Below are 54448 nucleotides of genomic sequence, written 5' to 3' on the forward strand. Positions count from 1 at the left end.
CTGGTGCCGCCTTGGCGCCGCCACTGGAAATTGCGGCCTCGACATCGGCCCTGACCACGCGACCATGCGGGCCGGAGCCCGTCACCGCCGACACATCGACACCGGCTTCCTTGGCGATGCGGCGGGCCAGCGGCGAGGCGAAGATGCGGCCGTTCGCGGATTGGCTGATCTCCCCCCGTGTGGGGGAGATGGCCGGCAGGCCAGAGGGGGGCGCCTCGGGCCCTGCGGCGTGGGGGACAGCGCCCCCCGAGGTCGACTTAGTCGGCATCGGCCCCACGGGGGGGGGGTGTGGCGGGTTTTGCGGCTTCGCCGCCGCCTTTGCCGGCGCAGCGCCATCACCGCTTTTGGCGGCAGAAGCAGCATCCTCGCCCTCCGCCGCCAGCACCGCGATCAGCGCATTGACCTTGACGCCTTCAGTGCCGGCCGGAACCACCAGCTTGGCAACCGTGCCTTCGTCGACGGCTTCGACTTCCATCGTTGCCTTGTCGGTCTCGATTTCGGCAATCACGTCGCCCGGCGAAACCTTGTCGCCTTCCTTGACCAACCACTTGGAAAGATTGCCCTCTTCCATCGTGGGCGACAGCGCCGGCATGGTGATGTTGATCGGCATTTTGTCCTCCCGCCCTGCTCAGCGATACGTGACGGCTTTGACCGCCTCGACGACCTCGCCGACATTGGGCAGCGCCAGCTTTTCGAGGTTCGCCGCATAGGGCATCGGCACGTCCTTGCCGGCAATGGTAATGACCGGTGCGTCGAGGAAATCGAAGGCGCGCTGTGAGACCTGATTGGCGATATGGTCGCCGACCGAGTTCTGCGGAAAGCCTTCCTCGACCACCACCAGGCGATTGGTCTTTTTGACCGAGGCGATGATCGTGTCGAAGTCGAGCGGGCGGATAGTGCGCAAGTCGATGATCTCGGCATCGATGCCCATGCCGCGCAACTCCGCCTCCGCCTTGATCGCGTAGGTCATGCCGATGCCGAACGAGACGATGGTCACGTCCTTGCCGGATTTGTGAATGCGCGCCTTGCCGATCGGCAACACGAAATCGTCCATCTTCGGCACGTCGAAGGAGTGGCCGTAAAGGATTTCGTTTTCGAGGAAGATGACCGGGTTCGGATCGCGGATCGCCGCCTTGAGCAGACCCTTGGCGTCGGCGGCGGTATAAGGCATCACCACCTTCAATCCAGGAATATGGCTGTACCAGGCGGCATAGCACTGCGAATGCTGCGCGGCGACGCGGGCAGCAGCGCCGTTCGGGCCGCGAAAGACGATCGGGGCGCCCATCTGGCCGCCGGACATGTAGAGCGTCTTGGCGGCTGAATTGATGATCTGGTCGATCGCCTGCATGGCGAAGTTGAAGGTCATGAATTCGACGATCGGCTTCAGGCCGGCCATCGCCGCGCCAACACCAACGCCGGCAAAGCCGTGCTCGGTGATCGGCGTGTCGACCACGCGTCTCGGACCGAATTCCTGCAACAGGCCTTGTGTGATCTTGTAGGCGCCCTGGTACTCGGCGACTTCCTCGCCCATGACGAAGACGTCGCCGTCGCGGCGCATTTCCTCCGCCATTGCGTCGCGCAACGCTTCACGCACCGTGGTCGAGACCATTTCGGTGCCGGCCGGGATGTCCGGATCGGCGGCAATTTCCAGCTTGGGCGCGGCGGCAACAGGTGTTGCCGCTTCGCTCTTGGCCGGAGCAGCAGCGGGGGCCGGAGCAGCCGCGGGGGCCGGAGCAGCCGCGGGCGCTGCCGCTTGCGACTCGACAGCCTCCTCGCCAATGCCTTCGCCCGCCTCGTCGATGTCTTCGCCATCGAGGGCCAGCACAGCGATCAGCGTGTTGACCTTGACGCCTTCGGTGCCGGCAGGAACCACGATCTTGGCAAGTGTGCCTTCATCGACGGCTTCGACTTCCATCGTTGCCTTGTCGGTTTCGATCTCGGCAATGGCGTCACCGGCTGCGACTTTGTCGCCTTCTTTCTTCAACCACTTGGAAACATTACCCTCTTCCATGGTCGGCGAGAGGGCGGGCATGAGAATTTCGATCGGCATGTCCTTGCCCTCTCGTTAAAGTACGATATCGGTCCAGAGCTCGGACGGATCCGGCTCCGCGTCGTTCTGGGCAAATTCTGCAGCGTCGGCGACAACGTCGCGGACTTCCTTGTCGATGGCCTTGAGCTCGTCCTCGCTTGCCCATTTCTTGTCGAGCAACCGTGCCTTGACCTGTTCGATCGGGTCACGTTCGGAGCGCATTTTCTGCACTTCTTCCTTGGAGCGGTATTTTGCTGGATCCGACATCGAATGGCCGCGGTAGCGGTAGGTCTGCATTTCGAGAATGAGCGGCCCGTTGCCGGCGCGGCACCATTCGGCGGCGAGGTCGCCGGCGGCCTTGACGGCGCGCACATCCATGCCGTCGACCTGGATGCCTGGAATCTTGAAGGAGGCGCCGCGATGCGAAAAATCCGTCTCGGCCGACGAGCGCGAGACCGAGGTGCCCATGGCGTAGCGGTTGTTCTCGATGATGTAGACCACCGGAAGCTTCCATAGCGAGGCCATATTGAAGCTTTCGTAGACCTGGCCCTGATTCGCGGCGCCATCGCCGAAATAGGTCAGCGTCATATTGTTGTTGCCGCGATAGCGGTTGGCGAAGGCAATGCCGGTGCCGAGCGACACTTGCGCGCCGACGATGCCGTGGCCGCCGTAAAAATGCTTCTCCTTGGAGAACATGTGCATGGAGCCGCCCTTGCCTCTCGACAGGCCGCTACGGCGCCCGGTCAGTTCGGCCATGACGCCGCGCGGCGACAACTCCATGGCCAGCATATGGCCATGGTCGCGATAGGCGGTGATCATCTGGTCGCCATCGATCAGCGCCATCTTCATGCCGGTAACGACCGCCTCCTGGCCGATGTAGAGATGGCAGAAACCGCCGATGAAGCCCATGCCGTAAAGCTGGCCGGCCTTTTCCTCGAAGCGGCGGATGAGCAGCATGTGCCGGTAGGCGGCAAGCTCCTGGTCTTTGGTGAATTCAACAGGCTTTGGGGTGGAAAGGCCCATCGTTTTGCCGTCGGATTTGGATTTGGCAGGCGCTTTTCTGGCGGCGGTGGCCATGCATCACTCCCTGTTGGCGTCTCTTGGCGGACAGCGAGGGAGATCAGTTCTCCCACCGATTTGAGGCAGGCTAACATGCAGGGAAGGCTTTCGCCATGCCGAAAACGCATGGCTGTCATGCATCTAAGCGCCTAAAATCATTGCAAATATCGCCGATTAACTGAAATTGCGTTATCTTGCGACCGGCAGCATGATGGTGATCTCGTCGGCATGGGACAGATTGAGCGCCTTGCGCGCCTGCTCGTCCAGCATGTCCTTCTCGAGCGTGCCCTCATGCATCAGCTGGACGCGGCGCTCCAGGTCGATCCGGCGTGCCTTGACGGCATCAAGCCTGCCCTGCAATGCGACAGTCTCGGCTTCGAGCCGATACTTGGAATAGATGCCGAACTCGCCATGATAGGCATGGAAGCCGAAATAGGTCAGGAACACCACGCAGAGCGAGGGGATGATCAGCCGGCCGGTGTTTCTTTGCTTGTGCTGGCGTGTCCACATGGTCCGAATCCTCTGCGCCGCCTTTGTCGCCCGATTGTGCTTAATGGACGGTTACGGATTGCTGGATTCGGAGCCCTGAAAGCAAAAGGGCGGGAATGTCCCCGCCCTCGCTCGCTCGGATTTTCTGTCGAAAATCAGCTTTTAACGATCGACTTGCCGGCATACCGCGCCTGCTTGCCGAGTTCCTCTTCGATGCGGATGAGCTGGTTGTACTTGGCCATGCGGTCCGAGCGTGACAGCGAGCCAGTCTTGATCTGCCCGCAATTGGTGGCAACGGCGAGGTCGGCGATGGTCGAATCCTCGGTCTCGCCCGAGCGGTGCGACATCACCGCGGTATAGCCGGCCTTGTGCGCGGTCTCGACGGCGTCGAGCGTTTCGGTAAGCGAGCCGATCTGGTTGACCTTGACCAGGATCGAATTGGCGACACCCATGCGGATGCCGTCGCGCAACCGCGCCGTGTTGGTGACGAACAGATCGTCGCCAACCAGCTGCGTTTGCTTGCCGATGAGGTCGGTCAGCATTTTCCAGCCGTCCCAGTCGTCCTCGGCCAGGCCGTCCTCGATGGTGATGATCGGGTAGTCGGCAGCGAGCTTGGCCAGATATTTGGCTTGCGCCTTCGGGTCGCGGGTCTTCTTCTCGCCTTCATAGACGTAGTTGCCGTCCTTGAAGAACTCGGTCGCCGCGCAGTCGAGTCCGAGTGCGACCTCCTCGCCTGGCCTGAAGCCGGCCTTCTCGATCGATTCCATGATGAAGTCGAGCGCGGCCGGCGCGCTTTTCAGGTTGGGGGCAAAGCCGCCCTCGTCGCCGACATTGGTGTTATGGCCGGCATCCTTCAGCCTCTTCCGCAGCGTGTGGAATATCTCCGAGCCCCAGCGCACGCCATCGCGCAGCGTCGGCGCGCCGATCGGCAGAATCATGAATTCCTGGAAATCGATCGGGTTGTCGGCATGCGCACCGCCGTTGATGATGTTCATCATCGGCACCGGCAGCACATGCGCCTTGGTGCCGCCGACATAACGGTAGAGCGGCAGGCCGGCCGCTTCGGCCGCGGCCTTGGCCACGGCCAGCGACACACCGAGAATGGCATTGGCGCCGAGCCGGCTCTTGTTGGGCGTACCATCGAGCTCGATCATGGTTTGGTCGATGTGGATCTGATCCTCGGCCTCCATGCCGCCGATCGCCTCGAACAGCTCGCCGTTCACTGCCTCAACCGCCCTGAGCACGCCCTTGCCGAGATAGCGGGGGCCGCCGTCGCGCAGTTCGACCGCCTCATGCGCGCCGGTCGATGCGCCGGACGGCACCGCGGCGCGGCCCATTGAGCCGTCTTCGAGCACGACGTCGACCTCGACGGTCGGATTTCCGCGGCTGTCCAGGATTTCACGCCCGACAATGTCGATGATGGCCGTCATTGCGATGTCCCCGATTGATCGATTGAAGCGTCGCGCACCTCTTAGCCAAAGCGCTGCAAAACGCAATCGGGGCACTTGCAAATATTGCCCGTGCGCCCATTGCCGCTCTTGGGATTCACGAAGCACAAAGCGCTGTCATCATTTGTCATGCGCGGCATGCCGGTTTCTGGTTTATGGCTGTTGTCGCGCGGGGCGAAACAGGAGGAGTTTCGCCATGTCCCAGTTGAGCGGTATTGTGAGTTTGTTCCTGATTGCGGCTGCGTTCCTGACGTCGTGCGACAATCAGCAACCCCCGCAGGGATCGTCGCCTTTGCCGGCCCTGCAAATTGCGCAGTAGCATCCCGCCACATCGAAAGGCCCCCGATTTCCCGGGGGCCTTTTTGATTCCAGGAGACTTAGTCAGTGCCAGTAAGGCTCGACCTTGTAGTAGTTGTATGAGGCGTCACGTGCAGCCTCGCCCTCGGCGCCGGTCAGCTCGTTGATCGAGTAGGAAGGAGCGGCCATCAGCTGGTCTTTGGTGAACGGCACGACATAGCCACCCCTGTTCTCATCATAATCAAGGCTCGCCCACGGAATGGCGTGGTATTTCTCGCCAATGCCGAGAAATCCGCCAAAACCGATCACGGCGAACATGATTCCGTTCGACAATTTGTCGAGCATGACGTCCTCAATGTCGCCGATATGAGTGCCTTCCGTGTTGTAGACCGATGTGCCGATAACCCGCGAAGCGGCAATGGCTTCGGTGTGTCCCGTCTGGGTCGTCATGGTGTGCTCCTCGTCGTCGTTGACATTAGATTTTGACAATGAGGGCCGCGGGCTAAGGTTCCAGACAGGTTCGAAATTCTTCAAAGTTTTCTTGGCGACGCTGCTGTGGCGCAACTGCTGGTTCAACCCACGCTCTTGGCGATGCGATCGAACGCCATCAGCCGTTCAAGCAATGCGGGAAGATCCTTTAGCGGCACCATGTTGGGGCCGTCGGAAGGCGCGTTGTCGGGGTCCTGGTGCGTCTCGATGAAGACGCCGGCGACGCCAACCGCGACAGCCGCGCGCGCCAGCGTCTCGACAAAGCGCCGGTCGCCCCCAGACGAACCGCCCTGCCCGCCCGGCTGCTGCACCGAATGAGTGGCATCGAAAATGACCGGCGCGCCGATCTCGGCCATGATCGGCAGCGCCCTCATGTCGGACACCAAGGTGTTGTAACCAAAGGATGCGCCGCGCTCGGTCACCAAGACATTGGCGTTGCCGGAGCCGGTGATCTTGGCGACGACGTTCTTCATGTCCCATGGCGCGAGGAATTGGCCCTTCTTTACATTGACCACCTTGCCGGTTCTTGCCGCAGCAATCAGCAAATCGGTCTGCCGGCTGAGGAAGGCAGGAATCTGCAGAATGTCGACATGCGGCGCGACGATCGCGCATTGTTCCTCAGTGTGGACGTCGGTCAGGATCGGCAGCGAAAAATTCTTGCGCAAATCGTCGAAGATCGGCATTGCCGCTTCAAGTCCCGCACCGCGCGTGCCGCCAAGCGAGGTGCGATTGGCCTTGTCGTAGCTGGTCTTGTAGACGAGCCCGATGCCGAGCCGTTCGGTCAATTCCTTCAGCGCACCGGCCATGTCGAAAGCGTGCTGCCGCGATTCCAGCTGGCATGGACCGGCGATCAGCGATAGGGGCGCGCTGTTGCCGAAAATGACCTTTCCGATCGCAACGGAAGAATTTGGCATCAGAGGATTGAGCTTGTTCATGCGATCTCCCGGAAAATGAAGGCCGCGCCCTGCCCTGGCGCCGGCGGCACGATGATATCACCGCCGCGTATGTCGTGTTTGACGGAATTGGCTGCAAGCAGCTTTGCGACGGTGTCGCAGTGCCTAATCGAAAAGACGATCCCAGCAAAGCGGAGTTCAGACGGCGCGCCGGCGGGAATGCCGAAGCGTGCCGCAAAGGCTGCAGGATCCAGAACGGTCACAGCGGCATTCGGCCGCTTATAGACAGTGCCGCTCTGCGCCTCCATCCCGGCTGCGATCGAAATCACATGGCCTTGTTCGGAAGGTTCGCGGCTGACTGCCACGACTTCGACAATGCCGGTTGCGCCATTAGCGTGGGCCTGCAAAGCGGTGCGGTCGACCTTCGGCGCATTGATCCGTTCGCAGGCGAAGAGAAAAGCGTCCGTTGCCTTGCCTAGAGCCGCGAAGGCAAGCTTGAATGATGCGGTGTCGCTCTTTCCTGTCGCATCAGCGAAGGCGCGCGAAAAGCTGAGCATGTCTCCCGCCGACAGTCCGGCTTCGATGAAGCGCGCGTGGTCCGCGACGGCGCTTTCGGTGCCCAGCACCACGGCAGAAAATCCTTCATCACCGTTTCTTTCGCGATAGGTGTGATCCCGCGCGACAAAGACATTGCGGTTCGCGATCGCCGTTGCCACGGCCTGTCGGTCGGCGACCGCGAGCGGCTCGAGATAGGTACCGTCGGTGAGGAAGACACAACAGTTTTCCGTTCCGAAGGGATGGATACCCGTCGGCGCAACGGTAAAGCCGAGCAAGGTCAAGCGCGCCCGCGCAACATCGAGGCTCGCGGTCGGCAACACCAGGTGATCGAGCGGATGAGGGCTTGCGGGGGTGTTCTCGGTCATGTCCCGCGCGGTGTGCCTCATTCCTGAAAATGGTTCAAGGGCTTAGCCGGCACCTCGGCGGCGATCGCAGTGCCCGGCCGCGAGGAGCCGACTTGCCGCCGTCAAAAATCACCCTAGCTCATTGCCAGGGGAAGAGACCTTTTCATTGCCCTGGCCGTTATTGCGATAGCAGTTATCGCCGTGCTGATCTGGAACGCGCCAAAGCGGCCGGGCGTCGATCCGACCGAGACCTCCGCGGCTCAGACGGAATGAATCGGGCTGCGGCGCGGCCCCGCTCCGCGAGGTGAAATCTGCCTTGGGGGCGGTCAACTTGCGACGATATCGGCCGAATAACGCAATTCGCGCAGCGGTTTTACCCGGCTGGTGGTCTCTGCATAGAGCGGATGCGCCTTGTAGGCGGCGAGCGCTGCCTCGTCTTCGAACTCGGCGTAGACGACCACATCGATTTCGTCCGAGAGCGGATCGACCTTGGTGTTGAGCGTCACCTCGAAACGGCGCGAGTGAGGTATCTTGCCAAGCGCCAGCAGACCCGTACGCACTGCCTCGACGTCCACTTTACGCCGCGCGCTGAAGAAAACGATATGCCGGATCAACCCAGCCTCCTCGACCGTTGGACCGGCGTTCTTTTGTGTCAGCGGGAGCGTGCCGTCAATCGGCAGGATGTCGCGTCGGCGAACCGTGGCGAAGAAGAGAAACTACACCATACTGGTTACATAGTGCACGACGCGGGTCACCTCCCTGATGGTCCTGTCGAGGTAGCGGCCTTGGTTGTAAATGCCGTCCCAGATCAGGAAGAAGGTGACGGTCGTGATGATGATGACATAACGCATGGCTAAAACTAGCGCATATGGGTGGTTGCAACCATAGTGATTCCGGCCCTGCTGGGACCCTCCCCGAATTTTAACGGTCTTTGGTCTGTCTGCTGCGATGCTTGCTGGCCAAACTGGCGCTACCGCTGCAGGCGGCTTGGAAAGATAACCCCGCTCGGCTTCGACGACCGCTTCAGGAATCATACCATGCGAAAACGGACGATCTCCCTCATTGCAGTTCTTGTCGCTGCAGGCGGCATCTGGCTCAACAACACTTCGCTGCTGTCGAGCCGGCCGGCCGTCACCCCTTCGGTGCTTGCCCATCGCGGCCTGGCTCAGGATTTCGACCGTACGAACCTCGGATCGGAAACATGCACGGCCGATCGCATGCTGACGCCGCGCCATTCCTTCCTCGAAAACACGATACCCTCGATGGAAGCCGCCTTCGCGCTCGGTGCGGACGCGCTCGAACTCGATGTCCATCCCACTACGGACGGCAAGTTCGCCGTCTTCCACGATTGGACGCTGGATTGTCGCACCAACGGCAAGGGAGAAACGCGCCGCCATGCGATGTTCGAATTGAAGACGCTCGATATCGGTTATGGCTACACTGCCGATGGCGGCAAGACCTTTCCGTTTCGCGGCAAGGGTGTCGGCATGATGCCGTCGCTGGATGAAGTCTTGCAGCGCTTCCCGAACCGGCGTTTTAATATCAATATCAAAAGCAACGATCCCAAGGAAGGCGAGATGCTGGCCGCCTGGCTCGCCACATTGACGCCGGCCGAGCGCGCCAATCTGACGGTCTATGGCGGCGACAGGCCTATAGAAGCAGTGAAGGCAGCGTTGCCGGACATGCACACACAGAGCCGCGCGTCCCTGACGCGCTGCATTCTTCGCTATGCTGCGCTCGGCTGGAGTGGCTACGTTCCGGATGCCTGCCGCCAGGGCACCTTGCTCATCCCCGTCAATGTCGCAAAGTGGATGTGGGGCTGGCCCGGCCGTTTTCTCGACCGTATGGACAGCGTCGGCAGCCGCGTCTACCTGCTCGGTCCCTATTCCGGCGGCGGCTTTTCACAAGGCCTCGACGACCCCGCCTCAATCGACCAACTGCCGGACGATTATTCCGGTGGGATTTCGACGGATGCGCTGGATCTGGTCATGCCTGCCGTCAAGCGGCGTTTCGCACCACCTGCCTGAAGAGGCTGCCTGCCTCAAACGGATCGGCCGTATCGGGACAGTATCTTAACGCTGAGACAGTTTCGAGCCGACGCTCAAATCCTCGCCTCAAAGAGTGATGCGGTACTTGGAAAACCCCGCTTCGCCCTCGCCCGCCGGCTCGATCTTCAGCGACTTCACTTGCGCAATAAACTCTCTCGCCTTGGCGCCGGTCTGGAACACGACGCTGGTTTCCGGCAGCGGCACAAACGACCAGTTGGCATCCGCCGACGGGTTGATGGTGCCTTTGCTGACGATATAGCGCACGATCACGTCGCGGTTGGTGTCGGGCGCTTCGTAGATGATCTTCGAGGCATTGATCTCCGGGAAATTGCCGCCGCCGCCGGCCCGGTAGTTGTTGGTTGCGACGACGAATTTCCGCATGGGATCAATTGGTTTGCCGTCGAACATCAAGTCAATGATGCGGTTCGAGCCGGCGTTCACCAGCCCGCCCTTCGAATCATATTTCGGTGGCTGCGACAGGTCGATCCGGTAGGTGACGCCGTCGATCACGTCGAAATTATAAGACGGGAAGTCGGTGTTGATGAGCGCCTGGTCAGCTTTGCCCGGCTCGATCCGGTTGAAGATGCCGGCCGACATTTCCAGCCATTCCTTCACCTCTGCCCCCGTGATTTCGACGGCGCGCACCATGTTTGGATAGAGATAGAGGTCGGCGACGTTCTTTATGGCGATATCGCCTACCGGCACGTCGGTGTAATAGTCGGCGCCGTTGCGCCCGCCCGCCTTGAACGGTGCCGCCGCCGACAGCAGCGGCATATCCTTCCACTCGGTGTTCTTCAGGATGTCCTTCAAGTACCAGGTCTGCGCCTGGCTCACGATCTGCACCGATGGATCGTCGGCGACCAGCGCAAAATAGGAATAAAGCGGCGCCGAGGTTTTGCCGACCGGCCGACGCACATAGGCAAGCGTCGCCTCGTGGTCCTGTTTGAGCGCGTCGACGATGCGCTGGTCGTCAGCGACGGTCGGCTTGTTCGTCTTGTCGGCCCGCTCAAAGATAGGCCTGGCCTCAGAGGTCGCCGAGACGATTTTCCATGTCGATCCGTCGCGCTCCAGCAACAGATCGATCAGCCCCATATGCGAGCCCCAGAAGCCGGCCATGACGGCGGGCTTGCCTTGCAACGTGCCTTTCGCCGTATCGACGGCCTCCAGCGACTGAAAGTCCTTCTTACCAGGGAAGACCAGATGCTGGTGGCCCGTGAACACCGCATCGATACCTTCGACACCGGCAACGAAGAAGGAGGCATTCTCCATCATGTCGCCTTGCTTCGCGTCGATGCCGGAATGGGAGAGCGCAATGATGATGTCGGCGCCTTCTTCCTTCATCTGCGGCACCCACGCCTTGGCCGCCTCGACGATGTCGCGCGTCTTGACGCTGCCCTCGAGATTTTTCAGGTCCCAGACCATGATCTGCGGCGGCACGAAGCCGATGATGCCGATCCTGATCGGCTGCTCGGCGCCCGACCCGTCTTTGATCTTCCTGTCGAGGATGACGTAAGGTTTGAGATAAAGCTTGTCTTCGCGCGGGTTCGCGGCAAGCTCCGTGCCGCGGATCAAATTCGCGCAGACGAACGGGAAATTGGCTCCGGCCAGCACCTTGTCCATGAACGACAGGCCGTAGTTGAATTCGTGATTGCCGAGCGTCGAGCATTCGTAGCCGAGCAGGTTCATGCCCTTCATGACCGGATGCAGATCGCCGTCCTTCATGCCCCTCTCGTAGGCGAAGTAGTCGCCCATCGGGTTGCCTTGCAGAATGTCGCCATTATCGATCAGCATCGCGTTGGTTGCTTCCTTGCGCACGGCTTCAATCAATGATGCCGTTCGCGACAGCCCCATCGTGTCGTTAGGTTTGTCGGCGTAGTAATCGTAAGGAAGCACGTTCACGTGGATGTCGGTCGTCTCCATAATCCTCAGATGCGCCTGATTGGCTTGAGCCCGGGCGGAGAACGGGTGCAGCATGATCAGCGCTCCGCCGGTGGCGACGCCGGCGAGGAAATCGCGGCGTGAGACGAGGTGGCGCAATTGGGACATTCGTTTCTCTTTCTTCCACGACGTGACAAGTCCTGCCCGAAGCAAAGCTTCGCGCCGAAATCCAGCCGAGTCCAGAAGTCGATTCCATCAAGAGGAGGTGACGCGCCGATGAACGTCCGGCAGCGAACAATCAGCCCTTGTCGTCGTCGCCCTGGGTGATCAGCCGAGCGCTGCGCTGACCGGTGAAGTAGATCCATAGCCAGCTCAGGGAAACCGCAAGCCGGTTACGGAAGCCGATCAGGAAGTAGATATGCGCCAAGCCCCATAGCCACCAGGCAAGCCGGCCGGTGAGCTTGATCCAGCCGAAATCGATGGCCGCGGCGCGCTTGCCGATCGTCGCCAAATCGCCGTCATGCCTGTAGCGGAACGGACGTACCGTTGTTTCGCCGGCGAGCCTGGCCTTGATCGTCGCGGCGACGTGCCGTCCCTGCTGCTTGGCGGCGGGCGCGACGCCCGGCACCAGCCGGCCATCCGGCCGCAGGACGTGTGCTGCGTCACCGATGACGAAAATCTCCGGGTTTCCCGGCACAGTGAGGTCGGGCTCGACAAGCACCCTGCCCGCGCGGTCCGCTGCCGTGCCGAGCCATTCGGCGGCCGGCGAAGCGGCGACGCCCGCCGCCCAAAGAATTGTCCTGGCCGGCAAATGCCTGTCGCCGAAGACGACACCCTCAGCATCGCAGCGTGTAACCGCCCGGCCGAGTTCGACGGTCACGCCGAGTCGTTCGAGCGCCTTCATTGCATAAACGGAGAGCTCCGGCGCGAAATTGGCAAGAACGCGGTCGCCGGCCTCAATCAGCACCACACGCGTCTCGCGCGTGTCGATGTTGCGGAACTCGCCGCGCAGCGTGTCATGCGCCAGTTCGGCAATCGTGCCGGCCAATTCCACGCCGGTCGGCCCGCCGCCGACGATCGCCAGCGTCAGCAGTGCCTGGCGCTTGGCGGGATCGGTTTCCCGCTCGGCCTGCTCGAAAGCCAAAAGAATACGCCGTCGGATGGTGGTGGCGTCCTCCAGCGTCTTCAGGCCCGGCGCGAACGGCTCCCATTCGTCATGGCCGAAATAGGCGTGCCGCGCACCGGTGGCCAGCAGCAGCGTGTCGTAGGCGACCGCTCCGCCATCCTGCAGCAGCACGCGCTTGCCGGTGCGGTCGATGCCAGTCACGGTCGCAAGCAGCGTCGTCACGTCCTTGCGTTTGCGCAGGAGATGGCGGATCGGCCAGGCGACTTCGGAGGTTGCCAGCGCCGTCGTCGCCACCTGGTAGAGTAGCGGCTGAAAGAGGTGATGATTGCGCCTATCGATCATGGTGATGCGCACCGGCGCGCCAGTAAGTGCGCGGGTGAATTCGAGGCCGCCGAATCCGGCGCCTACGACGACGACGTGATGGTTGGCTGTGTTCATCTCACTCATCCCTCTCGCCAAGGCTGATGTAAGTATCCTTGTGCAGTGCAGCAATGCCTGCGCTGCACCTGCCTGGGACTCGTCGCCTGATGTCGTGAATACGCATGCTGCAGACTCATTCCCGAATATAGCCTACGTCCCGGATAGGGCTTGGTCGGAACAGTATATTGCAGGTGAATCATGGCTAAGGATGAAGATGAAGGCTCAGGGCAGTACGCCTCGCCGCCTTGTTTTATGCACGAGCTCGATCCGGAGTTCCAAGCGCCGCTATCCGAATGGACCGATGTCAGGCGCTGGCGCAAGGCCGAGCGCGAGCGGTTGATCGCATCCCGCCTTGCCGTTTCCGCCGACATGCGCACAGCCATGTCGCAGCGCATTGCCGAGGGTCTCGACGCGGTGATCGGCGACATCGCCGGAAGCATGGTCAGCCTCTACTGGCCGTTTCGCGGCGAGCCGGACCTGCGCCCGTGGATGGAAACCGTTAACACGCGGGGTGGCCGAACGGCGTTGCCCGTCGTTGTGGAGAAAGACCGGCCGCTTGTCTTTCGCGCCTATACCCACGGAGACCGGCTGGAGAAGGGCGTCTGGAATATCCCGATACCGGCCGAGGGCGATCCGGTACTGCCCGACATCGTCATTTCGCCGATCGTCGGCATCGATCCCGGACATTTTCGCTTGGGCTATGGCGGCGGCTTCTTCGATCGCACGCTTGCCGCGATGCCGTTCAAGCCGCTGGTCATCGGCGTCGGCTACGAGTTGCAGCGCATCGTGACCATCTACCCGCAGCCGCACGATATTCCGATGGACCGTGTGGTGACCGAGTCATTCAACGTTTAGGCGAGTTTGGGGCCTAGGCGAGTTCGGGGCTTAGGCGAGTTCGGGGCCTAGGCTAGCTCAGGCTTCATTCCAACGGCCGTGCGATCGACGATTTCGCGCAAGGCAAAGGACGAATTGATCTTCGTCACATGCGGCATTGCCGAAAGCCACTCCTTGTGGATGCGTTCGTAGTCGACGAGATCCTTCGCCGCGATGCGCAGGATGTAATCATACTCGCCCGACATTAGATGGCAGGACAGGACGTTCGGGCAGCGCTTTATCGCTGCTTCGAAATCCGACAACGTCTTCTCGAATTGCCCGGACAGCGATATATGCACGATCGCCGTCATCTGGTGCCCAAGTGCAGCGTTGGACAGCCGGGCGTGATAGCCGCGGATGGTTCCGGATTTCTCCAGATTGTCCAGCCGCCGCGAACAGGCCGACTGCGACAGGCCGACCTTTTCGGCGAGCGCTGCATTGGGTATCCGCCCATCCTTCTGCAATGTCTCGAGAATGGCGATATCAATCCTGTCGAGCGGCATTTTTGCGGGTTCCTGCGATAATTCTACTGTTTCGCGCAACGATTATCGAACAGTAGTCTCTTAGGCAAGCGCATTCGCAAACACTTACCGAACGATTCGTGGTTCACTATCTCTAGACAGGGAACAGGCCCTAAAAGGGCCGGATCAGGAGAAAAAAGATGCGCGTCGGTTGCCCCCGGGAAATCAAGAACCATGAATACCGCGTCGGCCTGACACCGGGCTCGGTCCGCGAATATGTCGCGCATGGCCATGAAGTGCTGATCGAGACCGGCGCCGGCGCCGGCATCGGAGCCGACGACAACGCGTACCGCGCCGCCGGCGCCACGATCGCCAAGACGGCCGCCGACGTGTTTGCCAAGTCGGACATGATCGTGAAGGTCAAGGAGCCGCAGCCCAACGAATGGGTTCAGCTCCGCGACGGCCAGATCCTCTACACCTATCTGCATCTCGCCCCGGATCCGGAGCAGACCAAGGGCCTGCTGGCCTCCGGCGTCACCGCAATAGCTTACGAGACCGTCACCGACGAGCGCGGCGGCCTGCCGCTCTTGGCACCGATGTCGGAAGTTGCCGGCCGCCTGTCGATCCAGGCGGGGGCCACGGCGCTGCAAAAGGCCAATGGCGGCCGCGGTGTGCTGCTTGGCGGCGTGCCCGGCGTGCTGCCCGGCAAGGTCACTGTGCTCGGTGGCGGCGTCGTCGGCCTGCATGCTGCACGGATGGCTGCCGGGCTTGGCGCCGACGTCACCATCATCGACCGCTCGATCCCGCGCCTGCGTCAGCTCGACGATATCTTTGGAGGCCGCGTCCACACCCGCTACTCGACCGTCGAGGCGCTGGAGGAAGAATGTTTTTCGGCTGACATCGTCGTCGGCGCCGTGCTGATCCCGGGGGCAGCCGCGCCCAAGCTGGTGACGCGCGAAATGCTCTCGGGCATGAGGAAAGGCGCCGTGCTGGTCGACGTCGCCATCGACCAGGGCGGCTGCTTCGAGACCTCGCACGCCACCACCCATGCCGAGCCGACCTATGCGGTCGACGGCGTCATCCACTATTGCGTCGCCAACATGCCGGGTGCGGTGCCGGTCACATCGGCCCACGCGCTCAACAATGCGACGCTGCACTATGGCCTGCAGCTCGCCGACAAGGGCCTCAAGGCGCTGGTAGACGACCACCATCTGCGCAACGGGCTGAACGTCCACAAGGGCAAGATCACGAATCGCGCAGTGGCCGAAGCACTTGGCTATGAGCTGGTCGAGCCGAAGGCCGTTCTCGCGGCCTGAGCTGTCCGAATCTGCCTCTCCAGTGCCCGTCGGTTTCGTCCGACGGGTTTTTCTTATGTCGAAAAACTGAAAAGTGTCGGGCGCGCGGAATAACCCGACAACAAAAAAGCGGAGCCAAAGCCCCGCTTCCTCGGTTGTCGAGATTTCCGCCGGTTCATCCGCGGTCGGCAAATCAATCGACCATCCCTCTCTATCGCAAGAATACGACGGGAGTACGACAGCCCAAGCCGGTGCAGCCTATCCGGTTACACCCGGTCTATCCGACACTGATAGCAATTGTTGCGCGCCGAGCGGATGTGGACGTAAGCAATGTCGTCGCTTTCGAACAACGTCTCCGCCCGTGCCGCGATGGCATCGGTCGGAATGACGCCGCCGCTGCCATAGACGATGCGGTCGTCCTTGCCGTAGCCGCGCACGATGTATTCGCCGCTTTCGAGCATATCGGGAGGCGTTTTCCCCTCGGCGGCGCGTTCGCATTCCTCCGCATGCAGAAAGATCGGCCCGGTTTCGGCATAAGGCTGCAGTTCCGGAAAAGGCCGATAGGCCAGAACAAGATAGGCTTCTCCCGCAGCAACATTCTTCAGGCAATGACGGCAGGGCACGCCGTCGCCATCCGAAATCTTCCGCTCTGGCTTCAAGCCATAAGCATCAGGCCCGCCGCGCTGAAGTGCGCGGACCGCATCGGTTGGCAAGGCTTTGAATTTCAGCGTCATGGCTAAATCTCCGGTGTCGTTGACCGGAAATTATGCTCGCAAGACAGAGCTTCCCACCCGATTCCTGCCGAAATGGATCAGTCCATCAGCGCGTCGAGACCGCGAACCAGACCCTTGATCTGCTGTACCCGTCTGATGGCGAGCAGCGTGCCCGCCACGTAAGGCGCCGCGGACGAGCCGGCGTCGTGGCGGATAGTCAGCCGCTCGTCTGGCAGGCCGAACAACGCCTCGCAGGACAGGATGTAGGACGGCAGGCGAAGGGCGTGCACTTGCACACCCTCGCCCGTGCCGACCGCAGCACCGCGTGTAGCCGGCACGCCGGAGACCTCGGAGACCGGCTTTGCCGTCGAAGCCTTGCGGATGTCGGCCAGCGCTTCAGCAAGTTCCCGCGCGGTACCGGAGGGCGCGTCGGGCTTCTTTGCACTGGCATAATCGATGACCTCGACATCCGGCACGTATTTTGCCGCCATAAGTGCAAACCGCTTCATCAGCGTAGCGGTGACGGAAAAGTTGCCGGCGGCAACGACGCCGACGCCGTGGGCGCGCGCCGCGGCGTCGATGTCGGCATAGTCGGCAGCACCCAGTCCCGATGTGCCGATCACAGCGTGCCGTCCCTTGTCGATGGCGAGCAGCACATGGTCTTTCACGACATGTGGCTTGGTGAAGTCGACCAGTACGTCCGACGGCGCCTCCAGCGCCTCGGCCAGCGAGGCCGAAACGGAGATACCATTAGCCGGCATGCCAACCAGCAGGCCGGAATCCTGCCCCGCGCCGCTACGTGACACAGCCCCGGCCAGCGCCATGTCACCTTGCGCCCCGATCGCCGGAACCAGCGCCTTGCCGACCCAACCGGTCGCGCCGGCCATTACCACGCGAATTGCCATCGTGCGATCCTCCATCACCATCGGTTTTTAGACGACAGCGATATGGAAAGAGCCCGGCTCATTCAAGTCGGGCTCGCCTTTGAATATTGATCCAGACCCTGAACGGCTAGATCATTTTAACGGATGAAGTCGTCGAAGCGGCGCAGCGTCACCCGGCGATTTCGCCAGTTCTCATTCTGCGTCTGCACGAGCAGGAACTCCTCGCCGTAGCCGACGGTTTCGAGCGCATAGCCCGGCACACCGAATTCACGCAGCAAGGTGCGCTTCAGCGAGGCGGCACGTTGTTCGGACAAAATCTGATTCGACTGGAAGGAGCCCACAGCATCGGTATGGCCTTCGATCAGCACGCGGGCACCCGGATCGCGCCGCAGAACGCGCTGAAGTGCATCGGCGATGTTTTCGATCTTGGCGTATTGCGATTCGGAAATGGCAGCCGAGCCGAAGGCGAAATTGATCGACTGGATATCGATAGAGCGGACCATGCGCCGCAAGTCCGGCCGCTTCTTGAATTCGCGGATGGTGACGCGCTGATTCGGGCGCAGCTTCACCCCGGGGCGCGGCTTCAAGCTGGCGCTCGATCGTGGCGGCCGAAGGCGTGGTCGCCTGGGCAACGGCAAGGGTCGGCATGGCGAGTGCCGCAACCAGCACGGCGGCAAATGTGCGTCGGGTCAGCATGTCTTTTCTCCTTCGGCCCTCGGCCGCATTGTGATGCCGACAAGATGGCAAAGACTAGCTGAAGCTTGGATGAACGAGCCTGAAAATCAGGGCCGCATGACGCTGGCCGCGCGCTCGGCAAAAGGCATCGGATGTACGACCTCCTTTTTTTGCGCCACCGGCGTGAAGCCGAGTTTTTGATAAAGCGGCAAGGCTGCTGGGTGATCAAGGGTGCAGGTCTGCACCGTCACCCGCTTGGGTCCGTGCGCCCAGGCTGCGGCGATTGCCGCACCGAGGAACCAGCGGCCAATGCCTTGCCCGGTCGCGTGCTCCATCATGCCGAAATAAGCGAGTTCCACTTCCTCCGGCAGATGCGGCTTGAGGTCGAAGAAGCCGGCCGGCGCGCCGTCGAGATAAAGCACCCTGATGTCGCGGTCCTCGCGATGGATGCCCGCCGCAAGCTCCTCGTCATTCAGTCTCAGCACGTTGACCCAGTGCCATTTGCGGCCGACCCGATCCATCAAATAGCGGTAGAAATGCAGCGGAATGTCTTTGGTCTTGAGCAGCGCGATCTGGCGGTTGTACGGCAGCGGCGGCGAATAGGCAGGCGGCACATGCATTTCGAGAAATGTCACGGTGACGTCGATGTCTTCCAGCGCTCCGTTTTTCATCACCGTCGGTCCTTGCCCGTCACGACGGGCGTGTCGGAAAGCCCACCCCATTCCGTCCATGACCCGTCGTAAAGCCTGTTTTCGGCATGGCCAAGCGTCTCCAGGGCCAGCGTGATGGCTGCCGCGGTGACCCCCGAACCGCAGGAGGTGACGACCGGCTTCGACAGATCGATGCCGGCCTCCTCGATCACTTTGCGCAGCCTGTCCTTGGGCAGCAATTCGCCGTTTTCCGAAAGCGCCGAAAACGGCACGTTGTGCGCGCCCGGCATGTGGCCGAAGCGGATGCCGGGGCGCGGCTCCGGCTCGGTGCCGGCAAAACGGCCAGGCGAGCGTGCGTCGGCGATCTGGCTCTCCCCCGTCTCGACGATCCGGCGCATGTCGGCAAGGCTGGCGACGCGGGCGGCATCGAAGTTGGCATAAAACACGCAAGGCGCGATCTTCGTCGGCTCCGCCGTCACCGGCCGTCCGGCGGCTTTCCAACGATCGAAACCGCCGTCGAGTATATAGACCTGGAACACGCCCATAACGCGAAACAACCACCAGGCGCGCGGTGCAGAAAAGAACCCTGGCCCGTCATAGACAACAATCGTGTCGTCGGCCGAAATGCCCATCGCGCCGACATATTGGGCAAAATGCTGCGGCGACGGCAGCGTGTGAGGCAGAGCCGCGTCGGGGTCCGAAACCGCATCCTGGTCTAGGAAGCGGGCGCCTGGAATATTCGCTGCGTCATACTCGGCGCGCGCGTCGCGCTTTTGCGCCGGCAGATACCAGGACGCGTCGACGATCGTCAGCCCAGGCTCGCCGAGCCGCTTCTGCAACCAATCGGCATCGATGGTGAAAGGACTGTCGTCGGCCATCTTTTCTCTCCTGTCCCGCCTGTCCCAGTCCTATATCAGGCTGGCGGCATCGGGCCAAAGCGAATGCGGAAGCGCCGGTTCTCGCGGCCCTTCTTCTCGATCTTGCCGATATGGATCTCGCCGATTTCGCCGGTGCTCCTCACATGGGTACCGCCGCAAGGCTGGCTGTCGACCGAAGCATTCTCGCCGATGCAGACCAGCCTGATCTTTCCCGTGCCGGCCGGCGGCCGCACATTCTTGGATTTCACCAGGCTTGGATTGGATGCCAGCTCCTCGTCGGAGATCAGCCGGGTGAAGATCGGGTGGTCGGCCCGCACCAGTTCCATCAGCCTGGCCGTCACGTCTTCCTTGGTGAAGCCGGCATCCGGGATGTCGAAATCGATACGGCTGTCGTCCTCGGAAACCGCGGCACCGGTGATCGGGAACGGACAGACGACGGTAAGCAGATGGCAGGCCGAGTGCATCCGCATCAGCAGCTGCCGCCGCGGCCAGTCGATGGCGAGCCTCATCCGCTCGCCCAACCGTGGAACCGCCTGCTCCGGCGCCGGCACATGGATGATCTCGTCCTTGGTTTCGCCGGTGATCGTAGCGGCAATCGCAATGCCGGTGCCGTCGGTGCGTTCGAGGCTGCCAGTGTCGCCCGGCTGCCCGCCCGATGTGGCGTAAAACACGGTCCGGTCCAGAATGATGCCGCCGCGATCGTTGACTGCGACGACGGTGGCGTCGGCCGTCCCCAGATAGGCGTCGTCACGAAACAGCGCTTCGGTCTTGTGCGCCATCACGCGACCCTTTCGAACGGCACCGAAATCGTGCTCCGTTGCTCCATCCAGCCCGGCACCGGCAGCTTCTTTTCGCGCAGGAATTCAGGATTGAACAGCTTCGACTGATAGCGCGTGCCGTAGTCGCAAAGCATGGTCACGATGGTTTGGCCGGGGCCTAGCTCGCGCGCCAGGCGAATGGCGCCGGCAATGTTGATACCGGTCGAACCGCCAACGCAAAGTCCCTCCTCCTGGATCAGGTCGAATACGATCGGCAGTGCGTCCTCGTCGGGGATCTGGAAGGCAAAATCGGGTGTAAAGCCTTGGAGGTTGGCGGTGATCCGCCCCTGCCCGATGCCTTCGGTGATCGAACTGCCCTCGGATTTCAACTCGCCGCTGGTGTAGAAGGAATAGAGCGCAGCCCCCAGCGGATCGGCCAGTGCGATCTTGACCTGGCTGTTCTTGGCCTTCAGCCCGAAGCCAACGCCTGCCAGCGTGCCGCCGGAACCGACCGCCGACACGAAACCATCCACCTTGCCGCCGGTCTGGTTCCAGATTTCTTCGGCTGTGGTGCGGATATGGCCGTCGCGGTTGGCGACATTGTCGAACTGGTTGGCCCAGATCGCGCCGTTCGGCTCGGTCTTCGCCATTTGCTCGGCCAGCCGGCCCGACAGCTTCACGTAGTTGTTCGGGTTCTTGTAGGGCACGGCTGGCACTTCGATCAGCTCGGCGCCGAGCAGTTTGATCGTATCCTTCTTCTCCTGGCTCTGGGTATCGGGAATGACGATCACCGTGCGGTAGCCGAGCGCCTTGGCAACCAGTGTCAATCCGATGCCGGTATTTCCGGCCGTCCCTTCGACGATGACGCCGCCGGGCCGCAGCAGCCCGCGCTGTTCCGCATCGCGGATTATGAACAGGCCGGCGCGGTCCTTGACCGACTGCCCGGGATTCATGAATTCGGCCTTGCCCAGAATCTCGCAGCCGGTTGCTTCCGAGGCCTTGTTGAGGCGGATCAGGGGCGTGTTGCCGATCACGTCGATCACAGAACGGGGCATGGAGATTCCTTTGTGGGTGCGGCGAAACCCTAGAAACCCGAAGCTTCGGTTTCAAGGCAAGAATTTGCTTGGTCCAGTCGCATTTCGCACACTGCAATTGCTGCAGCCAGGCGCGCCCGGCCGGCATTCATTTCAACCATGTACCGAAAAGCACTCTTTTCATTCGATTTCTTCACCGCTAGAGCACAGGCTAAGAAGAGCCGGCGGGGCGCAGCATGACACTCTATCGGGCCAATCCGAAGCATGGCGTCGCCTGGATTACGGGCGGCAGCAGCGGTATCGGCCGTTCGCTGGCCAAGGATCTTGCCGCTCAGGGCTATGTCGTCGCGGTGACTGCGCCCGATGACCATCCGATCGATACGCTCATCGTCGAAACGGCGCAGATGGCGGGCCGTGTCGTAGCCTTTCCCTGCGACGTGACCGACGAAAAACGCATGGCAAAGACGGTTGCAACGATCGAGAAAGATCTCGGTCCGATCGTGTTGGCAGTGTTCAACGCGGGAAGCTATATCGCAACGCCGGGCGAGGATCTTGTCGCGCGCAATTTTCGTCGGTCTTTCGAAGTCAATTATTTCGGCATCATCAATGGCCTGCTGCCCGTCATCGAACGCATGCGCGTGCGCTCGCGCGGCCATGTCGTGCTGATCGGTTCGGTCACCGCCTATTTCGGCTGGCCCACCACCGCCGCCTATGGCGGCACCAAGGCGGCAGTCAATATCTTGGCCGAGTCGCTGAAATACGATTTCGACAAGATGAACGTCCGCATCCAGGTGATGAATCCGGGCTTTGTCGACACGCGGCTGACCGAGAAGAACTTCCTGCCGATGCCGGGCTTGATGCCGGTCAATCTGGCCTCGCGCCGCATCGCGCGAGGCATCGAATGTGGCGGCTTCGAAGTCACTTTCCCACGCCGCCTGAGCTGGACACTGAAGCTGCTCAGAATACTGCCAAGGCCGTTCTGCCGATGGGTGATCAGCACGGTCACCCGCTGGAATGCGCGGCCGTTGAATTTCGACCGCAAGCCACCGGTCGAATAGGATCCGTGATGGGGCGACGGATGATGTTTGCGGTGCTGGGTCTCGTCCTCATCCTTGTCCTGGCCTTGGCGCTTGGTCCGCGCGTCCTCGTCGTAACCACAATCCGTTTCGATCCCTCAGCAATCGGCGACGATCCGCAGGCCTATCTGGCGCGCCAGGAGGCGGCCGTGCCCGGCATCCGCGACGGGCTGGACAAGGAAATCATCTGGGCCGACCCGATGGTCCATGCCAAGACGCCATTCGCGATCGTTTACATCCACGGTTTTTCTGCGTCGAAGGGCGAGATTCGTCCATTGCCCGACGAGGTGGCCGACCAGCTTGACGCCAATCTTTTCTACACGCGCCTGAGGGGACATGGACAGGATGGCGCCGCGATGACGCAAGGCAGCGTCGGTGCCTGGATCAACGACTACGAGGAAGCGCTCGCTATCGGCCGAGCGATCGGCGACAAGGTGATCGTCATAGCCACCTCGACCGGCGGCTCGCTGGCGGCGTGGGCCGCGACGCAGCCAAGCGCATCGAACAGCGTCGCGGCGATCGCATTCATCTCGCCGAATTTCGGCGTCAAGGCTTCCGGCGCCGAATTGCTGACCCTACCGTGGGGCAGACAGATCGTCGAGCTCGTCGCCGGCAAGGAGCGTGGCTTCGTGCCGCGCAACGCGCTGCATGAAAGGTTCTGGACCTAACGCTACCCGATCGCCGCGACATTGCCGATGGCGGCGCTGACAGAGCTTGCCTACGGCGCGCCGGTGGAGAAGACGTCCATCCCTGCCCTGTTCATCTTTTCGGATTCGGACAAGGTGGTACGACCAGATCGCACCCGCGAAATCGCGGCTCGCTGGGGCGCCGCACATGAATTGGTGCCGGTCGACGATACCGGCGACCCCGACAACCACGTCATTGCGGGTGACGCGCTGTCGCCATCGACCACGGCTTTCCTGGCGCAGCGGATTGTCGTGTGGGTCGAGGCGGTGGTGAAGTAAACCAAAGGCCTCAAAGCAAAAGGGCGACCGGAGCATCACTCCGGTCTCCCTTTTCAATCGTGAGTGACCAAGCCAAGCTTGGCCGACCGCAACACGGTCAGGCTATGCGGCCCGCGCTGCCGGCCGCTTACCGCCGAAGCGGCGCTTGTTGTTGCCCTTGAAGGGCTTGGCGCCTTCCGGCTTGCGCTCGCCCGCAAAGGCTGGCTTGTCGCCGAACCGCTTCTTGCCGAAGCCGTTGTTTGCGCCGCCGGGCCGCCTGCCGTCGCGACGGCCATTGTGGTCGTTGCGATCATTGGCCGGTTCGAAACTGCGCTCGTTCTTCTCGGCGGGATTGCGCTGCGGATCGGGGCTGCCGAGATGGTCGGCAACGATCGGCAGCTTGGTGCGGATGATGCGCTCGACCTGGCGCAGCTTGCTGTTTTCGGACGGGTCGCAGAGCGTGATGGCGATGCCGTCCATGCCGTTGCGGCCGGTGCGGCCGATGCGGTGGACATAGCTCTCCGCCTCGTCCGGCAGGTCGAAATTCACCACATGGCTAATGCCCGGCACGTCGATGCCGCGTGCCGCAATGTCGGTCGCCACGAGAATGCGCACCGAACCCTCGCGGAAATCGTTGAGTGCCTTCTGGCGAGCGTTCTGCGACTTGTTGCCGTGGATGACGGCGGCCTTGAAGCCGTCACGCTCGAGATCCTTTGTCACCCTGTCGGCGCCATGCTTGGTGCGCGAAAAGATGATGACGGACTTCATCGCCTCGTCGGCAAGCATGTTGGCCAGCACCTGACGCTTCTGCTTGGTGCGGGCAAAGACGACGCCCTGCACGATCTCGGCGGCCGCGGTGCTGTGAGGAGCGACTTCGACGCGAATCGGGTTCTTCAGCAGGCCTTTCGCCAGTTCGGCGATTTCGGCCGGCATGGTTGCCGAGAACAGCACCGTCTGACGGTCCGGCGCCGTCGCCCTGGCGATGCGCTTGACGTCGTTGATGAAGCCCATGTCGAGCATGCGGTCGCCTTCATCCAGCACCAGCCATTTGGTGTCGGCAAGCACGAGGTCGCCTTCACGCACCAGGTCGGTCAGCCGACCTGGCGTTGCGATCAGGATGTCGACGCCGGGCGCAACCTTCTTCACCTGGCTGAAGCGCGAGACGCCGCCAAGCACCAGCGCTGTCGAGACATGCGCGCCCTTGGCAAGCAGCTTGATCATCTCCTCGATCTGCACGGCGAGTTCGCGCGTCGGCGCCAGGATCAGTGCGCGGGCTGTCTTCGGCCGGCGCTTGGTGCCAAGTGCGATGATCTTCGACAGGATCGGCAGCGCGAACGCCGCCGTCTTGCCCGAGCCGGTCTGGGCGATGCCGAAAATGTCGCGGCCTTCGAGCTGCGGCGGGATCGCCTGGGCCTGGATCGGCTTCGGATCGGTAAAGCCGGCGGCATTCGTGGCCTTGAGCAGTGCGCCGGTAATTCCAAGTGCGGCGAAACCGTTCAGTTCCCCAGCGTCCTTACCGGTCAAAGTGTTTTCATTGGTCAAAATATTCTTCTTTCATGCGGCTCCTGGCCGCAAACATCAATGGCGGCAGGGCGCAACCTGCCGTCGAAAATTGTCATGAAACGACAAGGCGGGCGGACGTTATCGTCCGCACGGCAGCGCTGTCGTGCCCGCAGGCATCATGCCACGGGGCTTTTTCGCCACCTTGCCGATATGTCGGGAAGAGGGAAAACAGACGCAACCAGTCTCATTCATCGAGAAGGCCGGATTATCCCGGCCCAAGCGCCTATGCCGCCGCATATGGCCCAGTTCGCATCGAAATGCAAGGGGCCTGATGCTGCAGCGCAGCAAAAGCCATTAGGAAGCGGCGCTTGCGCTCTCCCCCAGGCATGATTACCACAATCAAGCTTTCCGTTTCGGGGACCGGTCATGAAGGACGTGCTGAAGGAACTCGAGCGCCGCCGCGAGGTCGCTCGCATGGGCGGCGGCCAGGCCCGCATCGACGCCCAGCACAAGAAGGGCAAGCTGACCGCCCGCGAACGCATAGACGTCTTTCTCGACGAGGGCTCGTTCGAGGAGTTCGACATGTATGTCGAGCACCGCTCGACCGATTTCGGCATGGAGAAAACCAAGATCGCCGGCGACGGCGTCGTTACCGGCTGGGGCACCGTCAACGGTCGCCCGGTCTATCTTTTCGCCAAGGATTTCACCGTGTTCGGCGGCTCGCTGTCCGAGGCGCATGCCGAAAAGGTGGTCAAGGTGCAGGAGATGGCACTGCGCAACCGCGCGCCGATCATCGGCCTCTACGACGCCGGCGGCGCCCGCATCCAGGAAGGCGTGGCGGCCCTCGGCGGCTATGCCGAGATCTTCCAGCGCAATGTACTGGCCTCCGGCGTCATTCCGCAGATTTCACTGATCATGGGCCCTTGCGCCGGCGGCGACGTCTATTCGCCGGCGATGACCGACTTCATCTTCATGGTCCGCGACACCTCCTATATGTTCGTCACCGGCCCGGATGTGGTGAAGACCGTCACCAATGAGACGGTCACCGCCGAAAGCCTCGGCGGCGCTTCCGTCCACACGACGAAGTCCTCGATCGCCGACGGAGCCTACGACAATGACGTCGAGGCGCTGCTGCAGATGCGCCGGCTGGTCGATCTGCTGCCCGCCTCCAACACGGCGGAAATTCCCGAGATCGAATGCTACCAATCGGTCACCGATCACGATCTGTCGCTCGACCGGCTGATCCCCGACAATGCCAACAAACCTTACGACATCAAAGAGTTGATCCTTAAAGTTTCCGACGAGGGTGACTTCTTCGAGATCCAGCAGAATTTTGCGAAAAACATCGTCACCGGCTTCGGCCGTGTCGAAGGCCGCACAGTCGGCTTCGTGGCCAACCAGCCGATGGTGCTGGCCGGCGTGCTCGATTCGGATGCCAGCCGCAAGGCCGCGCGTTTCGTGCGCTTCTGCGACTGCTTCTCGATCCCGATCGTCACCTTCGTCGACGTGCCGGGCTTACTGCCCGGCACCGCGCAGGAATATGGCGGGTTGATCAAGCACGGCGCCAAGCTTCTGTTCGCCTATGCCGAAGCGACCGTGCCAAAGATCACCGTCATCACCAGAAAGGCCTATGGCGGCGCCTATGATGTCATGGCGTCAAAACATCTGCGCGGCGACATGAACTATGCCTGGCCAACGGCGCAGATTGCGGTGATGGGCGCCAGGGGCGCGGTCGAGATCATCTATCGCAAGGACATCGGCGACGCGGAGAAAATTGCAGCACACACAAAGGCTTACGAGGATCGCTTTCTATCGCCCTTCGTTGCCGCCGAGCGCGGCTATGTCGACGAGGTGATCATGCCGCATTCGACCCGCCGCCGCATCGCCCGCGCGCTCAGGATGCTGCGCAACAAGGATATGCAAAACCCTTGGAAGAAACACGACAACATCCCGCTGTGAGGGGCTGATGTCGCGCCTGGTCCTCTACATGGGAGCGCGTTTCGGCAGATTTGCCATCCTGCTCTTCGCTCTCCCGCTGTTCTGCCCAATAGTCCTGTGGTTCTGGCTCCTCGATTGGCATCCGCTCGCCGTCATCGCGACTGGTGCTGTTGCAATCCCGGCCGCGATGCTGGCCATCGTTCTGTTGATCGGAACATTGTTCGCCGGTTTTCGACCCAGCAAGGTCAAGGGGATTACTCGGGAATCAGCCCCGAAGCTGTGGGCTGTCTGGGAGAGTATTGCCGGCAAACACCGCGCCAGCCGAACGAGGATCATCCTGAGCGACGATCTCAACGCCAGCGTCGGTGAAGAGCGGCCGTTTCTAGGCTTGCTTGGTCGCAGGCCGATTCTCACCATCGGCCTGCCATTGCTCGCAGCGACCGACCAAAAGGCATTTGCGGCGATCTTGGCTCATGAGGACGCCCATCTGAAAAACAAAGATACAAATGGCGGACGCAACCTGGCCGAACTCGAGAAAAGCTTCGATCTAATCTTCGACTTCGCTCCTCCGGGGAAAACCGTTTCAGGCAGCCTGTTCTACTGGATGCTTGGTCCGCTGTCGCGCACTCTGGAGCGCGAAGAAATACGGTTGTCGCGACGAGCGGAAATTGACGCAGATCGCCATGCAGCGACGTCCGGCGACGCACATGATGCGGCCCGCGCCCTGCTTCTGATCGGTGCCGCCAGTGCGTTCTTCGATGATCAAGTCTATAGCCCGCTCCAGCGTGAACTGCTTGGCGCCATGGCTCCGCCCCGTCCACCACTCGAAAGGGTCCTGGCGGCCGCCGCTCACTTGTCGAGACTTCCCATTCTGCAGGAGTATGCTCAAAAAGGCGTGGGACGCGCGAGATAACGAAAGTGCGGACCATCCGCCCTGGTCCGAACGTCTGATTGCTCTTGGATTTAGCTCGGCTCCAGAGATAGAACCAATTCTGGTTTCTGCCTTGTCGAGCCTGCTGAGCGATGCGTTCGTCGCCGAACGCGTCCGCCATTTCGACGGCGAATGGACATCGAACATCGCCGACGACCTCGATCGATAGCTATCCACCTGGAACTACTGCGGCCAATGCCTCAGTCGGTGGCCTATTCCTCTTCCGCAGCACCGAACCCGGCCCCCATCGTCGCGTGGGCAGCGCCCGACCACGGCGTGGCGTGATTGTCGATGCGCATCTGGAAGATAAAATAGGTCGGCGAGCAGAAGCCGATGCCTTTCACCTTGCCGATGCCGGGCGTATCGGGTGGCAGCGACTGGCACATGTAATCCTCGCGGCAGAAATGGTCGGCCGAGCAGGCAGGACGATTGCCGCGATTGACGGCACCGCCCAGGCACTGGTCGAAATTATTGGTCGCTACGCAGGTGTCGAATTTTTTGCCGCCGACCAACCCGCAAATCTCGTTCGGCATCGGTTTGCCCGTCTTGAAGGCGGCAAAGCTGCGATCCCGGTCGTCGCAGCCGCGATAGGCAATCCCCGCCGGCACGCCGATCTTCGGCGGCCGGCAGGTGTAGCCGGCACGCGAAATGCTTGGCGCGAACGCCGCGAACTGGCCGGTGATGGTATAGCGGTCATTGAAAGGCTGTGCCGGGTTGCTGGCGATCGAGCCGGTCAGGCATGGATGGCCGGAAAACATGTTTTCGCTGTCCTTGGGCAGCAGGCATTGCGCCAGCTTGGTGCGCACGCCGGACACGGTCGCCAGCGGCGTGCAGACGGTGCCGCCGCCGCATTGCCGAGTCGCGCCAAAGCGGGCCGCATCCGCCGGCATCAGGCACGGCATCGCCATCTCGGCCGGCGAATAGGCGATCTGTCCAGCATCGCTCCATGTCGCCGGCGGCGCGAAGGACAGCGGGCGGAAGCGGTTCGGTTCCTTGCCGTCGGCAGTCGCGTGCAGCCAGGCGACGCGACGCGGGATGTCGGCGTGGAGATGCGGCGAGATGCCGACCTCGATGCGGTTGAGCGGCGAGGTCGTCTTGTCATCGAGGCCGATGAAATGGAAACCGGCGGTCGAGCCCGCCTGATGGCAGCCTTGGCAGGCGCCGTTGTCCAGCCGCTCGACCAATGCCTCTGGCGTGCGCACCAGCTTCAGCACAGAGAAATCGAGCCCTTCGAAATCCGCGGGCTGGAACAGCGGCGTGAACGGGTGGTTGGCCTGCCTTGCGCTGCCGAAGGTCGACCACGAAATGACCTTCCTTGCCAAAAACTCATCGGGGATTTGGTAGACGCCTAGATCGACCGCCGCAACATTGGTGCGGACATAGTCGGCAAGTCTTGCTTTCAGCGCGGCGTCTTCGGCAAGACGTGCCATGTCGGGCGTGTTTTCCAGCGGCTTTTCGCTGACAGCCGTTCCGTCGATGCCGAAAATTCGCATGAGATAGGCAGCCTGCCCGCCGAATTCGGTCTCCTGGCCGGAGGGGAAGCGGACCACTTGCGCATTGAGCTCGAGCTGCTTGAAGGTGAGCGCCGCTCTTTCCAGCGGCCCACCGATCAGCCAGCCGGCATCGACGCTCTCGTCGAGCTGTGGTGCCCAGCGTCCGGCGACGCCGACACAGCCGCCATCGACATCCGGCGTGGCATTGTAGACGGCACTGAAATTGAACGGCAGGCGCGAGGCCAAAACCTTGCCGTTCTTCTTGAAGCTGTAGGCGAGGCGATAGATGAAGCGCACTTCGCCGCAACTCCCGTCGCCTTTCAGCGCGGCGAAGTCGCGCCGGTCGAGCCGGTTGACCACGCCGACGAGACGGAAGCGCGCTGCGTCGGTCCTCAGCCAGCGCATGTCCATGACACGGCCAACATTGCCGTCGGTCACCTCGTACAGCGGCCGGCCGCCGGCCTTCATCTCGGTCCGCAATGCTGCGACGTCGCTTGCAATCGTTTCGACGATCGCGTGGTAAGCCGGCGCCTTGTCATAAAGCGTCTTCAAATCGCCCTTGCCGTCGACGCCGAAAATGCCGGCGAAGCCAAAGCCCTTGGCATCGAGAGCAGCAAGTACCGCTGGATCATCGACGATGGTCACCGGCTGCTCAGCGGCATTCGCTGACAGTGTCGCCAAAGCGGCCATGACGAGCGTGGTGAAAAGGAGTGCAATGCGTCTCATCGAAGGTCCGGCTGGCTTTCGATCAATTCCCGCAGCACTGGCACCAGAGCCGACGGTAGATCCTCGGCGATCAAGCCGGGCCCGAAACGACGGCCGGCCTCGGCGTGGATCCAGACCGCCGCGCAGGCAGCCTGGAAGGCCGCCATGCCTTGCGCCAGCAATCCGGCCGCGATCCCCGACAGAACGTCACCAGAGCCAGCCGTGGCCAGCCACGGCGCACCGTTGGCATTGATCGCGGCCCTGCCGTCGGGCGCCGCGATCACCGTGTCGGCACCCTTGTAGACGACAATGGCATTGGCGCGCTTTGCTGCTTCGCGCGCCTTGGTCACTTTGGACTGTTTTTTGTTCCCAGCGATATCTGGAAAAAGCCTGGCGAATTCACCCTCATGTGGCGTCAGCACCAGTGCCGGTGACCATGTCTGACGCGCTGCGTCGAACAGTGCCTGAGGCTGAAGCGCCAACGAGGTGATGGCGTCGGCATCCAGAACGATGGCACTGGCGTGAATTTCAGGCGTAGCCGCTGATGCGCGGGTCAGATCCGCGATCGCCGCAATCAACTGCAATGCGAAATCGCCGACCTTGGGTTTCGGCCCGAGCCCCGGTCCGAACACCAGCGCCTCGGGATGCCGCGCCACGAGGAATTCCTGCACCTCTTCGAGCGAGCCGGCCTCGCGCAGCATGATCGAGGTCAGATGCGCGGCGTTCACCTGCATGGCGTTTCCAGGTGAAAGCACAGTTACTGCCCCTGCCCCACTGCGAGCCGCGGCCATGGCCGACAACCTCGCTGCGCCCGTCGCACTCGGTCCGCCGGAAAAGACAGCAACATGGCCACGCTTGTATTTATGCGAATCGACAGCCGTTCTCGGGTAGTACCATCGCAGCCAAAGTTCCGGTGTGTTCTCGAACGCCGTGACCTTGAGCTGATCGATGATCCCATCCGGAATGCCGATATCGGCGACGATGATCTCGCCGCACAGCTCGCGCCCCGGCATCAGCAGATGGCCTGGCTTTTTCCGCACGAAAGTCACCGTGACCTCGGCCTGGAAGTGAGCGTTAGTCAAGCCGGTCTCGCCTGACACACCCGAAGGCAAATCGATCGAGACCACCGGGACGCGCTCAGCGCTGCTCAAGCCTGAGACGGCCAACGCATGCATCGAAATGTCCTTGGACAGTCCCGCGCCGTAGAGTGCGTCCACGACCACTTCACCCGCTTCCGGGTAGCAATGGCCAATGTGTTCCACGGGCAAGTTGCAGGCATCAGAGGCCAACGCGGCATCGCTTCCGGGTTTCTGCTTGCCTTCGGCCCATACGGCAACGTTCATGCCGGCCTCTGCCAACAACCGCGCCACGACATAGCCGTCGCCGCCATTGTTGCCGGGGCCGCACAGGACATGGACGCGTCTCGCCTGGGGATAGCGCGCCAGGACGACGGCAGCGACCGCTTCGCCGGCGCGCCGCATGAGGCCGAAGCCATCGAGTGGCCCGGCCGCAATCGCCAGCCGATCGGCCTCGGCCATTTCAGACGGAGACAAAAGTTCGTTGCTCATGGAATATCAGGCGACATGCACATCATTTCCCCAAGCATTGTCCAGTTTTTGATCCGACGCAAACAACGAAGGTCCCTAAGCAAAGTTGGCGGCGTACCTCGTTCGGGACGACGGCGCGCAGCTGCTCATGAAATATCCGATCTGCCCAATTTTTGTGCGGACGGCAGGACCGGCGGTGTGTAGGCTCGCGGTGTTCATGGCGCATCCGACGCAGCGAATGATGCGAATGTACATTCCTGCGCGGCATGGTATCCAAATCATGTGAGGCTGCTCGGCGCCCCATCAATTGGCACAGTTCGTGCTTGATTGAAGCGCAAGCGGGGCTCACAACCCGTCTTTTTTGGCAGTGGAGGCCACTTTTTACATGAAAAAGATCGAAGCGATCATCAAGCCGTTCAAGCTAGACGAAGTGAAAGAAGCGCTTCAGGAGGCCGGGCTGCAAGGTATCACCGTTACCGAGGCCAAAGGGTTTGGCCGCCAGAAGGGCCATACCGAGCTTTATCGCGGTGCCGAATATGTCGTCGACTTCCTGCCGAAGGTGAAAATCGAGGTCGTGCTCGGCGACGATGCGGTCGAAGCCGCGATCGAAGCCATCCGCAAGGCGGCCCAGACCGGTCGCATTGGCGACGGCAAGATCTTCGTCTCCAACATTGAGGAAGTCGTGCGCATCCGCACCGGCGAAACCGGCATGGACGCGGTCTGAATTTTCCCGTTAAAAGGCCATGTTCAAAACGTCATCACATAGGGAAGCAGGGACATGACGACAGCCAAAGACATCATGAAGCAGATCAAGGACAACGACGTGAAGTTCGTCGATCTGCGCTTCACCGATCCGAAGGGCAAACTGCAGCACGTTACGATGGATGTCGTCGAGGTCGAGGAAGACATGTTTGCCGATGGTGTCATGTTCGACGGTTCCTCGATCGCCGGCTGGAAGGCGATCAACGAGTCCGACATGGTGCTGATGCCCGATCCCGATACGGTGCATATGGACCCGTTCTTCGCTCAGTCGACCATGGTCATCCTGTGCGACATCCTCGACCCGATCTCGGGAGAATCCTACAACCGCGACCCGCGCGGCACCGCCAAAAAGGCCGAGGCCTACATGAAGGCGGAAGGCATCGGCGACCAGATCTTCGTCGGTCCTGAAGCCGAGTTCTTCGTGTTCGACGACGTCAAGTACAAGGCCGATCCCTACAATACCGGCTTCCGGCTGGATTCGACCGAATTGCCGTCCAATGACGACACCGATTACGAGACGGGTAACCTCGGCCACCGGCCGCGCATCAAGGGCGGCTATTTCCCGGTGCCGCCGATCGATTCGGCACAGGACATGCGCTCGGAAATGCTCACCGTGCTCGCCGAGATGGGCGTGCGCGTCGAAAAGCACCACCATGAAGTGGCCGCCGCCCAGCACGAGCTCGGCATCAAGTTCGACACGCTGGTCCGCAACGCCGACAAGATGCTGATCTACAAATATGTCGTGCACCAGGTCGCCAATGCGTACGGCAAGACGGCCACTTTCATGCCGAAGCCGGTATTCGGCGACAATGGCTCTGGCATGCACGTCCACCAGTCGATCTGGAAGGAAGGCAAGCCGACCTTCGCCGGCAACGAATATGCCGGCCTGTCCGAGAGCTGCCTGTTCTACATCGGTGGTATCATCAAGCATGCCAAGGCGATCAACGCCTTCACCAACCCGCTGACCAACTCCTACAAGCGCCTGGTACCCGGCTATGAAGCGCCGGTGCTGCTCGCCTATTCGGCACGCAACCGCTCGGCCTCGTGCCGTATTCCGTTCGGCTCGTCGCCGAAGGCCAAGCGCGTCGAGGTCCGCTTCCCCGATCCGGGCGCGAACCCCTATCTTGCCTTCGCCGCCATGCTGATGGCCGGCCTCGACGGCATCAAGAACAAGATCCACCCGGGACAGCCGATGGACAAGGATCTCTACGACCTTCCGCCGAAGGAATTGAAGAAGATCCCGACCGTCTGCGGCTCGCTGCGCGAAGCCCTGCAGAGCCTCGACAAGGACCGCGGCTTCCTGAAGGCCGGCGGCGTCTTCGACGACGACCAGATCGACAGCTACATCGAGCTTAAGATGGCCGAGGTGATGCGCTTCGAAATGACCCCGCATCCGGTCGAATACGATATGTACTATTCGGTCTGATCTGGATCGTTGCAGCCAACAAAAAAACCCCGGCGGAGACGCCGGGGTTTTTTTTATTGCGATGCGATCGGAGAGAACGTCACGGCGCAGACCTGAGGTCTACGCCGGGACGAATGTTCAAGCCGCGGCCGAAACCTCGGCGCTGGTCGGGACGGAGGCGATCGTCTTCAATATCTGCGAGGCAATCTGGTAGGGGTCGCCCTGCGAGTTCGGACGGCGATCCTCGAGATAGCCCTTGTAGCCGTTGTTGATGAAGGAGTGCGGCACACGGATCGAGGCGCCGCGGTCGGCGATGCCGTAGCTGAACCTGTTCCACGGCGCGGTCTCGTGCTTGCCGGTCAAACGCTTGTCGTTGTCCGGACCGTAGACGGCGATGTGATCCATCAGGTTCTTGTCGAAAGCCGCCATCAGCGCTTCGAAATACGCCTTGCCGCCGACTTCTCGCATATAGGCGGTCGAGAAGTTGGCATGCATGCCGGAGCCGTTCCAGTCGGTATCGCCGAGCGGCTTGCAGTGATATTCGATGTCGATGCCGTATTTCTCGGTCAGGCGCTGCATCAGATAGCGTGCCATCCACATCTGGTCGGCGGCCTTCTTGGAGCCCTTGCCGAAAATCTGGAATTCCCACTGGCCTTTGGCCACTTCGGCGTTGATGCCTTCATGGTTGATGCCGGCGGCGAGGCAAAGGTCGAGATGCTCCTCGACGATCTGCCTGGCGACGGAGCCGACATTGCTGTAGCCGACGCCGGTGTAGTACGGGCCTTGCGGCGCCGGATAGCCACTCTCGGGGAAGCCGAGCGGGCGGCCGTCCTTGTAGAAGAAATATTCCTGCTCGAAGCCGAACCAGGCGCCCTCGTCGTCGAGAATGGTGGCGCGCTTGTTGGACGTATGCGGCGTCACGCCGTCCGGCATCATGACCTCGCACATGACGAGCGCGCCATTGGTGCGGGCGGGATCCGGATAAACGGCAACCGGCTTCAAAACGCAGTCGGAGCTGTGGCCCTCGGCCTGCATGGTCGAAGAACCGTCGAAGCCCCACAGCGGAAGCTGGTCGAGCGTCGGAAACTCGGCATAGTCCTTGACCTGCGTCTTTCCGCGGAGATTGGGAACCGGGGTGTATCCATCGAGCCAAATGTACTCGAGCTTGTATTTCGTCATTCTAGCCTCTCGTTGCTTGATCACCGAACCCTGGATGGCGCCGGGGCGAGCCGGCCTATCCAGCAGCCGACCTGCCGGATTACTAAAATGCAATTCGTGTGCCATTCTCGCCGGCGACGGATGCGGCAAAAGTGAGGTCGCATCGGCGCAAAATTGCCGGGCCGCTGCAATGGTGCGCTGGGATCACTCACAAGCATAGTTTGCATAAATAATGTGCACCTATTGATCTTTTTATAATCATATTGCCTAATTCGATTGCTGAACCTATCTTGGGGAAAGGTTGAATCGGCTAGGTTCTGTCGAAGAAAGGAAACCGACAATGGAAATCACTTCCACTCGTCAGTCGGCCAAAATCCTGATGTTCCCGGTGGCAGCGCGCGTGCCTGCCTCAAATTTAAGCGGAAAGGCTAAGTTCGCGGCAGAACTTGCTTCTTTGCGCAACCGCACGGATTTCGGAAGTGCCTGGTATCATGAGGCAGCGATCGAGGAAGCGAAACAGGATCGGAAGAGCTGAGCCTCCCCATCTCTCGTCTCCCTCCGATGAATCGCAAAGCCCGGCGCGATCGCTCGCGCCGGGCTTTGCTTTGAATCGGGACAGGTCGGCTATTGCTTGGTATGCAGGTCTGTTCCGAGGGTATCCCTGATGAAGATCATGCCGATGACCAGCGACATCGCCGCGATCACCACCGGGTACCAGAGACCGTAGTAGATGTCGCCCTTGTAGGCGCTGAGCGCGAACACCGTCGCCGGCAGCAGCCCGCCGAACCAGCCATTGCCGATATGGTAGGGCAGCGACATTCCGGTGTAGCGGATGCGGGTCGGAAACATCTCGACCAGGATCGCGGCGATCGGCCCGTACACCATCGTGACGAAGATCACGAGGACGAACAGGATGGCGATCGTCATCGGCCAGTTGACCGCGGCCGGGTCGGCAAACATGGCAAAGGGACCGCCGCCCGGTATGGTGTAGACAGTGACCTCGGGGGCTCCCGCAGCCTCATCGGCAGTCAGCAGCTTGTCCTTGATCGCCTGGTCGGTCGGGACCGTCGCCTTGTCGCCGGAGCGGATCGCGGCCGTATCGAGCTTCAGCTCGGGATTGGCCGCAATGAAGGCCTCAAGCTTCTGGTCCGGCACCTTGGCCGCTGCCCGCTTCAGCGGATAGCCGCCGTCCCGAAGCGCTGTGTTTACCGCTTTGGCGAAAACGGCGTCCTTAGCCTTGGCTTGATCGCCGGCCGCAGTCGCGTCGTACGACTCAACTGTCTCGTTGCCGATTTTGACCGACGCTGCAGTGCCGGGGGCTGCCGTCGTTACCACGTCATAAGGCACTGAGTTCTTGGTCAAGAACGAGGTGGCGATATCGCAGGACGTCGTGAACTTCGCCGTGCCCACCGGATTGAACTGGAACTTGCAGTCGCCCGGTGCCGCGGTGACCGTCGCGCGCGTGTTTTGCTGCGCGGTGGCGAGCGCCGGGTTGGCTGCCCAGGTCAGCGCCTTGAACAACGGGAAAGTGCAGACGATCGCCAGTGCAAGGCCGGCCATGATGATCGGCTTGCGACCGATCTTGTCGGAGAGCCAGCCGAACACGACGAAAAAGATGGAGCCGACCGCCAGCGCGATTGCGATCATGATGTTGACCGACTGCGCGTCGACCTTGAGCACGTTGGTTAGGAAGAACAGCGCGTAGAACTGGCCATTGTACCAGACCACGGCCTGGCCGGCTGTGAGGCCGAGCAGTGCCAGCAGCGCAATCTTTGCGTTCTTCCATTGGCCGAAGGCTTCCGTCAATGGCGCCTTGGAGCCTTTGCCTTCGTCCTTCATGCGCTGGAAGGTCGGCGATTCAGAAAGCGACAGCCGGATCCATATCGAAATCCCGAGGAGCAGAAAGGAAACGATGAAAGGAATGCGCCAACCCCACGCGGCGTAGGTTTCCTTGGCCATCGACCCCTGGACGATCAGGATGACGACCAGCGACAGGAACAGGCCGAGCGTTGCCGTCGTCTGTATCCACGACGTGTAGTAGCCGCGGCGATCGTCGGGTGCGTGCTCGGCGACATAGGTCGCGGCACCGCCATACTCGCCACCGAGCGCCAGGCCTTGCAACATGCGCAAGATGATCAGGATCACGGGAGCGGCAATGCCCAAAGTCGCATAGCCAGGCAGCAAGCCGACCAGGAAGGTCGACAGGCCCATGATCGTCATCGTGACAAGGAAAGTGTATTTACGGCCGACAAGATCGCCGATGCGGCCGAACAGCAATGCGCCGAACGGACGCACGAGGAAGCCAGCGGCGAAAGCCAGCAGCGCGAAGATATTGCGCGTAGCTTCCGGGATGGTTGGGCTGAAAAAAGTCGAACCAATGAACACTGCCAACGAGCCGTAGAGATAAAAATCATACCATTCGAAAACGGTGCCGAGCGAGGAGGCGAAGATGACCTTCTTCTCCTCGCGCGTCATGCCGCGGCTTGTTTTGCCGGCGGTCGATGCCATTGCCATGAGTGTATCCTCCCGTGTGATTCCGTCGGTCCTCGATGCTGCGCGTCATCGTCCGCGTTTCCTCGGAACGCAGACTCAGTGCAGCCACCGGTGCAAAAAATGACAGAAAGCAGTGCCCAGAGGCAGACCGCCTTTGGGATTATGACTTTGGTCTAATGTGCAGTGCGAAATAGCGGGCGGTGCCGTCAGCCTTTGAGCGCTTCGAGCAGGCTGACTGCCGCCATCATGTCGCGCTTGCGGGCGGCGCGGCGGGCGACGGCCTCGGCATCATGGCCCCATTGCTCGGCCTGCCAGTCCTCGTCGACATGGCCGGCAGCCCAGGCCACCTCGCCGTCGAGCTCGCCGAAATCGACGGCCAGCGCCAGCAGCGCCGATCCGGTCAGCGAGGTCATGACGTGGATGGCAGCAAGGCGCAGCGGATCGGCACGTTGGGCTAGATGCTGGCCAAGCAGCGCGATACTCTCGCGCGGCTGCTCGACGTGGATCACGCCTTCGGCGAGCTGGAACCGGGCGCCGAGCGCGCTGCGCGCCCAGTCGATGACCGGATCCCAATGCTCGTTCTGCCGGTCGACCAACCCCTGTGGTGCATCGGCGCGGTAGCAGAGCATATCTGATGAGGCGAAACGCAGGATGTCCTCCAGCACCGCCTGGGGATCACTGGCGACCCCATCGATTGCCGTATTGACCAGACGCATCAACGGCATCGTTACCGGGTCGATGGTCTCCTCCTGTGCGGCGAATTCGTCCGCAATAAGAGCAGCCGCCTTTTCGGTCGGCAGCGCCAGCAGCGCCTTGGCGGGCGTGCGGACGGGCTTGCCATCGAGATGGACGGCAAAACCATCCTCGACCGGTGCCACCGCGACGGTCTTGTAGAAGCGTTTTGGCAGCGGCGTCTTCATCTGGATCTGGGCGCGACGCACCGGATCCGGATCGGAGAGCTGCTTTCCAGCTTCGAGGTCGTTCAAAATATCGCGCATGCTCATCCGGGGCTTTGTTTTCGGGCCGGCCGGTTGACGATGATAAGACCGGCGGCGATCAGGCCGAGTGCCAGAAAGATACGAACGGTCAACGGCTCGTTCAAGAACACGGCGCCGCAAAGCACGCCGAAGACCGGCGACAGGAAGGTGAAGCTCGACAGGCCAGATGCAGGGTAGCGCCGCAGCAGCCAGAACCACAGCACATAGGTGAAGGCGACAACGTAGACGGCCTGGAACAACAGCGCCAAGGTCGGCAGAAGGGTAAAGCTGCGGACGGGCGGCCCGGCAAAGGGCATCACCAAAATGCCGACGGCGGCGGCACCGGCCAGCTGATAGAGCAGCAGCTTTTCGGCGCTGGCCTCCACCAGTTTCGACCGCTTGATGACAATGTTGGTCACGGCCCACAGAATGCCGGCGCCGAGACTGAGCAGGTCGCCGCTCAACGTCTCGCCACCATTAGCGCTCAGTTTGTCGGAAAACACCGCGACCAGCCCGGCGAAAGCGAGCAGAAGCCCAACGAGCTTGCGTGCCGTGATGCTTTCGTCCAGCAGGAAATGGCCGCCGACCAGCATCCAGAACGGCATGGTGTTGACCAGCAAGGTGTTGCGCACGACGGTGGTGTGCTCGAGCCCGACATACAGAAACAGGAACTCGAGACCGAAAAGCGCGCCTGCCAGAATGCCGGCGACGAGAGTCTTGTCGGGCGTGAACAGCGCGATGCCGCGCCAGCGGCACCAGCCGAAAACACACAGGCCGCCGATCACCGAGCGGGCGATCGATAGGAAAACGGGATCGTAGCCGGCATAGGAGATCTTGGCGGCGACGTAGTTCAGGCCCCAGGAAAAGGTCAGCCCGACCATGATGGCGGCGGCCGCCAGATCGACCGCGTCACGGCGGTCGAGCGTATCTGTGGCGACGCCCACCGGCCCTAGTCCTCCGCGCTTGCGTCGTCGAAGCCGATCAGGTTCCAGCTCTGGCGCATGTGCGGCGGCATCGGCGCGGTGACGTCGACAAACCCCTTATCGGGATGCGGGATGACGATGCGGCGGGCGTGCAGATGCAGGCGGTTCTGCATGCCGCCGGGAAAATCCCAATTGGTGTCGGCCTCGAAATATTTGGGGTCGCCGATGATCGGGCAGCCGATATGCGCGGCATGGACACGAAGCTGGTGGGTGCGGCCGGTATACGGCTCCATCTCCAGCCAGGTCATCGTCTGTGCAGCCTGCTCGATGACACGGTAGTAGGACACGGCGTGGTCGGCACCCTTTTCGCCATGCTTGGCGATGCGCACGCGATCGCCGTCGGGCGTCGGTTCCTTGATCAACCAGGTCGAGATCTTGTCCTCGCGCTTCGGCGGCACACCCTTGACCAGCGCCCAGTAGGTTTTCTTCGTCTCACGCGCCCGGAACGCTTCGGCGAGCTTCATGGCGGCGAGCCTTGTACGGGCGACAACCAGAACACCCGACGTGTCGCGGTCGAGCCGGTGCACCAGACGCGGCTTCTCGCCCTTCTGGTTGCGCCAGGCTTCCAGCATGTCGTCGACATTGCGGGTGACCCCGGAGCCGCCTTGCACCGCCAGGCCGGCCGGCTTGTTGAAGACGAAGACCTTCGGGTCCTCATGGATCAGCATCTTGGCCAAGACATCGGCATCGCCCTGGTTGCGTATCGAATGGCCGGTGAGCGGGCTTTCGCCTTTCTTGTCCACTTCGAGCGGCGGCACACGCACCGTCTGGCCGGCTTCGACGCGTGTATCGGCCTTCACCCTGCCGCCGTCGACGCGGATCTGGCCGGAACGCAGCAGCTTCTGCAGATGACCGAAACCGAGACCGGGGAAATGGGTCTTGAACCAGCGGTCGAGCCGCATGCCCGCCTCACCGGTATCCACTGTGATCTGTTCAACGCTTGCCATGATTCCAATCGCCGTTTTGCGAACATGCAACGGCATTCGCCGGCACCCGCAATCTCACTCGGTTATTCGTTGTCGGTTCCATATTGCAGAACCTGAACTTTCTCCAGCGTGATCAAGCCACTTGTCATGATTGTTTCAAGCACGGGCAGAAAAGCGGCCAATTTTTCCTCGTCGTCGACGATCTCGATGACAAGGGGAAGGTCCTCCGAGAGACGGAGGATCTTCGTGGTGTGAAGTCGGCTGGAATGGCCAAATCCCATCGCCCCGCGCAGGACGGTCGCGCCGGCAATCTGCATTTCGCGGGCCTTCAGCACGATGACCTCATACAGCGGACGGCCATCTGCCCTGTCGTTTTCGCCGATAAATATGCGCAGCAATTGTGCCTGTGGTGGTATCTTCATTGCCTGGATCCTCTCAGCTGGTTGAGGCGCACTGCAAAGATGTGGCCAAGCCAGACGGCGGCAAGCCAGGCCACCACGGAGATCGCGATATTGAGTGCCGCCGCCACAAGCTTCCCGCTTTGCGCGAGGGTGAGTGTTTCAAGGCTGAAAGCGGAGAAGGTCGTCAGGCCACCGCAGAAGCCGGCCATGAAGAACTGGCGCTGCAGCGGACTGGCGAAGACGCGACCATCCGGTCCCGTCAATGTCGCATAGAAGCCGATGAGGAATGAGCCGACAATGTTGACGAGGAGCGTGCCGAAGGGAAATCCAGTGCCCCACCAGGCGGTGCTCGCCAATGAGGCGAGCGCCCGCAGCACGCCGCCGATCATGCTGCCAGCGGTCACGGTCGCATAGATACGAACCGTTTGGCTCGTTCGGCGCGAGCCAATGAGGCGCGCCGCACGCCCCGCCATCCCGTCGGAGCGGAGCTTCTGCGGGCCGCTCATGGCGCCCCGCTGCCAATCAGAAGACTTCCCGCGGCAAAGCCCAGCGTCACGCCGCCGAGGCTCAGGAAAACCGAAAGCAGCACATTTCCGCCGGCGCGCAGCCATTCGCCCTCACGCGCCAGCGCCAGCGTCTGCAGGCTGAATGAAGAGACCGTGGTGTAGCAGCCGAGGCCGCCGGTGACGACAAAGGCCCAAAGGGCAGGCATGCCGTCGCGCGCCACGGCATGCGCAACGACGCCGATTGCAAACGCCCCCGACACATTGACGACCATCGTGCCCCAAGGAAAGGTCTCGCCGACCCGGCGGGCGACGAAGCCGGACAGGAAGAAGCGGGCCATTGCACCGATCGCGCCACCAAGACAGACAAGCAACAGATGATACATCGTGCTCCCTCGCGCCAGTTACGCTACGGTGTCAGGCAGCTCCGACCTTCTTCGGCTTGCTGGAGGCGATCATCTTCCAGTTCTTGTAGAACATGGCATTGATGCGCTCGACGCTGACCGAAACAATGGCGAGGAGCGTCGAGATCAGACCGGGAAACGGCGATGGGCGAATGATGTCCATGAACACGCAGTAGCGGCGCCCGTCATACTCGTTGACCGAGCGATGAAGCAGCGTGTCGTCGAAGATGAACAGCGGGTTCTCGTGCCAGTAATTCTTGGCGTTGCCACACTGGACGAACACTTCCGATTTCACCGGGATGAGGTTGTAGAGAATGCGCAGGCTGAGCCGGAGCGGGCCAAAGTGCCAGGAAGTCGATTCCCTGCCGCTGAACACAGAGACGGCAATCGTCTTGATGTATTTGAAATCCTTGTTGAATTCGGCGACGTTGTCTATTTTGTGCTTGCCATACCACTGATAGACATACATGCCGCGCCGGCCGCTGCCGAAATTGGCGTCGATGTCGGCGATGATCTCGTCCTTGCGTGCCTTGAAGACATCCAGGACCTCGTTGACCTCGCGCTGGTAGTCCGGAGGAAACTGGTCCAATTTCCAGACACCGCGGTTTCTATAGCACAGCAGATCCACCAGCAGATTGAAGGGCGAAAGCAGCCAGGTGAAGATGCCGTTGCCCAGGAAATAACCACTGAACAGCGCCCAATTCTTGTTGTCGTTGCGCAACACGTCGATCAGGCCGAGGACGATGAAAATCGTCGTCAGAATGGGAATGACATAGAAGCCGAGCGCCAGCAGCGGAATGGCTATGGCGAACTTCCGAAGGGTTTTGCGGGATTTTTTTGTCATTTTTCCACGCGCCAGGCGCGATTCCGTTCTGAATATCGTCGGTACGTTTCTGGCCTGCCGCCGGCCGAAGGCGCATCTTGATAGGGTTTTTTATCCCACCAGACAACGCCGATCACACCAGTGTGCGACTGGCAGCTACTTTTCCCGCTCGCTGCGCAGCTTCGCCCAATAGTCCAGCCGCTTCCTGATATCGCGCTCGAAGCCGCGCTCGGGCGGATCGTAGAATGTCTGCCTTCCCATCTTCTCAGGAAAATAGTCCTGGCCGGAAAAAGCGTCGGGCTCGTCGTGGTCGTAGCGATAGCCGGCGCCGTAATCTTCCTGTTTCATCAGCTTGGTCGGCGCATTGAGAATGTGCTTGGGCGGCAGCAGCGAACCGAATTCCTTGGCCGCCTGTGTGGCGGCCTTGAATGCGGTATAGACTGCATTGGATTTCGGCGCGGTAGCGAGATAGACGGTAGCCTCGGCGAAGGCCAGTTCGCCCTCGGGCGAGCCCAGATAGTCGTAGGCGTCCTTGGCGGCGTTGGCGACGACGAGTGCCTGCGGGTCGGCCAGCCCGATATCCTCCATCGCCATGCGCACCAACCGGCGCCCGAGATAGAGCGGATCCTCGCCGGCGTCGAACATGCGGGCCAGATAGTAGAGTGCCGCGTCGGGGTCGGAGCCGCGCACCGATTTGTGCAAGGCGGAGATCAAATTGTAATGGCCGTCCTGGCCCTTGTCGTAGATCGGCGCGCGGCGCTGGACGATGCGCTGTAAGGCCTCGGCGCCAAACACTTCACCTGATTTGGCGGCACGCCAGACCTCTTCGGCCAGTGTCAGCGCCGCGCGGCCGTCGCCGTCGCTCATGCGGATGAGCATCGCCCGCGCCTCGTCATCGAGCGGCAGCGCCCTGCCCTCTGCCTCCTCGGCCCGCGCCAGGAGCTTGGCGATGCTGTCCTCGCCGAGCGAGTGAAAGACCAGGACGCGTGCGCGCGACAACAGCGCGGCGTTAAGCTCGAAGGACGGGTTCTCCGTGGTGGCGCCGACCAGCACGACGGTGCCGTCTTCCATCACGGGCAGAAAACTGTCCTGCTGGGCGCGGTTGAAGCGATGGATCTCGTCGACGAACAGCAGTGTCTGGCGGCCGTTGGAGCGGCGCAGCTTCGCTGCCTCGAACACTTTCTTCAGGTCGGCAACGCCGGAAAACACGGCCGAGATCTGTTCGAAAGCGAGGCTTGTCTCGCCGGCAAGCAGCCGTGCGACCGTGGTCTTGCCGGTGCCGGGCGGGCCCCAGAAGATCATCGAGCCGAGCGAGCCGGAGCCGATCAGCCGCGTCAGCGCGCCGTCGGGACCGGTCAGATGCTCCTGGCCGACGACCTCGCCGAGGTTCTTCGGGCGCAGACGGTCGGCCAGCGGCCTGCCGGGCGGCGTCTTTTCCGGTTCATCGACACTGAACAGATCGGCCATGCAACTTCTTCTGCCTGGAGCCCGACCATGCTGACGTCGGGCTTAGTAACGCAACACCTGGCGCAGTATCTGCCCGCCGCGCTCGACGGTAAAGCGCCACCAGCGTGTATCCTGCTGGGCTATCTGTTCCAGGGTCGCCGCCTTGTCGATCGTCAGGCCATTGACCTCACGCACGATGTCGCCCGGCTGGAAACCAAAATCGGCAGCGGGCGAATCGCGGTTGATATCGACGACGGTGACGCCTTTGACATCGGTGCGCAGACCAAGCCGCTGGGCAAGCCGTGGCGATAGTTCGGCAACCCTGGCACCGGAAAACGGGCTACGGCCGCGCAATGTGAGCTCCGCAGCTTTGGCGCCCTCAGGCGGCCGTTCCAGCGCGATGTCCATCGTCGCCTGCTGACCCTTGCTTAGAACGCCGAAGCTGGCATTCGTACCGATCGACAGCGTCGCCATCCGGTAGTCCAGCGCCCCGACGCTCTCGACCGGCTTGCCGTTGAGCGACAGCACCACGTCACCAGGCTTGAGCCCTGCCTTGGCAGCGGGTCCTGCCTCTTCGACCGAAGAAACCAGCGAGCCGGCCGGTTTGTCCATGCCGAGCGATTCGGCAATCTGCGGCGTCACCGCCTCGAACTCGGCACCGACATACGGCCGCTCGAAGAAGTCGAGCCCGGCCTTGGCCGCATCGGCGAAGGCGCGAACCATGTTCGAAGGGATGGCAAAGCCGATACCGATCGAGCCGCCGCTACGGCTATAGATCGCAGTGTTGATGCCGATCAGTTGACCACCCATGTTGACCAGCGCGCCACCGGAATTGCCCGGGTTGATGGCGGCGTCGGTCTGGATGAAGAAGCTGGAATCGGAGACGCCGATATGGCTGCGCGCCACAGCCGAAATGATGCCGCTGGTGGTGGTCTGGCCGACACCGAACGGATTGCCGATCGCCAGCACCAGGTCGCCGACCTCGAGCGCGTCGGAATCGCCAATGGCGATCACCGGGAACGGCTTGTCGGAAGAAATCTTGAGCACGGCGAGGTCGAGCGTCTCATCCTTGAGCAGCACCTTGCTGTCGAATTCGCGCCCGTCGGCGGTCGCGACCTTGACCTGGTCGGCGTCCTTGACGACGTGGAAATTGGTGACCACGACGCCGGTCGGATCGACCAGCACCCCCGAACCGAGCGAAGACTGCGCGCGCGGCTGCGAGCGGCCGAAGAACTCCTCGAAGAACGGATCGCCATCAAAGGGCGACGTCACCTTGGCGGTTTGCGAGGCGTAGACATTGACCACGGCCGGGGCCGTCTGCTTGACCAGCGGCGCGAAGGACAGCTGCACCTCCTCGCGGCCGAACGGCACGCGCTTGTCGGGGCCGGAGGTGGCGTTTTCGCCTTCGACGCCATGCAGCATATCGGTCAGCACGTCGGACAGACCGGGATCTGGCTTGGTCTCCTCCGCCAGCGCGTGCCTGGCCGCCGGCACGACGGCCAGCGCCATCAAGGCGCAGATCAGAACAAGGGACAGCCGTTTAACGCGCATTCCGAATCCTCCAAGTCGGGCGCCATTGTCCTGACGATTGTGCAAAATGAAAGGCTAAGCCGCTGAAATCCGATTATTTTGGATAGTCGCCGCAAAAACCGGTGACAAAACCCCTGCAAGCCCTGCCCGGCAGCTTCGGAAACAGAAAAAGGGGCCCGCAGGCCCCTTTGAACTTCTCAGAAAAACCGAAGCTTATGCGGCTGCGGCTTCCTCTTCGGTGCCTTCGGCCTCGATGCGGGCGCGGTCGCCGGCGCCTTTGGCCGAGGTGTCGCGGTCGACGAATTCGATGACGGCCATTGCGGCATTGTCACCGTGACGGAAGCCGGCCTTCATGATGCGCAGATAGCCGCCATTGCGAGTGGCGTAACGTGGCGCGATTGTGTCGAACAGACGCTTGACGACGCCCTCATTGCCGATCTGGGCAATCACTTGGCGGCGGGCGTGCAGGTCGCCGCGCTTGCCGAGCGTCACCAGCTTCTCGACGATCGGACGCAGATCTTTCGCCTTCGGCAGCGTGGTGAGGATCTGCTCGTGCTCGATAAGCGACACGGCAAGGTTGGCAAACATCGACTTGCGATGGCTTATGCTGCGGGCGAACCGGCGGCCTTTAAATCCGTGGCGCATGGCTCTTCTCCTTCATTGCGGGTTCAAGAGGCCTGAGCCTCAGTATTGATCTTCGTAACGCTTGGCGAGGTCTTCGATGTTTTCCGGCGGCCAGTCCGGCACTTCCATGCCGAGATGCAGGCCCATCGCCGCCAGGACTTCCTTGATCTCGTTCAGCGACTTGCGGCCGAAGTTCGGGGTGCGCAGCATCTCGGCTTCGGTCTTCTGGATCAGATCGCCGATATAGACGATGTTGTCGTTCTTCAGGCAGTTGGCCGAACGCACCGAAAGCTCGAGTTCGTCGACCTTCTTGAGCAGCGCCGGGTTGAAGGCAAGCTCGGTAACCTGTTCGGCAGCGACTTCCTTCTGCGGCTCGTCGAAATTGACGAACAGGCCGAGCTGGTCCTGCAGGATGCGAGCGGCGAAGGCCACCGCGTCCTCGCCCGAGATCGAACCATCGGTCTCGATGGTCATGGTCAGCTTGTCATAATCGAGAACCTGCCCCTCACGGGTGTTCTCGACCTTGTAGGAGACCTTCTTGACCGGCGAATACAGGCTGTCGACCGGGATCAGCCCTATCGGCGCGTCTTCGGCGCGGTTGCGGTCGGCCGGCACATAGCCCTTGCCGGTGTCGACGGTGAATTCCATGCGGATCTCAGCGCCTTCGTCCAGCGTGCAGATGACGTGGTCGGGATTGAGGATCTCGACGTCGCCGACCGTCTGGATGTCGCCGGCGAGAACCGCGCCCGGTCCCTGCTTGCGCACGACCATGCGCTTGGGGCCATCGCCTTCCATGCGGATGGCGATTTCCTTGATGTTCAACACGATGTCGGTCACGTCCTCGCGCACGCCGGCGATGGACGAGAATTCATGCAGAACGCCGTCGATCTGCACGGCGGTCACAGCCGCGCCACGCAGCGAAGACAGAAGCACGCGGCGCAGCGCGTTGCCGAGGGTGAGGCCGAAGCCGCGCTCGAGCGGCTCGGCGACCAGCGTGGTCAGCGTCTTCTTCTTCGACGAGAACTCTATCTTGTTCGGCTTGATCAGTTCCTGCCAATTTTTCTGGATCATAGTGCTTTCCTTCCGTTGTCCCGCCACCATCCAATCGTGGCGGGCGACCTGGAATGCCGTGGAGGAGCGCCCTTGAGGCGCTCGCGCGGCGTTCGGTAAATTCTCTTTAGACGCGGCGCTTCTTGCGCGGGCGGCAGCCATTGTGCGGGATCGGCGTCACATCACGGATCGAGGTGATGGTGAAGCCTGCTGCCTGCAGCGCCCGCAGCGCCGATTCACGACCGGAGCCGGGTCCACAGACCTCGACCTCGAGCATGCGCATGCCGTGTTCCTGAGCCTTCTTGGCAACATCTTCGGCGGCCATCTGGGCAGCGAAAGGGGTCGACTTGCGCGATCCCTTGAAGCCCTGGGCTCCGGCCGACGACCAGGCAATGGAATTGCCCTGCGCGTCGGTGATGGTGATCATCGTGTTGTTGAAGGTCGAATTGACGTGGGCAACGCCCGACGAGATGTTCTTGCGTTCGCGACGGCGAACACGAGCGGCTTCCTTGGCCATGATAGTCCTTTCAGTTGATCTCTACACCGCCGTAATGCCAGCGGCTCCACCAGGGAGAAGGCAGTAGGGGAATATGGCAGTAGGGCAGTATGTCTGCCGTTCCTATTGCCTTACTGCCCTACTCTCTTACTGCCCTAAATTACTTCTTCTTTCCGGCAATCGACTTGGCTGGGCCTTTGCGGGTGCGCGCATTGGTGTGCGTGCGCTGGCCACGAACCGGCAGCGAGCGGCGGTGACGCAGGCCGCGGTAGCAGCCGAGGTCCATGAGCCGCTTGATGTTCATCGACACTTCGCGGCGCAGGTCGCCCTCGACCTGGTAGTCGCGGTCGATGGTCTCCCGGATCTGCAGCACTTCCGCGTCGGTCAGCTGGTTGACGCGGCGCTCGGCCGGGATGCCGACCTTGTCGACGATCTCCTGGGCGAACTTCTTGCCAATGCCGTGAATGTATTGAAGCGCAATGACGACGCGCTTGTTGGTAGGAATGTTGACGCCGGCTATACGAGCCATGTTCTTCTCTTCTCCATATAGGCCGGACGAGCCGGCGCTTCAAGTTGCCCCGCGTCCGGTGGAGGCCGGCCCTTGCGGGAGTTTCCAGTTCAAAGCGGCCTGCCTTGCCCTTGCGGACAAGCAAGCCTCATGCCTGATAGGAAGACGGGCCGCCATACCCCAGCGGACCGCTCCAGTCAAGCGCAATCGTTCGTTTCTCTAGCCGGCCGCCTGGCCAACCTGCCGGGTCGTCGCCCTGAGCACCGCCTCGATCTGCTGCGTCACCGCATCGATGTCGGCCATGCCATCGACGCCCCTGAGCTTGCCCTTGGCGTAGTAGTAGCCGATCAGCGGCGAGGTTTTCTTGTAATATTCCCTCAAGCGTTCTTCGAACACCGCTGGGCTGTCGTCCTTGCGCACCGGCAGGCCTGCGGCCTTGGCGTCCTCGGCGCGTTTGACGATTCGGCCAACCAGCGCCTTGTCGTCGACGACAAATTCGATGACCGCGTCTAGCTCCAGCCCGCGATCCGAAAGCATTTCCTCAACGGCGTCCGCTTGCACCAGGGTTCGCGGGTATCCGTCAAGGATGAAGCCGTTTGCGCAATCGGCTTGATCGATGCGCTCGGCCACGATGGCGTTGACGATAGCGTCGGACACCAGTTCACCAGCATCCATCACCGCCTTGGCTCGCCTGCCGACTTCGGTGCCGGCCTGAACAGCAGCACGCAGCATGTCCCCCGTGGAAAGCTGTGGGATGCCGTGTCTTTCTACCAGTCTCAGTGCTTGTGTCCCCTTGCCCGCCCCCGGCGGTCCAAGCAATATCAACCTCATCTGGCCTTCTTCCCCCCGCGCAGCTTCGACTTCTTGATCAGGCCCTCATACTGGTGCGCGATCAGGTGACCCTGAATCTGCGCCACCGTATCGAGCGTTACACTGACCACGATCAGGAGCGAAGTGCCACCAAGGTAGAACGGTACGCCAGTCGCTGAAATCAGGAACTCGGGCAGCAGACACACCAGCACCAGATAGATGGCGCCGACGACGGTGATGCGGGTGAGCACATAGTCGATATAGTCCGCAGTGCGCTCGCCCGGACGATAGCCCGGGATGAAGCCCGAATGCTTCTTGAGCTGGTCGGCGGTGTCCTTCGGATTGAAGACGATCGCCGTATAGAAGAAGGCGAAGAACACGATCATGGCAGCGTAGAAGGCCATATAGAGCGGCTGGCCGTGGCCGAGCGCCGCCAGGATGGTGCTCGCCCAGGCAGGCATGTTGGTCGTCTGCGAGAAGCCGGCAACCGTTGCCGGAAGCAGCAGCAGCGACGAGGCGAAGATCGGCGGAATGACGCCGGACGTGTTGAGCTTCAGCGGCAGATGCGAGGTATCGCCCTGGAACATGCGATTGCCGACCTGGCGCTTGGGATACTGGATCAGCAGGCGGCGCTGGGCGCGCTCGAAGAAGACGATCAGCGCGATGACGACGATGGCGAGCACGATGATCGCCAGGATCAGGCCGGTCGACAGTGCGCCGGTGCGGCCAAGCTCCAGCGTGCCGGAGATGGCGCGCGGCAGGCCGGCGACGATGCCGGAGAAGATGATCAGCGAAATGCCGTTGCCGATGCCGCGGGCGGTGATCTGCTCGCCAAGCCACATCAGGAACATGGTACCGCCGACCAGCGTGACGACGGTGGAGATGCGGAAGAACATGCCGGGATCGTTGACGATGCCATTGCCGCCCTCAAGCCCGACCGAAATGCCATAGGCCTGGACCAGCGCCAGAAGCACGGTGCCGTAGCGCGTGTACTGGTTGATGATCTTGCGACCCTGCTCGCCCTCCTTCTTCAGCGCTTCCAGCGAAGGAATGACCGAGGTCATCAGCTGCATGATGATGGAGGCGGAGATATAGGGCATGATGCCGAGGGCAAAGATCGCCATGCGCTGCACGGCGCCACCGGCGAACATGTTGAACATGCCGAGTACGCCCTTGCTCTGCGACGAGAAGGCCTGGGCGAAAGCGTCGGGATTGATGCCGGGCAGCGGGATATAGGTGCCAAGGCGGTAAACGAGCAGCGCGCCGATGGTGAACCAGATGCGCTTCTTCAGATCCTCGGCTTTGGCGAAGGCCGAAAAATTCAGATTCGAGGCTAGTTGTTCAGCAGCCGAAGCCATGCCTGATTCTCCGCTTGGTCACGCTCGATGCCCGCAGCTCAGGCGGCGCGTGTCACCGAAGCTCACGAGATAAGCTCCGGACTGCAAACATGCAAGCGGCCGCGTTGATGCGGCCGCCACATCTGTCGGATCAAAGCACGACCGAAGGCAAAACCGAATTCCACCTTTGCCGACCGTGCTTCAAATTGCCGTTACTCGGCGGCTGCTTTCTCAGGCAACTTCACCGAACCGCCGGCCTTTTCGATCTTCTCGACCGCGGCCTTGGAGGCTCCGGCCACGTCGAAGGCAAGCTTGGCCTTGATGTCGCCGTCCGAAAGGATGCGCACGCCGTCCTTGACGCGACGGATGACGCCGGCCGCAACCAGCGCCTCGGCCGTCACAACTGTCTTAGCATCGAGCTTCTTGGCATCGAGCGCAGCCTGGATGCGGGCCAGCGACACAACGGTGAAGCTCTTGGCGAAGATATTGTTGAAGCCGCGCTTCGGCAGACGACGGTAGAGCGGCATCTGGCCACCCTCGAAGCCGTTGACGGCGACGCCGGAGCGCGCCTTCTGGCCCTTGACGCCGCGACCGGCGGTCTTGCCCGAACCGGAACCGATGCCACGGCCGAGACGCTTCTTGGAATGCGTCGCGCCGTCCTTGTCACGCAGATCGTTGAGTTTCATCTGGGTTCTCCTGCGCTCTGGCTCAGCCCTCGTCCACAACGCGGACGAGATGCTGGACGGCAGCGATCATGCCGCGCACCGAGGGCGTATCCTCCAGCGTGCGCTGCTTGTGCATCTTGTTGAGGCCGAGGCCGACCAGCGTTGCGCGCTGCTCCTTCGGCCGGCGGATTGGCGAGCCGATCTGCTCGACGGTGATGGTCTTGGTTGCTTTCTTGGCCATGGTCAGATCCCTGGTCAGCGTCGACTATTCTTCAGCCGCAACGGCGGTGCCGCGGCGGGCCTGAAGGGTCGAATACTTGATGCCGCGCGCGGCAGCCACATCCTTCGGATGCATCTGGCTCTTCAGCGCGTCGAAAGTGGCGCGAACCATGTTGTAGGGGTTCGACGAACCCATCGACTTGGCGACCACGTCATGCATGCCGAGCGTCTCGAAGACGGCGCGCATCGGGCCGCCGGCGATGATGCCGGTACCTTGCTTGGCAGCGCGCAGCAGAACACGTCCCGCGCCCCAGCGTCCCTCGACGTCATGGTGCAGCGTGCGGCCCGAGCGCAGCGGCACGAAGATCATGTCGCGCTTGGCCGATTCGGTCGCCTTACGGATCGCCTCCGGCACTTCGCGCGCCTTGCCGTGACCGAAGCCGACGCGGCCCTTCTGGTCGCCGACGACGACGAGCGCTGCAAAGCCGAAGCGCCGGCCGCCCTTGACGACCTTGGCGACCCGGTTGATGTGGACGAGCTTGTCGACCATGCCGTCGTCGCGCTCTTCGCGATCACGGCCGCGGCCGCCATCCCTACGTTCCTGTGCCATATCCTGTTCCTTGTTTTTTTCCGGAAGCACGGTTGATGATGATATCCGGCGCCTCTGTGGGTCGCCGGGGGCGAAAACTCTTTTTTCCTTCGCATGATCCTATCCGAAAAGTCTGCAACTTTTTGCTGCGCTGACCTCCGGTTCGGGATCATGCTTTAGAAGCTCAGACCACCTTCACGGGCAGCCTCGGCAAGCGCCTTGACGCGGCCGTGGTAGATGTAGGCACCGCGGTCGAAGACGACTTCCTTGACGCCGGCCTTCGAGGCACGCTCGGCGATCAGCTTGCCGATGGCAGCTGCGGCCGCGGTGTCGGCGCCGGTCTTGAGCGAACCCTTGAGCTCCTTCTCGAGCGTCGAAGCAGCGGCGATGGTGTGGCCCTTGGCGTCGTCGATGACCTGGACGTAGATGTTCTTCGACGTGCGATGGACCGACAGGCGCGGACGATCGCCAGCGACCTTCTTGATCTGGCGGCGGACGCGCTGAGCGCGGCGCTGGGTGGATTCTTTCGAGCCCATGATATCAGTTCCTTGCCTTCAAAAGACGGGGGCAACCATATGCGGTAGGACAAGCCTCCCGCGACCGCTCCCCGCGGCGTTAAAATTACTTCTTCTTGCCTTCCTTGCGGACGATCTTCTCGCCAGCATAGCGAACGCCCTTGCCCTTGTAGGGCTCGGGGCTGCGGTACTCGCGGATCTCGGCGGCAACCTGGCCGACCTGCTGCTTGTCGATTCCGGTCACGGTGATTTCCGTCGGCTTCGGCACCGAAATCGTCACGCCCTGCGGCGTCTCGTAGACCACGTCGTGGCTGAAGCCGAGCGCCAGCTGCAGGTTCTTGCCCTGCATGGCGGCACGATAGCCGACGCCTGTGATCTCGAGCTTCTTTTCGAAGCCGTCCTTGACGCCCTGCAGGATATTGACGATCTGCGTGCGCGACATGCCCCATTTGGAGCGGGCGGTCTTGGTCTGGTCGCGCGGCTGGACAGCGATCTCGCTGCCTTCCATCTTGACCAGCACTTCGTCGTTCACCACGAACTTCAGCTCGCCCTTCGGACCCTTCGCCGTCACGGTCTGGCCGTTGACGGTCGCGGTCACGCCCTGCGGCAGCGAAACGGGTTTCTTTCCAATACGAGACATTTTGTTGTCCTCGTCACTTCTCTTGTTTCAGGTCTCGGCCTTCGGGACTTGATCCCGAAAACCGGTTTCCAATTGGGGTGACATACCAGATCAGAAGATCTGGCAGAGGATTTCCCCGCCGACATTCTGTTCGCGCGCTTCGTGGTCGGCCATCACGCCCTTCGGCGTCGAAAGGATGGCGATGCCGAGGCCGTTGGCGACGTGCGGTATCGACTTGGCCGAAACGTAGACGCGGCGGCCGGGCTTCGAGACCCGGGCGATTTCGCGCACCACCGGCGCACCGTCGAAATACTTCAGCTCGATCTCGATTTCGGACTTGCCGTTGTCGAAGTCGGTCTGGCTGTAGTCGCGGATATAGCCTTCGGCCTTCAGCACGTCGAGGACGCGGGTACGCAGGCGCGAGGCCGGCGTCGAAACGCTCGACTTCTTACGGCCATACGCGTTGCGGATGCGGGTCAGCATATCGCCGAGAGGATCGCTCAATGACATGTTATGTCCTCCTTACCAGCTCGACTTGACCAGGCCCGGGATCTGGCCGTTATTGCCGAGATCACGAAGCGCGATACGCGATACTTTGAGCTTGCGATAATAGGCACGCGGGCGTCCGGTGACTTCGCAGCGGTTGCGGATGCGGGTCTTGGCCGAGTTGCGTGGCAGCGCCGAAAGCTTCAGCTGAGCGCGGAAGCGCTCTTCCATCGGCTTGGACTGATCCATGATGATCGCCTTGAGCACCTTGCGCTTGGCAGCGAACTGGTCCGCAAGCTTGCGGCGCCTGTTGTTCTTCTCGACTGAGCTGGTCTTTGCCATTTCAGATTTTTCCTTTTCTCGCTGCCGTTACTGGCGGAAGGGGAAGTTGAAGGCCTTGAGCAATGCCCTGGCTTCGTCGTCCGTCTTCGCAGTCGTACAAACGATGACGTCCATGCCCCAGATCTGATCAACCTTGTCGTAGTTGATCTCCGGAAACACGATGTGTTCCTTGATGCCCATGGCATAGTTGCCACGGCCATCGAAGCTCTTCGGGTTGAGTCCGCGGAAGTCGCGGACGCGCGGCAGCGCGATGTTCACGAGACGGTCGAGGAACTCGTACATGCGTTCCTTGCGCAGCGTGACCTTGGCGCCGATCGGCATCTTCTCGCGAACCTTGAAGCCGGCGATCGAGTTGCGGGCGCGGGTGACGACGGCCTTCTGGCCGGCGATCATCGCAAGGTCTTCCGCCGCGATCGAAGGCTTCTTCGAATCGCCGGTCGCCTCGCCGACGCCCATGTTCAGCACGATCTTGTCGATGCGCGGAACCTGCATCTCGTTGTCGTAGCCGAACTGCTCCTGCAGCGCCTTGCGGATGGTCTCGTTATAGACCTGCTTGAGGCGGGGCGTGTTCTGGGCAGTTGCCTGCTTGGTTTGAGCCTTAGCCATTGATGACTTCTCCCGAGCGCTTGGCGACGCGCACCTTCTTGCCGTCCTTCTGGAAGGTGAAGCCGACGCGGGTCGGCTTGCCATCCTTGGGGTCGGCCAGCGCGATGTTCGACAGCTGGATCGGCGCTTCCTTGGTGATGATCCCGCCCTCCTGGGACTGGGACTGCTTCTGGTGACGACGGATCAGGTTGACGCCGCGCACCAGCGCGGTGTCGTCCTTCGGCTGCACCGAGAGGACTTCGCCCGAACGGCCCTTGTCCTTGCCGGCCAGCACGACGACCTTGTCGCCTTTTCTAATCTTTTGCATTGGTCCGGCTCCTTACAGCACTTCAGGC

At 61.7% G+C, this 54448-nt stretch carries 59 protein-coding genes and 2 pseudogenes (2 of these 61 cut by a window edge); 11 read left to right on the forward strand and 50 right to left on the reverse strand.

What is annotated here, in order from left to right; all coding sequences use genetic code 11:
- From NKH89_RS03240 to NKH89_RS03285, 10 genes are all read right to left on the reverse strand, one after another.
- On the reverse strand, positions 1-610 hold the 5' end (the start) of the coding sequence (locus tag NKH89_RS03240) for a pyruvate dehydrogenase complex dihydrolipoamide acetyltransferase (RefSeq protein ID WP_352908393.1). 806 nt of this gene lie to the left of the window's left edge; only the first 610 of its 1416 coding nucleotides appear in the window; the start codon lies at positions 608-610; its stop codon lies beyond the left edge, outside the window.
- 18 nt (positions 611-628) lie between these two features.
- Positions 629-2050 (reverse strand): pyruvate dehydrogenase complex E1 component subunit beta, encoded by a 1422-nt coding sequence (locus NKH89_RS03245; protein WP_352482537.1) that lies wholly within the window; start codon positions 2048-2050, stop codon positions 629-631.
- A gap of 15 nt (positions 2051-2065) precedes the next feature.
- Positions 2066-3106 carry a pyruvate dehydrogenase (acetyl-transferring) E1 component subunit alpha gene (gene pdhA / locus NKH89_RS03250; RefSeq protein WP_502895946.1) on the reverse strand — a complete coding sequence of 347 codons (1041 nt, stop codon included), beginning with the start codon at positions 3104-3106 and terminating at the stop codon, positions 2066-2068.
- A gap of 171 nt (positions 3107-3277) precedes the next feature.
- Positions 3278-3598, reverse strand: a complete 321-nt coding sequence (locus NKH89_RS03255; RefSeq protein ID WP_352482536.1) for an FtsB family cell division protein — start codon at positions 3596-3598, stop codon at positions 3278-3280.
- A gap of 134 nt (positions 3599-3732) precedes the next feature.
- Complete coding sequence (eno, locus tag NKH89_RS03260; RefSeq protein WP_352908394.1) at positions 3733-5007, reverse strand: phosphopyruvate hydratase; 1275 nt, start codon at positions 5005-5007, stop codon at positions 3733-3735.
- A gap of 399 nt (positions 5008-5406) precedes the next feature.
- Positions 5407-5772, reverse strand: coding sequence for a PRC-barrel domain-containing protein (locus NKH89_RS03265; protein ID WP_352908395.1), 366 nt, complete (start codon positions 5770-5772; stop codon positions 5407-5409).
- Positions 5773-5894: 122 nt separating this feature from the next.
- The gene (gene kdsA, locus NKH89_RS03270; protein ID WP_031193559.1) at positions 5895-6746 is read right to left on the reverse strand and encodes a 3-deoxy-8-phosphooctulonate synthase; all 852 of its coding nucleotides are present in this window, start codon (positions 6744-6746) and stop codon (positions 5895-5897) included.
- Positions 6743-7627: a VOC family protein gene (locus NKH89_RS03275; RefSeq protein WP_352482533.1), complete on the reverse strand. Its 885-nt coding sequence runs from the start codon at positions 7625-7627 to the stop codon at positions 6743-6745. The genes kdsA and NKH89_RS03275 overlap by 4 nt, the downstream gene beginning before the upstream one ends.
- Before the next feature lie 305 nt (positions 7628-7932).
- Positions 7933-8220 (reverse strand): Dabb family protein, encoded by a 288-nt coding sequence (locus NKH89_RS03280; RefSeq protein WP_023717556.1) that lies wholly within the window; start codon positions 8218-8220, stop codon positions 7933-7935.
- Positions 8221-8322: 102 nt separating this feature from the next.
- Positions 8323-8457, reverse strand: a complete 135-nt coding sequence (locus NKH89_RS03285; protein WP_023675095.1) for a hypothetical protein — start codon at positions 8455-8457, stop codon at positions 8323-8325.
- A 186-nt stretch (positions 8458-8643) separates the two neighbouring features.
- On the opposite strand from NKH89_RS03285, the gene NKH89_RS03290 reads away from it, so the two are divergent.
- Positions 8644-9633 carry a glycerophosphodiester phosphodiesterase family protein gene (locus NKH89_RS03290; protein WP_352908396.1) on the forward strand — a complete coding sequence of 330 codons (990 nt, stop codon included), beginning with the start codon at positions 8644-8646 and terminating at the stop codon, positions 9631-9633.
- Positions 9634-9720: 87 nt separating this feature from the next.
- On the opposite strand, the gene NKH89_RS03295 is transcribed toward NKH89_RS03290, so the two are convergent.
- Both NKH89_RS03295 and NKH89_RS03300 read right to left on the reverse strand, forming a co-directional pair.
- Entirely contained in the window at positions 9721-11700 is a 1980-nt protein-coding gene (locus NKH89_RS03295; RefSeq protein ID WP_352496507.1) for a bifunctional 2',3'-cyclic-nucleotide 2'-phosphodiesterase/3'-nucleotidase, read from the reverse strand.
- Between the two features lie 130 nt (positions 11701-11830).
- Positions 11831-13096 carry an NAD(P)/FAD-dependent oxidoreductase gene (locus NKH89_RS03300; protein WP_352496508.1) on the reverse strand — a complete coding sequence of 422 codons (1266 nt, stop codon included), beginning with the start codon at positions 13094-13096 and terminating at the stop codon, positions 11831-11833.
- A gap of 180 nt (positions 13097-13276) precedes the next feature.
- Between NKH89_RS03300 and NKH89_RS03305 the strand changes: the two genes are divergently transcribed.
- Positions 13277-13933 carry a 5-formyltetrahydrofolate cyclo-ligase gene (locus NKH89_RS03305; protein ID WP_352496509.1) on the forward strand — a complete coding sequence of 219 codons (657 nt, stop codon included), beginning with the start codon at positions 13277-13279 and terminating at the stop codon, positions 13931-13933.
- Between the two features lie 47 nt (positions 13934-13980).
- On the opposite strand, the gene NKH89_RS03310 is transcribed toward NKH89_RS03305, so the two are convergent.
- Complete coding sequence (locus NKH89_RS03310; RefSeq protein WP_023675099.1) at positions 13981-14454, reverse strand: Lrp/AsnC family transcriptional regulator; 474 nt, start codon at positions 14452-14454, stop codon at positions 13981-13983.
- 158 nt (positions 14455-14612) lie between these two features.
- Between NKH89_RS03310 and ald the strand changes: the two genes are divergently transcribed.
- A complete protein-coding gene (gene ald, locus NKH89_RS03315; protein WP_352496510.1) occupies positions 14613-15728 on the forward strand; it encodes an alanine dehydrogenase in 1116 nt (371 codons plus the stop codon).
- Positions 15729-15973: 245 nt separating this feature from the next.
- Here the strand turns inward: ald and NKH89_RS03320 are convergent, their stop codons facing one another.
- The 7 genes and pseudogenes from NKH89_RS03320 to NKH89_RS03350 all read right to left on the reverse strand — a co-directional run bounded on the left by NKH89_RS03320 (position 15974) and on the right by NKH89_RS03350 (position 21320).
- Positions 15974-16441, reverse strand: coding sequence for a DUF1203 domain-containing protein (locus tag NKH89_RS03320; protein ID WP_352496511.1), 468 nt, complete (start codon positions 16439-16441; stop codon positions 15974-15976).
- Between the two features lie 77 nt (positions 16442-16518).
- Complete coding sequence (dapB, locus tag NKH89_RS03325; protein WP_352908397.1) at positions 16519-17325, reverse strand: 4-hydroxy-tetrahydrodipicolinate reductase; 807 nt, start codon at positions 17323-17325, stop codon at positions 16519-16521.
- Positions 17326-17441: 116 nt separating this feature from the next.
- Positions 17442-18000: pseudogene (locus NKH89_RS03330) on the reverse strand (OmpA family protein).
- A gap of 86 nt (positions 18001-18086) precedes the next feature.
- Positions 18087-18650, reverse strand: coding sequence for a GNAT family N-acetyltransferase (locus NKH89_RS03335; protein WP_023717547.1), 564 nt, complete (start codon positions 18648-18650; stop codon positions 18087-18089).
- Positions 18650-19507 (reverse strand): 3-mercaptopyruvate sulfurtransferase, encoded by an 858-nt coding sequence (gene sseA / locus NKH89_RS03340; protein ID WP_352908398.1) that lies wholly within the window; start codon positions 19505-19507, stop codon positions 18650-18652. Before sseA ends, NKH89_RS03335 begins: the two co-directional genes overlap by 1 nt.
- Positions 19508-19542: 35 nt before the next feature.
- Positions 19543-20286, reverse strand: a complete 744-nt coding sequence (locus tag NKH89_RS03345; RefSeq protein WP_352496515.1) for an alanyl-tRNA editing protein — start codon at positions 20284-20286, stop codon at positions 19543-19545.
- Positions 20286-21320 carry a cysteine synthase A gene (locus tag NKH89_RS03350; protein WP_023717544.1) on the reverse strand — a complete coding sequence of 345 codons (1035 nt, stop codon included), beginning with the start codon at positions 21318-21320 and terminating at the stop codon, positions 20286-20288. Before NKH89_RS03350 ends, NKH89_RS03345 begins: the two co-directional genes overlap by 1 nt.
- A gap of 215 nt (positions 21321-21535) precedes the next feature.
- Between NKH89_RS03350 and NKH89_RS03355 the strand changes: the two genes are divergently transcribed.
- Both NKH89_RS03355 and NKH89_RS03360 read left to right on the forward strand, forming a co-directional pair.
- The gene (locus tag NKH89_RS03355) at positions 21536-22357 is read left to right on the forward strand and encodes an SDR family oxidoreductase (RefSeq protein ID WP_352908399.1); all 822 of its coding nucleotides are present in this window, start codon (positions 21536-21538) and stop codon (positions 22355-22357) included.
- 8 nt (positions 22358-22365) lie between these two features.
- Positions 22366-23340 (forward strand): annotated as a pseudogene (locus NKH89_RS03360) (alpha/beta hydrolase).
- A gap of 102 nt (positions 23341-23442) precedes the next feature.
- On the opposite strand, the gene NKH89_RS03365 reads toward NKH89_RS03360, so the two are convergent.
- A complete protein-coding gene (locus NKH89_RS03365; protein ID WP_023717542.1) occupies positions 23443-24861 on the reverse strand; it encodes a DEAD/DEAH box helicase in 1419 nt (472 codons plus the stop codon).
- A 387-nt stretch (positions 24862-25248) separates the two neighbouring features.
- On the opposite strand from NKH89_RS03365, the gene NKH89_RS03370 reads away from it, so the two are divergent.
- Genes NKH89_RS03370 through NKH89_RS03380 form a run of 3 tightly spaced genes read left to right on the forward strand, consistent with a single transcriptional unit; the run spans position 25249 to position 27860 of the window.
- On the forward strand, positions 25249-26781 hold the full coding sequence (locus NKH89_RS03370) for an acyl-CoA carboxylase subunit beta (RefSeq protein ID WP_352908400.1): 1533 nt from the start codon (positions 25249-25251) through the stop codon (positions 26779-26781).
- A 7-nt stretch (positions 26782-26788) separates the two neighbouring features.
- A complete protein-coding gene (locus NKH89_RS03375; protein ID WP_352908401.1) occupies positions 26789-27673 on the forward strand; it encodes a M48 family metallopeptidase in 885 nt (294 codons plus the stop codon).
- A complete protein-coding gene (locus tag NKH89_RS03380) occupies positions 27642-27860 on the forward strand; it encodes a hypothetical protein (protein ID WP_156948022.1) in 219 nt (72 codons plus the stop codon). The genes NKH89_RS03375 and NKH89_RS03380 overlap by 32 nt, the downstream gene beginning before the upstream one ends.
- Before the next feature lie 43 nt (positions 27861-27903).
- Here NKH89_RS03380 and NKH89_RS03385 read toward each other — a convergent pair whose 3' ends face one another.
- Both NKH89_RS03385 and NKH89_RS03390 read right to left on the reverse strand, forming a co-directional pair.
- Positions 27904-29910 (reverse strand): hypothetical protein, encoded by a 2007-nt coding sequence (locus tag NKH89_RS03385; RefSeq protein ID WP_352908402.1) that lies wholly within the window; start codon positions 29908-29910, stop codon positions 27904-27906.
- Positions 29907-31457: an NAD(P)H-hydrate dehydratase gene (locus NKH89_RS03390; RefSeq protein ID WP_352908403.1), complete on the reverse strand. Its 1551-nt coding sequence runs from the start codon at positions 31455-31457 to the stop codon at positions 29907-29909. The genes NKH89_RS03385 and NKH89_RS03390 overlap by 4 nt, the downstream gene beginning before the upstream one ends.
- Before the next feature lie 364 nt (positions 31458-31821).
- Between NKH89_RS03390 and NKH89_RS03395 the strand changes: the two genes are divergently transcribed.
- Positions 31822-32160, forward strand: a complete 339-nt coding sequence (locus NKH89_RS03395) for a P-II family nitrogen regulator (RefSeq protein WP_019857988.1) — start codon at positions 31822-31824, stop codon at positions 32158-32160.
- 54 nt (positions 32161-32214) lie between these two features.
- The gene (gene glnA, locus NKH89_RS03400; RefSeq protein ID WP_023717536.1) at positions 32215-33624 is read left to right on the forward strand and encodes a type I glutamate--ammonia ligase; all 1410 of its coding nucleotides are present in this window, start codon (positions 32215-32217) and stop codon (positions 33622-33624) included.
- Positions 33625-33741: 117 nt separating this feature from the next.
- Here the strand turns inward: glnA and NKH89_RS03405 are convergent, their stop codons facing one another.
- Positions 33742-34782: a glutamine synthetase beta-grasp domain-containing protein gene (locus NKH89_RS03405; RefSeq protein WP_352908404.1), complete on the reverse strand. Its 1041-nt coding sequence runs from the start codon at positions 34780-34782 to the stop codon at positions 33742-33744.
- Between the two features lie 319 nt (positions 34783-35101).
- Between NKH89_RS03405 and NKH89_RS03410 the strand changes: the two genes are divergently transcribed.
- Positions 35102-35296, forward strand: coding sequence for a DUF2735 domain-containing protein (locus tag NKH89_RS03410; RefSeq protein WP_352496326.1), 195 nt, complete (start codon positions 35102-35104; stop codon positions 35294-35296).
- A gap of 89 nt (positions 35297-35385) precedes the next feature.
- On the opposite strand, the gene NKH89_RS03415 is transcribed toward NKH89_RS03410, so the two are convergent.
- The 26 genes from NKH89_RS03415 to rplN form a co-directional block, all read right to left on the reverse strand.
- Positions 35386-37275, reverse strand: a complete 1890-nt coding sequence (locus NKH89_RS03415) for an MFS transporter (protein ID WP_023717534.1) — start codon at positions 37273-37275, stop codon at positions 35386-35388.
- Between the two features lie 185 nt (positions 37276-37460).
- A complete protein-coding gene (locus NKH89_RS03420) occupies positions 37461-38252 on the reverse strand; it encodes an ATP12 family chaperone protein (protein ID WP_023717533.1) in 792 nt (263 codons plus the stop codon).
- Positions 38253-38254: 2 nt separating this feature from the next.
- Positions 38255-39112, reverse strand: coding sequence for a DMT family transporter (locus NKH89_RS03425; RefSeq protein WP_084642491.1), 858 nt, complete (start codon positions 39110-39112; stop codon positions 38255-38257).
- Positions 39113-39180: 68 nt separating this feature from the next.
- Positions 39181-40161, reverse strand: a complete 981-nt coding sequence (locus NKH89_RS03430; RefSeq protein WP_352908405.1) for an RluA family pseudouridine synthase — start codon at positions 40159-40161, stop codon at positions 39181-39183.
- 62 nt (positions 40162-40223) lie between these two features.
- Positions 40224-40562, reverse strand: coding sequence for a DUF190 domain-containing protein (locus NKH89_RS03435; protein WP_023717530.1), 339 nt, complete (start codon positions 40560-40562; stop codon positions 40224-40226).
- Positions 40559-41014 (reverse strand): fluoride efflux transporter CrcB, encoded by a 456-nt coding sequence (gene crcB / locus NKH89_RS03440; RefSeq protein WP_051409627.1) that lies wholly within the window; start codon positions 41012-41014, stop codon positions 40559-40561. Before crcB (NKH89_RS03440) ends, NKH89_RS03435 begins: the two co-directional genes overlap by 4 nt.
- Positions 41015-41043: 29 nt before the next feature.
- On the reverse strand, positions 41044-41430 hold the full coding sequence (gene crcB / locus NKH89_RS03445; protein ID WP_031193553.1) for a fluoride efflux transporter CrcB: 387 nt from the start codon (positions 41428-41430) through the stop codon (positions 41044-41046).
- Between the two features lie 31 nt (positions 41431-41461).
- Positions 41462-42292, reverse strand: coding sequence for an aspartyl/asparaginyl beta-hydroxylase domain-containing protein (locus tag NKH89_RS03450; protein ID WP_023717527.1), 831 nt, complete (start codon positions 42290-42292; stop codon positions 41462-41464).
- 135 nt (positions 42293-42427) lie between these two features.
- Positions 42428-43738: a replication-associated recombination protein A gene (locus NKH89_RS03455; RefSeq protein ID WP_023717526.1), complete on the reverse strand. Its 1311-nt coding sequence runs from the start codon at positions 43736-43738 to the stop codon at positions 42428-42430.
- Positions 43739-43780: 42 nt separating this feature from the next.
- Positions 43781-45268: a DegQ family serine endoprotease gene (locus NKH89_RS03460; protein WP_352908406.1), complete on the reverse strand. Its 1488-nt coding sequence runs from the start codon at positions 45266-45268 to the stop codon at positions 43781-43783.
- Positions 45269-45460: 192 nt separating this feature from the next.
- On the reverse strand, positions 45461-45892 hold the full coding sequence (rplQ, locus tag NKH89_RS03465; RefSeq protein WP_023675127.1) for a 50S ribosomal protein L17: 432 nt from the start codon (positions 45890-45892) through the stop codon (positions 45461-45463).
- A gap of 39 nt (positions 45893-45931) precedes the next feature.
- The gene (locus NKH89_RS03470) at positions 45932-46942 is read right to left on the reverse strand and encodes a DNA-directed RNA polymerase subunit alpha (protein ID WP_023675128.1); all 1011 of its coding nucleotides are present in this window, start codon (positions 46940-46942) and stop codon (positions 45932-45934) included.
- A gap of 106 nt (positions 46943-47048) precedes the next feature.
- Complete coding sequence (gene rpsK / locus NKH89_RS03475; protein ID WP_006205444.1) at positions 47049-47438, reverse strand: 30S ribosomal protein S11; 390 nt, start codon at positions 47436-47438, stop codon at positions 47049-47051.
- Between the two features lie 139 nt (positions 47439-47577).
- Complete coding sequence (rpsM, locus tag NKH89_RS03480) at positions 47578-47946, reverse strand: 30S ribosomal protein S13 (RefSeq protein ID WP_006205445.1); 369 nt, start codon at positions 47944-47946, stop codon at positions 47578-47580.
- Positions 47947-48144: 198 nt separating this feature from the next.
- Positions 48145-48756 (reverse strand): adenylate kinase, encoded by a 612-nt coding sequence (locus NKH89_RS03485; RefSeq protein WP_023717524.1) that lies wholly within the window; start codon positions 48754-48756, stop codon positions 48145-48147.
- On the reverse strand, positions 48753-50093 hold the full coding sequence (gene secY, locus NKH89_RS03490) for a preprotein translocase subunit SecY (RefSeq protein WP_023717523.1): 1341 nt from the start codon (positions 50091-50093) through the stop codon (positions 48753-48755). The genes NKH89_RS03485 and secY overlap by 4 nt, the downstream gene beginning before the upstream one ends.
- A 191-nt stretch (positions 50094-50284) precedes the next feature.
- A complete protein-coding gene (gene rplO / locus NKH89_RS03495; RefSeq protein WP_023717522.1) occupies positions 50285-50758 on the reverse strand; it encodes a 50S ribosomal protein L15 in 474 nt (157 codons plus the stop codon).
- 22 nt (positions 50759-50780) lie between these two features.
- A complete protein-coding gene (gene rpmD / locus NKH89_RS03500) occupies positions 50781-50978 on the reverse strand; it encodes a 50S ribosomal protein L30 (protein WP_006205449.1) in 198 nt (65 codons plus the stop codon).
- A gap of 24 nt (positions 50979-51002) precedes the next feature.
- Positions 51003-51566 carry a 30S ribosomal protein S5 gene (gene rpsE / locus NKH89_RS03505; RefSeq protein ID WP_006333394.1) on the reverse strand — a complete coding sequence of 188 codons (564 nt, stop codon included), beginning with the start codon at positions 51564-51566 and terminating at the stop codon, positions 51003-51005.
- Between the two features lie 155 nt (positions 51567-51721).
- Positions 51722-52081, reverse strand: a complete 360-nt coding sequence (gene rplR / locus NKH89_RS03510) for a 50S ribosomal protein L18 (protein WP_023675132.1) — start codon at positions 52079-52081, stop codon at positions 51722-51724.
- Between the two features lie 85 nt (positions 52082-52166).
- Positions 52167-52700: a 50S ribosomal protein L6 gene (gene rplF / locus NKH89_RS03515; protein WP_023675133.1), complete on the reverse strand. Its 534-nt coding sequence runs from the start codon at positions 52698-52700 to the stop codon at positions 52167-52169.
- A gap of 90 nt (positions 52701-52790) precedes the next feature.
- The gene (rpsH, locus tag NKH89_RS03520) at positions 52791-53189 is read right to left on the reverse strand and encodes a 30S ribosomal protein S8 (RefSeq protein WP_006205453.1); all 399 of its coding nucleotides are present in this window, start codon (positions 53187-53189) and stop codon (positions 52791-52793) included.
- Positions 53190-53201: 12 nt separating this feature from the next.
- On the reverse strand, positions 53202-53507 hold the full coding sequence (gene rpsN, locus NKH89_RS03525) for a 30S ribosomal protein S14 (protein ID WP_023675134.1): 306 nt from the start codon (positions 53505-53507) through the stop codon (positions 53202-53204).
- 27 nt (positions 53508-53534) lie between these two features.
- Positions 53535-54113 carry a 50S ribosomal protein L5 gene (gene rplE, locus NKH89_RS03530; RefSeq protein WP_023717521.1) on the reverse strand — a complete coding sequence of 193 codons (579 nt, stop codon included), beginning with the start codon at positions 54111-54113 and terminating at the stop codon, positions 53535-53537.
- Positions 54106-54420: a 50S ribosomal protein L24 gene (rplX, locus tag NKH89_RS03535; RefSeq protein ID WP_023717520.1), complete on the reverse strand. Its 315-nt coding sequence runs from the start codon at positions 54418-54420 to the stop codon at positions 54106-54108. Before rplX ends, rplE begins: the two co-directional genes overlap by 8 nt.
- Before the next feature lie 12 nt (positions 54421-54432).
- Positions 54433-54448 carry the end of a 50S ribosomal protein L14 gene (gene rplN, locus NKH89_RS03540; protein ID WP_006205457.1) on the reverse strand. 353 nt of this gene lie beyond the right edge of the window, so only the last 16 of its 369 coding nucleotides appear in the window; its start codon lies beyond the right edge, outside the window — the gene reads right to left on this strand; the stop codon is at positions 54433-54435.

Source organism: Mesorhizobium sp. M0923 (genome assembly GCF_040319365.1).
In the GTDB taxonomy this organism is placed as follows: Bacteria; Pseudomonadota; Alphaproteobacteria; order Rhizobiales; family Rhizobiaceae; genus Mesorhizobium.

What these genes read in the sequence shown, in the direction of transcription:
- NKH89_RS03245 (WP_352482537.1), bottom strand. Translation starts at nt 2,050, where the DNA reads ATGCCGATCGAAATTCTCATGCCCGCCCTCTCGCCGACCATGGAAGAG.
- pdhA (WP_502895946.1), bottom strand. Translation starts at nt 3,106, where the DNA reads ATGGCCACCGCCGCCAGAAAAGCGCCTGCCAAATCCAAATCCGACGGC.
- NKH89_RS03255 (WP_352482536.1), bottom strand. Translation starts at nt 3,598, where the DNA reads ATGTGGACACGCCAGCACAAGCAAAGAAACACCGGCCGGCTGATCATC.
- eno (WP_352908394.1), bottom strand. Translation starts at nt 5,007, where the DNA reads ATGACGGCCATCATCGACATTGTCGGGCGTGAAATCCTGGACAGCCGC.
- NKH89_RS03265 (WP_352908395.1), bottom strand. Translation starts at nt 5,772, where the DNA reads ATGACGACCCAGACGGGACACACCGAAGCCATTGCCGCTTCGCGGGTT.
- kdsA (WP_031193559.1), bottom strand. Translation starts at nt 6,746, where the DNA reads ATGAACAAGCTCAATCCTCTGATGCCAAATTCTTCCGTTGCGATCGGA.
- NKH89_RS03275 (WP_352482533.1), bottom strand. Translation starts at nt 7,627, where the DNA reads ATGACCGAGAACACCCCCGCAAGCCCTCATCCGCTCGATCACCTGGTG.
- NKH89_RS03285 (WP_023675095.1), bottom strand. Translation starts at nt 8,457, where the DNA reads ATGCGTTATGTCATCATCATCACGACCGTCACCTTCTTCCTGATCTGG.
- NKH89_RS03290 (WP_352908396.1), top strand. Translation starts at nt 8,644, where the DNA reads ATGCGAAAACGGACGATCTCCCTCATTGCAGTTCTTGTCGCTGCAGGC.
- NKH89_RS03295 (WP_352496507.1), bottom strand. Translation starts at nt 11,700, where the DNA reads ATGTCCCAATTGCGCCACCTCGTCTCACGCCGCGATTTCCTCGCCGGC.
- NKH89_RS03300 (WP_352496508.1), bottom strand. Translation starts at nt 13,096, where the DNA reads ATGAACACAGCCAACCATCACGTCGTCGTCGTAGGCGCCGGATTCGGC.
- NKH89_RS03305 (WP_352496509.1), top strand. Translation starts at nt 13,277, where the DNA reads ATGGCTAAGGATGAAGATGAAGGCTCAGGGCAGTACGCCTCGCCGCCT.
- NKH89_RS03310 (WP_023675099.1), bottom strand. Translation starts at nt 14,454, where the DNA reads ATGCCGCTCGACAGGATTGATATCGCCATTCTCGAGACATTGCAGAAG.
- ald (WP_352496510.1), top strand. Translation starts at nt 14,613, where the DNA reads ATGCGCGTCGGTTGCCCCCGGGAAATCAAGAACCATGAATACCGCGTC.
- NKH89_RS03320 (WP_352496511.1), bottom strand. Translation starts at nt 16,441, where the DNA reads ATGACGCTGAAATTCAAAGCCTTGCCAACCGATGCGGTCCGCGCACTT.
- dapB (WP_352908397.1), bottom strand. Translation starts at nt 17,325, where the DNA reads ATGGCAATTCGCGTGGTAATGGCCGGCGCGACCGGTTGGGTCGGCAAG.
- NKH89_RS03335 (WP_023717547.1), bottom strand. Translation starts at nt 18,650, where the DNA reads ATGAAAAACGGAGCGCTGGAAGACATCGACGTCACCGTGACATTTCTC.
- sseA (WP_352908398.1), bottom strand. Translation starts at nt 19,507, where the DNA reads ATGGCCGACGACAGTCCTTTCACCATCGATGCCGATTGGTTGCAGAAG.
- NKH89_RS03345 (WP_352496515.1), bottom strand. Translation starts at nt 20,286, where the DNA reads ATGGCGCACAAGACCGAAGCGCTGTTTCGTGACGACGCCTATCTGGGG.
- NKH89_RS03350 (WP_023717544.1), bottom strand. Translation starts at nt 21,320, where the DNA reads ATGCCCCGTTCTGTGATCGACGTGATCGGCAACACGCCCCTGATCCGC.
- NKH89_RS03355 (WP_352908399.1), top strand. Translation starts at nt 21,536, where the DNA reads ATGACACTCTATCGGGCCAATCCGAAGCATGGCGTCGCCTGGATTACG.
- NKH89_RS03370 (WP_352908400.1), top strand. Translation starts at nt 25,249, where the DNA reads ATGAAGGACGTGCTGAAGGAACTCGAGCGCCGCCGCGAGGTCGCTCGC.
- NKH89_RS03375 (WP_352908401.1), top strand. Translation starts at nt 26,789, where the DNA reads ATGTCGCGCCTGGTCCTCTACATGGGAGCGCGTTTCGGCAGATTTGCC.
- NKH89_RS03380 (WP_156948022.1), top strand. Translation starts at nt 27,642, where the DNA reads ATGCTCAAAAAGGCGTGGGACGCGCGAGATAACGAAAGTGCGGACCAT.
- NKH89_RS03385 (WP_352908402.1), bottom strand. Translation starts at nt 29,910, where the DNA reads ATGAGACGCATTGCACTCCTTTTCACCACGCTCGTCATGGCCGCTTTG.
- NKH89_RS03390 (WP_352908403.1), bottom strand. Translation starts at nt 31,457, where the DNA reads ATGAGCAACGAACTTTTGTCTCCGTCTGAAATGGCCGAGGCCGATCGG.
- NKH89_RS03395 (WP_019857988.1), top strand. Translation starts at nt 31,822, where the DNA reads ATGAAAAAGATCGAAGCGATCATCAAGCCGTTCAAGCTAGACGAAGTG.
- glnA (WP_023717536.1), top strand. Translation starts at nt 32,215, where the DNA reads ATGACGACAGCCAAAGACATCATGAAGCAGATCAAGGACAACGACGTG.
- NKH89_RS03405 (WP_352908404.1), bottom strand. Translation starts at nt 34,782, where the DNA reads ATGACGAAATACAAGCTCGAGTACATTTGGCTCGATGGATACACCCCG.
- NKH89_RS03410 (WP_352496326.1), top strand. Translation starts at nt 35,102, where the DNA reads ATGGAAATCACTTCCACTCGTCAGTCGGCCAAAATCCTGATGTTCCCG.
- NKH89_RS03415 (WP_023717534.1), bottom strand. Translation starts at nt 37,275, where the DNA reads ATGGCAATGGCATCGACCGCCGGCAAAACAAGCCGCGGCATGACGCGC.
- NKH89_RS03420 (WP_023717533.1), bottom strand. Translation starts at nt 38,252, where the DNA reads ATGCGCGATATTTTGAACGACCTCGAAGCTGGAAAGCAGCTCTCCGAT.
- NKH89_RS03425 (WP_084642491.1), bottom strand. Translation starts at nt 39,112, where the DNA reads ATGGTCGGGCTGACCTTTTCCTGGGGCCTGAACTACGTCGCCGCCAAG.
- NKH89_RS03430 (WP_352908405.1), bottom strand. Translation starts at nt 40,161, where the DNA reads ATGGCAAGCGTTGAACAGATCACAGTGGATACCGGTGAGGCGGGCATG.
- NKH89_RS03435 (WP_023717530.1), bottom strand. Translation starts at nt 40,562, where the DNA reads ATGAAGATACCACCACAGGCACAATTGCTGCGCATATTTATCGGCGAA.
- crcB (WP_051409627.1), bottom strand. Translation starts at nt 41,014, where the DNA reads ATGGCGGGGCGTGCGGCGCGCCTCATTGGCTCGCGCCGAACGAGCCAA.
- crcB (WP_031193553.1), bottom strand. Translation starts at nt 41,430, where the DNA reads ATGTATCATCTGTTGCTTGTCTGTCTTGGTGGCGCGATCGGTGCAATG.
- NKH89_RS03450 (WP_023717527.1), bottom strand. Translation starts at nt 42,292, where the DNA reads ATGACAAAAAAATCCCGCAAAACCCTTCGGAAGTTCGCCATAGCCATT.
- NKH89_RS03455 (WP_023717526.1), bottom strand. Translation starts at nt 43,738, where the DNA reads ATGGCCGATCTGTTCAGTGTCGATGAACCGGAAAAGACGCCGCCCGGC.
- NKH89_RS03460 (WP_352908406.1), bottom strand. Translation starts at nt 45,268, where the DNA reads ATGCGCGTTAAACGGCTGTCCCTTGTTCTGATCTGCGCCTTGATGGCG.
- rplQ (WP_023675127.1), bottom strand. Translation starts at nt 45,892, where the DNA reads ATGCGCCACGGATTTAAAGGCCGCCGGTTCGCCCGCAGCATAAGCCAT.
- NKH89_RS03470 (WP_023675128.1), bottom strand. Translation starts at nt 46,942, where the DNA reads ATGATCCAGAAAAATTGGCAGGAACTGATCAAGCCGAACAAGATAGAG.
- rpsK (WP_006205444.1), bottom strand. Translation starts at nt 47,438, where the DNA reads ATGGCCAAGGAAGCCGCTCGTGTTCGCCGTCGCGAACGCAAGAACATC.
- rpsM (WP_006205445.1), bottom strand. Translation starts at nt 47,946, where the DNA reads ATGGCTCGTATAGCCGGCGTCAACATTCCTACCAACAAGCGCGTCGTC.
- NKH89_RS03485 (WP_023717524.1), bottom strand. Translation starts at nt 48,756, where the DNA reads ATGAGGTTGATATTGCTTGGACCGCCGGGGGCGGGCAAGGGGACACAA.
- secY (WP_023717523.1), bottom strand. Translation starts at nt 50,093, where the DNA reads ATGGCTTCGGCTGCTGAACAACTAGCCTCGAATCTGAATTTTTCGGCC.
- rplO (WP_023717522.1), bottom strand. Translation starts at nt 50,758, where the DNA reads ATGAAACTCAACGATCTGCGTGACAAGGACGGCGCGACGCATTCCAAG.
- rpmD (WP_006205449.1), bottom strand. Translation starts at nt 50,978, where the DNA reads ATGGCCAAGAAAGCAACCAAGACCATCACCGTCGAGCAGATCGGCTCG.
- rpsE (WP_006333394.1), bottom strand. Translation starts at nt 51,566, where the DNA reads ATGGCACAGGAACGTAGGGATGGCGGCCGCGGCCGTGATCGCGAAGAG.
- rplR (WP_023675132.1), bottom strand. Translation starts at nt 52,081, where the DNA reads ATGGGCTCGAAAGAATCCACCCAGCGCCGCGCTCAGCGCGTCCGCCGC.
- rplF (WP_023675133.1), bottom strand. Translation starts at nt 52,700, where the DNA reads ATGTCTCGTATTGGAAAGAAACCCGTTTCGCTGCCGCAGGGCGTGACC.
- rpsH (WP_006205453.1), bottom strand. Translation starts at nt 53,189, where the DNA reads ATGTCATTGAGCGATCCTCTCGGCGATATGCTGACCCGCATCCGCAAC.
- rpsN (WP_023675134.1), bottom strand. Translation starts at nt 53,507, where the DNA reads ATGGCAAAGACCAGCTCAGTCGAGAAGAACAACAGGCGCCGCAAGCTT.
- rplE (WP_023717521.1), bottom strand. Translation starts at nt 54,113, where the DNA reads ATGGCTAAGGCTCAAACCAAGCAGGCAACTGCCCAGAACACGCCCCGC.
- rplX (WP_023717520.1), bottom strand. Translation starts at nt 54,420, where the DNA reads ATGCAAAAGATTAGAAAAGGCGACAAGGTCGTCGTGCTGGCCGGCAAG.